Here is a 56,607-nt window from a genome sequence, read left to right on the forward strand (position 1 = left end):
CTTCCTGTACCAGGCGATGACGACGCTGTTCACGCACCCGCCGGATCCGCAGGGCATGTACACGCTGCTCGCGCACCTGGCGGTGCCGGACCTGGCGGACTGGTGCCTGGTGGACGCGCTGGAGCAGGGCCCGTGGGTGGGCCGCGCGGCGGTGGCGTGCCTGGATCCGACGCAGCAGGAGCGCGCCCGGGGCCTGCCCATGCGCACGGAGGTCCGCGAGGACGCGCCCGTGGGCCTCTTGCGCGTGCTGCGCACGGGCGAGCCGGAGCTGGTGCCCGCGGTGACGGAGTCACTGCTTCGCGCCGCGGCGGCGGAGCCCGCGCACCCGGCGATGCTGGAGGCGTTGCAGGCGCGCTCGTACATGATCATCCCGCTGCGCGCGCGCGGCCACACGCTGGGCGCGGTGACGTTCGTGAGCTCCGGCTCCGGGCGCCGCTACGGCCCGGACGACCTGGCGCTGGCGGAGGACCTGTGCCTGCGCGCGAGCCTGGCCATCGACAACGCGCGGCTGGTGGGTGAGTCCCGCCGGGCGGCCCGCGCGCGCGAGGACCTGCTCGCGGTGGTGTCGCACGACCTGAAGAACCCGCTGGGCGTGGTGCAGCTGGGCGCGGCGCTGCTCCTGCGCGGCACGGCGGGCAAGCCGGGCGGCGAGGCGGTGGCGAAGCAGGCCACGCGCATCAACGACGCGGCCGAGCGCATGTCGCGGCTCATCTCCGACCTGTTGGACTGGGGCCGCCTGGAGGCGGGGCACCTGCCGCTGGAATTGGGCGAGCACACCGCCGTGGCGCTGGCCACGGAGGCGCTGGAGGCCATCCGTCCGCTGGCGGAGGCCAAGGGGCTGCACCTGGAGGCGGACCTGCCCACGGAGGGCCTGCGCGTGAAGTGCGACCGCAGCCGCGTGCTCCAGGTGATGGGCAACCTGCTGGGCAACGCCGTGAAGTTCACCCCGCCGGGCGGCACGCTGGCGGTGAAGGCGGTGATGCGCAACGGCGAGGTGTCCTTCGACGTGCGCGACACGGGCAATGGCATCGCGCCGGACGCGCTGCCGCACATCTTCGACCGCTACTGGCAGGCGCGCGACGCGGCGGCCCGCGGCACCGGCCTGGGGCTGGCCATCGCCAAGGGCCTGGTGGAGGCGCACGGCGGCTCCATCCGCGCGGAGAGCATCCTGGGCACCGGCAGCGTCTTCACCTTCACGCTGCCCGTGGCGCACATCGGGATGCCCGTCGCCGCTCCCCAGGCCGCCGCCGGTGGCATGTCGCGTCCGCGCGACACCTACGAGCACTGAGTCAGCGCCCCTTCCTCCGCGCGGGAGGGGTGAGCACCTGGCGCGCGTGCTCCAGGAAGGCGCGCAGCGCGGGTGACACCTGCGCGCGGCTGGGGAAGTAGAGGAAGAGGCCCGGCACGGACGCGGCGTACTCCTCCAGCACGCGGCGCAGCGTGCCCGCCTTCAACTGCGCCTCCACCTGGGACTCCAGCACGTACGCCAGGCCCAGGCCGGCCTCCGCCAGCCCCAGCCAGACGCGCTCGTCATTGGTGGTGACCGTGCCACGCACCGGCAGCCGCCACGTGCGCGAGCCCTTCTCCAGGTCCCACGGCAGCAGCGCGCCGGTGTTGGACGAGCGGTAGGTGAAGCAGTCGTGCTGGAGCAGGTCCTTGGGCTTCAGCGGCGTGCCGTGGCGCTCCAGGTACTCCGGCGTGCCCACCACGATGAAGCGGAACGGGGGCGCGATGCGCACCGCCACCATGTCCCGCTCCAGGTACTCCTCCAGCCGGATGCCCGCGTCGAAGCCCTCCGCGACGATGTCCGCCTTGCGGCTCTCCACCACCAGGTCCAGCTCCACCTGGGGGTGGCGCTCGCGGAACGAGGCCACGAGCGGCGTGAGCACGAAGGGCAGCGCGGTGGACGGCAGCGTCAACCGCAGCGCGCCCGTCAGCGTCCCGGGTCGCGAGGACGCGTCCTTGAGGGCGCCCAGCGCCTGCGCCACGCCCGGCCCGGCCTGCTCCACCAGCCGCCGTCCCGCCGCCGTCACCGCCACGCTGCGCGTCGTGCGCGACAGCAGCGGCACTCCCAGCCGCTCCTCCAACTGGCGCACCGTGTGGCTCAGCGCGGAGGCGGACACGCCCAGCTCCGCCGAGGCCGCCGCGAAGCTGCGGTGCCGCGCGACGGCGAGGAACTGGTGCAACGCATTGAGCGGGGTCAGGGCCATTCCTGAGCTTTCTTCAGGAGTCCATCCGGATTCCAGACCTACTCCTGGAAGCGCCCGTTTCCTATCCCTTGTCCTGTCTCGCGGAAGCAGCACCCACCCAAGCGCGAGCAGGAGTCCTCCCATGGCATCCCCCACCCTTCCCGCCTCCCTTCCATTGTCGGGCCGCGTCGCCGTCATCACCGGCGCCTCCAGCGGCATCGGCGCCGCCACCGCCCTGCGGCTCGCACGGGACGGCGCGAGCGTCGCCCTGCTCGCCCGCAACAAGGAGCGGTTGGACGCGCTCGCCTCCACCATCACGCAAGGGGGTGGCCGGGCGCTCGCCCTGGGCACCGATGTCCTGGACGCGCGGTCCGTGAAGGAGGCCGCGAAGGCCATCGCGGGCGAGCTGGGCGTCGCGGACCTGGTCCTCAACAACGCCGGGTTCATGCGGCCCACGCCCATGGAGGCACACCCCACGGAGGACTGGGAGCGGATGATCGACCTGAACCTGAAGGCCAGCGTGCGCGTCGTGGAGACCTTCGTGGAGCCGCTGCTGGCGGCGGCGAAGGCGGGCGGGCGCTCGGACCTCATCAACGTGTCGTCCGTGGCCGCGCAAGCGGTGTACGCGAACTTCAATGTCTACGGCGCCACCAAGGCCGCCGTCACCCACCTGTCCCGCCACCTGCGCGCGGAGCTGGGCCCCCGCTTCGTCCGCGTGATGGCCCTGGAGCCCGGGCTGGTGGACACCGCCCTGCACGACGGCAACACCGACCCGGGCGCGCGGGCCTGGCTGGACAGCGCCCGGAAGTCCCTCACCTGGATGTCGCCGGAGGAGGTCGCGGGCGTCATCGCCTTCGCCACCGCCCTGCCGCGGCACATCAACTTCCAGCAGCTCACCCTCATGCCCACCCAGCAGGCCTGAGCCGCACCCCACGCCTGTTGCCGAGGTGGCCTTCAGCGTGCCATGCAGGCGCCTTATGTCATTCCTGCATCAGGCGCTGGTGTTCCTGGCCGCCGCGGTCGTCGCCGTGCCCCTCTTCAAGAAGCTGGGGTTGGGCTCCGTGCTGGGCTACCTGGCGGCGGGCGCGGCCATCGGGCCGTATGGCGCGGGCCTCATCTCCGACGTGGAGAACGTCCTCCACACCGCGGAGCTGGGCGTGGTGCTGCTGCTGTTCGTGATTGGCCTGGAGCTGCAACCGTCGCGCTTGTGGAACCTGCGCCGCTCCGTGTTCGGCATGGGCGGCGCGCAGGTGGTGCTGACGGGCCTCTTGCTCGCGGGCGTGTCGAAGGCGCTGGGCCTGTCCTGGAACGCGGCCATCATCGCGGGCTTCGGCCTGTCGCTGTCCTCCACCGCGTTCGCGCTCCAGCTGCTCGGGGAGAAGAACCAGCTCACCACCGAGCACGGGCAGCTGGCCTTCGGCATCCTCCTGTTCCAGGACCTGGCCGTGATTCCGCTGCTGGCCGCGCTGCCGCTCTTGGGCACGTCCGACACGCCGTCCACGGAGCCCGGGTGGCTGATGGCCGTGAAGGCCGTGGGCGCGGTGCTGGTGGTGGTGGTGGCGGGCCGCTACCTCCTGCGTCCGGTGTTCCGCGCGGTGGCGTCCGTGCACAGCCAGGAGCTGTTCACCGCGACGGCGCTGCTCGTCGTCGTGGGCACCGCGTCGCTGGTCAGCGCGGTGGGCCTGTCCATGGCGCTGGGCGCGTTCCTCGCGGGCGTGCTGCTGTCGGAGTCCGAGTACCGCCACGAGCTGGAGGCGGACATCGAGCCCTTCAAGGGCCTGCTGCTGGGCCTGTTCTTCATCGCCGTGGGCATGTCCGTGAACCTGGCGCTGCTCGCGCGCGAGCCCCTGCGCGTGCTGGCGCTGGTGCTGGGCCTCACGCTCCTCAAGGCGCTGGTGCTGTACGGGCTGGGCCGCGTGGGGCTGAAGAAGCCGGGCTCCGCGGAGAGCCTGGCGGTGGTGATTTCGCAGGGCGGTGAGTTCGCCTTCGTCCTCTTCTCCCTGGCGGTGTCCTTCCACGTGATGGACCGCGAGCAGGCGGACCTGCTGGTGCTGGTGGTGGGCCTGTCCATGGTGGTGACGCCGTTCCTGTCCGCCATCCACGAGCGCTGGGTGGCGCCGCGCTTCAAGCACAAGGGCCCGCAGCGCGAATACAACGTGGCCCCGGAAGAGGACCACCCGGTCATCATCGCGGGCATGGGGCGCGTGGGGCAGGTGGTGGCCCGTCTGCTGCGCGCCCGCCGCATCGGGTTCACCGCCATCGACGCGAGCGCGGAGCACATCGACTTCATCCAGCGCTTCGGCAACCAGGTGTTCTACGGCGACGCGTCCCGGCTGGACCTCCTGCGCGCGGCCCGCGCGGAGAAGGCCAGGGTGTTCGTGCTGGCCATCGACGACATGGCCGCGTCCCTGCGCACCGCGCAGATGGTGAAGGAGCACTTCCCGCACCTGACCATCTACGCGCGGGCGCGCAACCGCGAGCACGCGTACCGGCTGCTGGACCTGGGCATCACCCACCTCATCCGCGAGACGTTCGACGCCAGCCTCGCCATGGCCGGCGACGTGCTCCAGGAGCTGGGCCTCACCTTCGCGGAGGCCCGCCGCTCCGTGGAGCGCTTCCGCGAGCACGACGAGGCCCTGATGCTGGAGAGCGCCAAGGTCTTCAAGGACGAGAAGAAGATGATGGAGGTCATCGTCCGCGCGCGCCGCGAGCTGGAGCAACTGTTCGAGAAGGACGAGGCCGAGCAGAAGTCGGCCTGAGGGGGGACACACGACCATGAGCGCCGATACCGCCGCGGGCCACTCCAAGTCCTCGCGCCTCTACCTCTGGGTGCTGGCCGCCATCTTCGCGGGGGGCCTGTTGGGCCACTTCGCGCCGTCCACCGCGGTGAAGCTCAAGCCGCTGGGGGACGGCTTCATCGCGCTGGTGAAGATGCTCATCTCCCCGGTCATCTTCCTGACCGTGGTGCTGGGCGTGGCCAACGTGGCGGACATGAAGAAGGTGGGCCGGGTGGGCGGCAAGGCGCTGCTCTACTTCGAGGTCATCTCCACGTTCGCGCTCATCATCGGCGCGCTGGTGGTGACGGTGCTCAAGCCCGGCTCCGGCTTCAACGTGGACCCGCGCACGCTGGACGCGAGCGCCGTGGCCCGCTTCGCCCAGCAGGCGCATGACCAGTCCACGATGGGCTTCCTCTTGCACATCATCCCGCGCACCTTCGTGGACGCCTTCACCGGCGAGGGCGACCTGCTCCAGGTGCTGCTGCTGGCGCTGCTGTTCGGCTTCTCGCTCACGGCCATTGGCGCGCAGGCGAAGCCCGTGGTCGTCCTCTTCGAGGCGCTCTCCAAGGCCTTCTTCCACATGATTGGCACGGTGATGAAGCTGGCGCCCATTGGCGCGGGCGCGTCCATGGCCTTCACCCTGGGCGCCTACGGCGTCACCAGCCTGGGCCCGCTCTTGCGCCTGATGGGCTGCTTCTATCTGGCGTGCGTGCTCTTCGTCGTCGTGGTGCTGGGGCTCGTCGCGCGGGTGACGGGCTTCTCCATCCTGAAGTTCCTGCGCTACATCCGCGCGGAGCTGTTCCTGGTGCTGGGCACGTCGTCGTCCGAGTCCGCGCTGGTGCCGCTGATGCAGAAGCTGGAGCGGCTGGGCTGCTCCAAGTCCGTGGTGGGCCTGGTGGTGCCCAGCGGCTACTCCTTCAACCTGGACGGCACCAACATCTACCTCACCATGGCGGCGCTGTTCGTGGCCCAGGCGCTCAACGTGGACCTCACGTTCACGCAGACGGCCACGCTGCTGGGCGTGGCGATGCTCACGTCCAAGGGCGCCTCCGGCGTGACGGGCGCGGGCTTCATCACCCTGGCCGCCACGCTGGCGGTGGTGCCGTCCGTGCCGGTGGCGGGGCTGGCGCTCATCCTGGGCATCGACCGGTTCATGAGCGAGGCGCGCGCCATCACCAACTTCATTGGCAACGGCGTGGCCAGCATCGTCGTGTCCCGCTGGGAGAACGAGCTGGACCGCGAACGGCTGCGCGCGGAGCTCAACGGCGTGCCCACTCCCGAAGCACCGCCCGCCGACGCGGGGACGCCGGCCTGAGCCTGGTCACGGGTGCGCCACCGCGTCGCGCACCGCCTCCTTCAGCACATCCAGGTCCACCGGTTTGTCCAACAACCGCCGGGCGCCCAGCCGCAGGGCCTCCGCGTGCGTCTCCTCGTCCGCGAAGGCGCTGAGTAGCAGCACGGGGCATGCGATGCCCTGCGCGCGCAGCCTCCCGAGCGCCTCCAGGCCGGTGCGCCCCGGCATGCGCACGTCGCTGACGATGAGGTCCGGCGGGGCGAGCGTGCCGCCGTGGCCCTGCATCATCGCCACGTAGTCGCCCAGCTCGAAGCCGTCCTCCACCTCCACCACGGTGTAGCCCGCGCGCTTGAGCGTCCGCACGAGCATCGCGCGCATCGCGTCGTCGTCCTCGGCCACCAGGATGCGCGGGGCGTGCGTGGCTTCTTCTTGCGCAGGTGCGTTCGTCATTCGATCGCGGAGGAGCATGGCGCATGCCACGTGCCTTCAAGAGACGTGGATCCGTCATGTCGCGTGGGATTCCGGGGCATCCTGCCCCCGCCGGGGCAATGTGCCCCAGGCATGCATGGGCATCCCGCCCCGCGTTGTCAGCGCCCCACTCCGGGCCGCGCGTTGGCATGGCCGATGCTCTAGCTCCAGTCAGCCCCGCACCCCACTCCACACCTCGCGGGTCTGATTCGGAGTCTCTCCATGAAGCGCACTTCCGCCCTGGTCCTCGGTCTGTCGCTGTCCCTCGCCTCCATGGGCGCGTTCGCCGCCGCCCCCAAGCCCGCCAAGAGCGCGCCCGCCGCCCAGGCGAAGGCCGGCGCCAAGGCGAAGAAGGCGAAGCAGGGCACCTCCCAGAAGGCCCCCGCCGCTCCGGCCGAAGGCTCGAGCAGCAACTAGCCACACACTGTCGTGACGCAGCACCCGCGGTACCCGTAGCGTACCTCCCCGGTCCGTGTGTTCCTTCCCCCTCACGCACGAACCGGGGGTTGCCTCTTCCGTGAAGCTCGCTCGCAAATTCACCCTGGCCCTCGTGCTGCTCGCCGTCGCGGTGATGGCCGGGCTCCAGGCGTTCCAGGTCAACCGGGAGCTCGCCCGGTCGGAAATCGACACGCAGCACGACCACCGCCTGCTCGGCCACACGCTGGCCGGCTCCATTGGCAAGGCGTGGCAGCTCGCGGGCGAGGCCGAGGCGCTCACGCTCCTCAACCAGGCCAACCGCTTCCAGGAGCAGGTGCGGCTGCGCTGGGTGTGGCTGGATGGCGGCCCGGGCTCCGGCTTCGCGCCGGCGCTGCCCCCGGCCCTGCTGCTCAGCCTGCGCGCGGGCAACGACGGCTGGCTGATGGACAACACCACCAGCCCGGGCGTGCTGCGCTCGTACACGCCGGTGTTCCTGGGCCGGCGCATGGGCGCCATTGAAATCACCGAGTCCATGTCCGAACAGGAGATGCACGTGCGCACCACCGTGGTGGGCACCTTCATCGCCACGGCGGCGCTCTCCGGGTTCTTCCTGCTGGCCGCCATGGCCATGGGCCGCAAGCTGGTGGGTCAGCCCGTGGAGCAACTGGTGCATCTGGCCGGACGGATTGGCGAGGGCGACCTCACCGCGCGCGTGCCCCTGCGGCGCGAGCAGGGCGATGAGCTGACGACACTGGCGGTGGCCATGAACCGGATGGGTGAGCAACTGGAGGAGACGCGCGCGCGGCTGGCGTCGGAGACGGCGGCGCGCCTGCGCACGGTGGAGCACCTGCGGCACGCGGACCGGCTCACCACGGTGGGCAAGCTCGCGTCCGGCGTGGCGCACGAGCTGGGCACGCCGCTCAACGTCGTCATGGGCCGCGCGAAGATGGTCTCCTCCGGCGAGGCGGAGGGCGACGAGGTGAACGAGTGCGCCCGCATCATCTTCCAGCAGGCCCAGCACATGACCGGCATCATCCGGCAGCTCCTGGACTTCGCGCGGCGCCGCACGCCGTCCCGCGCGCCGGAGGACCTGTCCCTGCTGGCGGAGCGCACGCTGTCGCTGCTCAAGCCCATGGCCACCAAGCGGGGCGTGACGCTGTCCCAGGAGGTGCCCGCGGGCTTCACCGTGGAGGTGGACGCGGGGCAGTTCCAGCAGGTGCTCACCAACCTGGTGATGAATGGCCTCCACGCGATGAACCAGCCCGGCACCCTGCGGGTGCGCTCGCAGGTGCTGCGCGCCACGCCGCCCGCGGACGTGGGCGGCGTGGAGCAGGACTGGGTGCGGCTGGATGTGGAAGACGAAGGAACGGGCATTCCCGCGGACGTGCTGCCCCACGTCTTCGAGCCCTTCTTCACCACCAAGGACGTGGGCGAGGGAACGGGGCTCGGGTTGTCCGTCTCCTATGGGATGGTGCGGGACCACGGCGGCTGGATTGACGTGAAAAGCGAGCCGGGCCGTGGGAGTTGTTTCTCCATCTACCTGCCGCCGGGGACGCACGCATGCCAGGCCGCATCCTGATTGTCGAAGACGAGCGCGAGATGCGCGCCATGGTGGAGAAGGGCCTCCAGCGCCGGGGCTTCCAGCCCGTGGCCGTGGCCGCCGCGGACGAGGCGCTCCAGAAGCTGTCCGTCGAGGACTTCGACACCGTCCTCACCGACCTGCGCATGCCGGGCATGGACGGCCTGGCGCTGTGCGAGCGCATCGTGCTCAACCGGCCGGACATCCCCGTCGTCGTCGTCACCGCCTTTGGCAGCCTGGAGACGGCGGTGGCCGCCATCCGCGCGGGCGCCTACGACTTCATCACCAAGCCCATCGACCTGGACGCGCTGGTGCTGGTGCTGGAGCGCGCCGTGCAGCACCGCGCCCTGCGCGCGGAGGTGCGCCGCCTGCGCCAGGCCCTGGACCAGCGCCAGGACGACGGCGCGCTCGTGGGAGAGAGCCCCGCGCTCAAGCAGGCCTACGCGCTCATCGACCGGGTGGCGGACGTGGACGCCACGGTGCTGATCACAGGTGAGAGCGGCACGGGCAAGGAGGTCGCCGCGCGCGCCCTCCACGCCCGGGGCCGGCGCAAGGAGGGGCCCTTCGTGGCCATCAACTGCGCGGCCATGCCGGAGCAGTTGCTGGAGAGCGAGCTGTTCGGCCACGCCAAGGGCGCCTTCACCGACGCGAAGGCGTCACGCACGGGCCTGTTCGTGAAGGCGAACGGCGGCACGCTGTTCCTGGATGAGGTGGGCGAGCTGCCCATGACGCTCCAGCCGAAGCTCTTGCGCGCGTTGCAGGAGCGCGTGGTGCGCCCGGTGGGCGGGGACACGGAGACGCCCTTCGACGCGCGCATCGTCGCGGCGACCAACCGCGACCTGGAGCTGGCGGTGGAGGAGAACCGCTTCCGCGAGGACCTCTACTACCGGCTCAACGTCATTGGCCTGGAGCTGCCTCCGCTGCGCGCGCGCGGCAACGACGTGCTGCTGTTGTCCCAGCGCTTCGTGGAGCAGTTCGCGTCCCGCACGGGCAAGAAGGTGGTGGGCCTGTCCCCCGCGGCGGCGCAGCGCCTGCTGGCCTATGGCTGGCCGGGCAACGTGCGCGAATTGCAGAACTGCATCGAGCGCGCCGTGGCGCTCACGTCCTTCGAACAGCTCACGGTGGATGACCTGCCGGAGCGCATCCGCAACTACAGCACGCCGCGCGTGGTGCCGGAGAACACGGACCCCTCGGAGCTGGTGACGCTGGAGGAGCTGGAGCGCCGCTACATCCACCGCGTGCTGGAGGCGGTGGGCGGCAGCCGCACGCTCGCCGCGCGCATCCTGGGCGTGGACCGCAAGACGCTCTACCGCAAGCTGGAGCGCGGGGACGCCGAGGCCCGGGAGGCCAAGGAGCCTCGCGAGGCGAAGAAGCCCTGAGCCGGGAGGGACAGGGCCCCCCCGGGTGGCGTCCACCCCGTTTTCCCATCGCCTGGGAGACCCTGGAGCATCCGCTCCGGCCACAACCCTCCGCCCGGGGCACAAGTCGCGGGTCACCCCTCGGGGCGGGCCCCCGCCTGGCCTTCCGCGGGGTATGGTTCCGGGAGGATGCGCCCCGTCCCCGTTCCAACCCGTGTCTTCTGTCTCATGGCGGACCTCGCGCGCGGCGTGGGCGACAAGAACAGCACTGACCCGTTTCCTCCTGGAGGTTCCTCCCTACCCTCGGAAATCCACGAGTCCTTGTTTCGCGTAGACAGGCGGTCAGGACGCCCTTCGCCATCCTGGTTCCGTGTTCCGGGGTTGAAGCCGGGCACGCTCCGCGGCACCGCTGTGTTTCCCACCTGAAGGAACCCGCTCCCCGTCGTACCCCGACGACCCACCGATGGCCCAAGCTCCCGCCCGCCCGCGTTCCCGTCCTTCCGCCCCGTCCCCGACGGAGGCCTCTGGCCCGGGTCTGCAAGGGCTGCTGGAGGCGCTGCCAGAGGCCTTCCTCGGCGTGGACGCGGGCTGGCGCATCACCTGGCTGAGCCGGCGCATGCGCGAGCTGCTGGGGCCCCGCGTCCAGCCGGGCGATGACCTGCGCAAGAAGGTGGCGGACGTGCTGGGCCTGGGCCCGCACCTGCGCCTGGACGCGCCCGCCACCGAGCAGCCCTCCCCCGAGCCCTACGAGCACCGCTGGCACGAGGGCGGCCTCTGCTTCGAGGTGAGCGCCCGCCCCGTGGACGGCGGCCTGCTGGTGCACTGCCGCGACATCAGCCGCGAGTTCCAGGCCCGCCACGAGCTGCAGCGCGTGGGGCAGCTCTTCCAGGCGGTGATGGAGGGCACCACCGACGCCATCTACATCAAGGACATGGATGGCACCTACCAGGTCATCAACTCCGCGGGCGCTCGCGCCGTGGGCCGCACCGTGGCGGAGGTGCGGGGCCGCACCGACGCGGAGCTCTTCCCGCCCGACGAGGCCCGCGTCAACCTGAAGCACGACCGGGACGTGCTCAAGGCGGGCCATCCCCTCACCTACGAAGACACGCAGCGCGCCCCCGACGGCGACCCGCGCGTGTGGATGTCCACCAAGGGCCCGCTGCGCGACCCGGAAGGCAACGTGTTCGGCCTGTTCGGCATCAGCCGCGACATCACCCAGCGCAAGTGGGCGGAAGACGAGGTGCGCCGGCACGCCGAGTTCCAGGAACACCTGATGGGCATCATCAGCCACGACATCCGCAGCCCGCTCGGCGCCATCATGAACTGGTCGCGCGTGCTCGCGGCCGGCGGACCCGCGGAGGAGACGGCGCGCACCAGCCAGCGCATCGCCACCGCGGCGGTCCGCATCGAACGGCTGACGCGCCTGCTCCTGGACTTCACCCGCGCCCGGCTGGTGGGCGGCGTGGTGATTGAACCGCGCGGCACGGACACGCAGGAGCTGCTGGCCAAGGTGGCGCACGAGTTCCGCGTGGCCTTCCCGAAGCGCGACATCGTCGTGGAGCACAAGGGCAACACGCAGGGGCACTGGGACCCGGACCGCCTGGCGCAGGTGGTGTCCAACCTGACGGAGAACGCCCTCAAGTACGGCCCGGCGGACGCGCCCGTGCTGCTGTCCACGCGCGGCCTGCGCAACAAGGTGGTGGTGACGGTCCACAACCAGGGCCGCCCCATCCCGGAAGCCACCCTGCCCCACCTCTTCGAGCCCTTCCGTCAGGGCCCGCAGCAGACGCGCACGCTGAAGATGAGCTATGGCCTGGGGCTCTACATCGTGCGCGAGATCGTGCACGCCCACGGCGGCACCATCGAGGTGACGTCCACCGAGGACGACGGCACCACCTTCACCGTCACGCTGCCGCGCCGGGCGCCGCCCCGGAAGGGCCCGCCGCCGGAGCCGCCTTCGCCGCCCTCGCACCGCGACTGAAACAGCGCGGGCCCGCGGTCCGTCAGACGAAGCGCGAGATGAGGGGCACCAGCGCGTCCAGCGGCGCGTTGCCGTTGGACAGGCCCGCCTCCGCCACCGCGCGCGGCATGCCGTACACCACGCAGGAGGACTCCGCCTCCGTGAGCACCACGCCGCCCGCGGCGCGCAGGGCCCGCGCGCCCTGGAGCCCGTCCTCGCCCATGCCGGTGAGCACCAGCCCCAGCGCGTCCTTCCCCCAGACCTCCGCCACGCTCTGGAAGAGCACGTCCACGGAAGGGTGGTGCGGGGTGCCCAGCGGGTGGCGGTCCAGGCGCACCAGGTTGAGCGCCCCGTGCCGCGCCACCTTCAGGTGGTGGCCCGCGCGCGCCAGCACCGCGCGGCCCGGCACCAGCTCCATGCCGTCGCGCGCCTCCACCACCTCCAGCGCGCTCTGCGAGTCCAGCCGCTTCGCCACGGCCTCCGTGTAGCCTGCGGGGATGTGCAGCGCGAGCACCACCGGCGCCGGGAAGTCCCGGGGCATCGCGGACAACAGCCGCGTCAGCGCCTGCGGCCCGCCCGTGGACGTGCCCACCGCCAGGAGCTTCGTCGACGTCGCGGGCAGGGACTGCTTCGGGGGCGGGGCGTCCGAGGCCTCCGCCAGCTCCTGCTGGTAGCGCGGCACCGCGCGCCCCGCGGTGCGCACCTTCTCCACCAGCTCCGCGCCCAATTCGTAGAGCCGGTCCGTGGCGAGCGCCGTGGGCTTGTGCACCAGGTCCACCGCGCCCGCCTGGAGCGCGGCCACCGCCAGGTCGCTGTCCGCGCCCGCGCTGCTCACCACCACCACGCGCGGCGCGTCCGGCATGCCGGACAGGGCTCGCAGGAAGCCCGTCCCGTCCAGGGACGGCATCACCAGGTCCAGGGTGATGACGTCCGGCTTGAGCTCCGCCACCCGCTCCAGCGCGTCCAGGCCGTCGCGCGCGGTGCCCACCACCTCCAGCCCCTCCGCGTCCGACAGCACCTTGCGCAGCACCTTGCGCGCGAACGCCGAGTCGTCCACCACCAGCACGCGCAACGTCATGTGTCCGCCTTGCTGTAGAAGAACGCGCCGCGGCGCTCCTCGCAGCGCAGCGCCGTGCCGAAGCGCATCAGGGACTCGGAGGTGCCCACCACCAGGTGCCCGCCCGGCCGCAGCGCCCGGGTGAGCCCGTCCACCACGCGGCGCGCGGTGTCGTCCTGGAAGTAGATGAGCACGTTGCGGCAGAGGATGGCGTCGCAGCTGCCCGGCTGCGGGTAGCCCTCCGTGTCCACCAGGTTGAGCTGGCGCCACTCCACGCGGGCCATCAGGTCCGGCCGCACGCGGGGACGTCCGTCCACCATGTCCAGCCAGCGCCCCATCACGCCCGGGGGCAGCGCGCGCAGGCAGCGCAGGTTGTGCTCCCCCGCCTTCGCGCGCTCCAGCGCCTTGGAGCTCAGGTCCGTGGCCAGGATGGACACGTCCCCCAGCACGCCGCGCGAGTCCAGCAGCATGGCCAGCGTGAGGGGCTCCTCACCGGTGGAGCACGCCGCGCACCACACGCGGGGCTTCCTGCCCGCGCGCACCTCCGGCACGAGCAGTTCGTCCACCAGCACCTCCAGCGCCTGGGGCTCGCGGAAGAAGTACGTCTCGTGGACGAGCAGCGCCTCCACCAGCGAGTCCAGCGTCTCCGGCCCCTTCGGGTCGTAGCGCAGGAAGTAGTAGTAATCGAGCAGCGAGTCGAACCCGGCATCCAACGCCCGGGTGGACAGCTTCTCCGCCAGCAGGTCCCGGTCCTCGGGCCCGTAGTGAAGGCCCGAGCGCTGCTCGATGAGCATGGAGAGGATGGCCAGGACCTGCGGGGACAGCGGCAGCGTGCTCATGGGGCTTGGGTGTCCTAGCGCCCCAGTGCCAGCAGGCAGGCCCGGCGCACTTCCGGGTCCTCGTCGCGGTGGGCCGCCTTGTCCAGCGCCTCGCGCGCCTCCACCGTGCCCAGCGCCGCCACGGCGGGCGCGGTGGCCCGGCGGCCCGCGGGGCTCGCGCTCACGAGCGACTGCATCAGCGCCGCCCTCGCGTCCGCCCGGCGCATGCGCGCCAGCGCCGCCACCAAGAGGGGCGCCGTCGCGTCGTCCGCCACCTCCAGCGCCGCCATCAGCCCGGGCAGGCGCCCCTCCACGGGCAGCGCCAGCGCGGACACCACCTGCTCGCGCAGCATCATGTCGCCCAGGAGCGACACCAGTTGCTGCGTCGCGTGCGAGCCCGTGCGCGTGGCGAGGAAGCCCACCGCCGCGCTGCGCACGCTGTCATCCCGGTCCCCGGCGGCGCGCAGGAGCGCGGGCAGCGTCTCCGGCGCGTCGTACTCCGCCACGGCGGACAGGGCCACGAGCCGCGTGGCGGGGTCCTCTGAATGCACCGCCTCCAGCAGCACCGGCAGCGCGTCCGGCCGCCGGGCCACGCCCAGCCCCAGCAGGGCCGCGCGGCGCACGTCCGCGTCCGCCGACGAGGCCGCCCGGCGCAGCGCCGCCATGGCGCTCTCCGTGTGCATGTGCGCCAGCGCGTCCACCACCGCCACGCGCACCTGGCCCGCGTCGTCGTTGGCCAGCGCGACGATGGCGTCCGCGGCGGCCTCCTCGTTGAGCTTCCCCAGCGACTGGCACGCGTAGTAGCGCACCCATGGATCGCGGTCGTTCAGACCGCCCAGCAGCGTGGAGGTGATGCGCGCCTGCTTGTCCGTCTGGCCCAGCGCGCGCATGGCGGTGGCGCGCGTGCGCTCCGACTCGTGGTTCGCGGCGGCCAGCAGCGCGTCCACCGCGCGCGGGTCGTCGATGAAGGGCAGGCCGTAGATGGCCGCGTCGCGCAGCCGCTCGTCCGGGTCCCGCATGGCCAACAGGAGCGCGTCCAGGCCGCGCGGGTAGCCGAAGTACGCCACGATGCGCAGCGCCGCCCGCCGCTGGCGCACGTCCGTGGAGCGCGCGGCCTCCAGCGCCAGCTTCTCCGTCGTCTCGCTGCCCAGCGACTGGATGGCGCCCACCACCGCCTGCGACACGCGGGGGTCCTCGTCCGCCAGCCGCGCGAACAGGGCCGGCACCGCGGACGTGTCGCCAATGCGCGACAGCGTCTCCGCCGCCAGCGCGCGCACCGTCGCGTCCCGGTCCTCCAGGCACAACAGCACGTCCGGCACCGCCGCGGAGCGCTTGCCGACCAGGGGCAGCAGCACCCGCCGGCGCGAGCTGTCCCCCTCGCGCAGCGCCTGGAGGATCTGCGCGTCCGCCTCCGCGCCCAATTCACCCAGGGCCGCCGCGGCCGCGCGCGACACGCCCAGGTCCTGCGAGTCCAGGAGCTTCAGGAGCCCCGTGGCCGCGTCCGCGCCGCCCACCCAGCCCAGCAGGCGCGCGATGGCGGTCTTCTCCCCCGCGTCCGCGCCCGCGATGACCTGGGCCAGCCGGCGCCCGGTGGGGTGCGGCTCCGAGGAGCTGGAGCGCAGCACGGACGGAACCGTGCGCGCGCCGCCAAAGCGCTGCACCTGCGCGTCGTGGATTTCGACGAGCGCCACCGCCGCCACGCGCACCACCGCGTCGTTGCCGCGCTGGAGCAGGCCCACCAGCGCGGGCACCGCGGCCTCCTGGCCGGTGCGGCCCAGCGCGCGCGCCGCCTCCAGGACGTAGAAGGGGTCGGACAACAGCGCCATCAGCGCCGGCACGACGGTGGGGTCGCCCGAGCGGCCCAGCACGTCGATGGCGGGGAAGATGCGGAAGAAGTTGCCGCTTCCCAGCGAGGACAGGAGCGCGTCCACCGCCGCGCCGCCGCCCACGCGGCCCAGCGCCTCGATGGCGGCCACCGCCACGTTGTCGTCCGGGTGGACGATGAGCCGCGACAGGAGCGACACGGACCGCCGGCTGCGGCGGCGTCCCAGGACCTGGGCGGCGTCACAGACGATGGCCGGGTTGGGGTCGTCCCCCAACATCTCCACCGGCCCCTCCACCTCACCCGTGGCGGCCACCAGCGCGTCCACCGCCGCGGCGATGCGCGCTTCGTTGTCCCGGCGGTGGCGCAGCACGTCACACAGGGGCTCCACCGCGGCGGTGCCCAGGCGCGCCAGCGCGGACACCACGGCGCGGCGCACCGCCCACGACGGCGCGTCCAGCCCGTCCACCAGCACCGGCAGGCTCGCCGGGCCCCGGCGCGCCAGCTGGTCCACCTCTTCCACCCGGGCGCGGTCCTCCGCGGACAGCGACAGCGGGTGTTGCTTCGCGGTCGTGCTGCTCACGTGGCCTGCTCCCTTGGGTTCCGGGGGGCCGCGGTCTCCTGGGCGCCCAGCAGGCCGCTCAGGTGCGCCAGCCCCTCCACCTGTTCTCCGTGCAGCCGCGCCAGCTGTCCCAGCCGGCCGGCCACCTCCCGCACCTCATGCGCGGTGGCGGCGGTGGAGCGCGCCTGCTGGGCGGTGGTGACGGCGATCTCCCGCGCCCGCGTCCGCATCTCCTCCACGGACCGCCCCAGTTGCTCGGTCACGGTGGCCTGCTCCTGCACCGCCTTGGCCACCACGGCCGCGCCCGAGGCCTGCTTCGCGGTGGACGTGGTGAGCATGCCCAGCGCCTCCGTCTGTTCGTCCAGCGCGCGCGCGGTCGTCCTCGCCACCCGGCGCACCTCCTCCGCGCCGCGCACCAGCGACGTGAGCGCCTGGGACTGCTCCTCCGTGGCGCGCGTCACCTCCTTGGCCAGGTTCGCCACCTGGCGGCTGGCCACCTCGCCCTGCTTGAGGGCGCGGACCTGCTCCGCCATGGCGCGCGTGGACTGGGCCACCTCCTTGCGCGTGGCCTCCATGGCGCGCGTCACCTCCTGCGCGGCCTTGGCCTGCTCCGCGACGCCGGTGAGCGTGCGCTGCGTGGCGGACGCCACCTCCTGCGCCGTCGCTCCCAGCACCGCCACCTGCTGGCCCTGCGCCATCACCGCGCCGCTCACGCCCTGCACCAGCTGGCGCATCTGCGTGGTGCTCCGGGCCAGGTCCGTGGCGGCCTGCGCCTGCTCCTGCATCGCACGCGACACCTTCTCCGCCACCTCCGTCAGCTGGGTGTTGGAGCGCACCGCGTCGCGCAGCGCCTTGGCCTGGTCCTGGGTGGCCTGGGTGGTCTGCCGCGCCATGCGCCGCATCTCCGTGCCGCCCTGGGTCAGCGCCTGCGCGGCCTGCGCCTGCTCCACCGCGGAAGCCGCGATGAGCCGCCCCTGCTCGCTCACCTTCGCCGTGGCCTGCACCAGCGCCTGCACCGCCTGCACCTGCTCCGCGGACGCGCGCGACGCCTCGCGCACGTTCTGGCCCAGGTCGTCCACGCCCTTGAGGATGGTGCCCAGCGCGCGCTCCGCGTCCCCCGCCAGCGCCGCGCCCTCGTCCGCCGCGCGCACGCCCTCGCCGGTGGCCACCGCCGCCTCGCGCGCCGTCGTCTGGAGCCCCCGGACGATCTTGGCCACGTCGCCGCTGGCCGCCGCCGCGCGGTCCGCCAGGGCGCGGATCTCCTCCGCCACCACCGCGAAGCCGCGGCCGTGCTCGCCCGCGCGCGCCGCCTCGATGCTGGCGTTGAGCGACAGGAGGTTGGTGCGGTCCGCGATGAGGTTGATGGTCTGCACGATGTCGCCAATCTCCTCGGCGCGCCGGCCCATCTCCTTCATCACCCCGGACGACTCCACGATGGACTGGCGGATGCGGCCGAAGCCCGCGATGGAGCGCGCCACGGTGGCGCCACCCTCGCGCGCGCTCGTGCCCACGCGCTCCGCGGCCTGCCGCGCCTCGTCCGTCAGCTGCGCCGCGCGGCGCGTGGAGGACTCCAGCTGCGAGGACGCGGTGGCGCTGGTGGACGCCAGGCCGTTGATGCTCTCCGCGGCGCGGGCCACCGACTGGGCGGAGCGCGACAGCTGCTCGATGGTGGCCGCGTTGGCGTCCACCACGGCGGCGTTCTTCTCCGCGGTGGCGGCCACCTCCTCCACGCTGGCGGCCACCTCCTGCACGGTGGACGCGGTCGCCAGCGCGCTCGCCTCCAGGGTGCGGGTGTGCTCCGCCACGCCGCGCGTGCTGCGAGCCACCTGTTCGGTGGCGGCGGCCGTCTCCTCCACGCTGGAGGACATGGTGCCCGCGTCGCGCGCCACGTCCTGGAGCGTCTTGCCCAGGGACACGACGGCGCCGGACACCTGCCCCATGCGCTCGCCCACGCCCTGCGCGTCCGCGGCCAGCCGGGTGACGCCCTTGGACATCTCCTCGATGGTGGCGGCGACCTCCTCCGTGGTGGCGGCGCTGGTCTGGTTGCGCGCGACCAGGTCCTCCACCGTGGCGGTCATCTCCTGCATGCTCGCCAGCAGCTCCTCGCTGGAGGCGGCCAGCTCCTCCGCGTTGGCGCTCACGCCCTTCACCGAGCGCGCCACCTGCTCCAGCGTGGTGGCCGTCACGTCCGCATTGGAAGCGAGCGAGCCCGCGTCCTTGCGCACGCCCGCCACCGACGCGGTGATCTCCTGCATGGTGCCGGCGGTGGCCTCCACCTCCTGCTGCACGCCGCGCGCGGAGGCGGTCACCGCGCCCTGGTTGCGCACCAGCGACTGCACCGCGGCGCTCGTCTCCTCCACCTGCGCGGCCACGGACTCGATGGCGATGCGCACCTGCTCGCCCGCCGCGGCCTGCTCGTTGCCCGCGGAGGCCAGCCGTGACGCCAGCTGCTCGGTGGACTTCACCAGCCCCGCGCCCTCTTCCACCTGGAGCGTGGTGCGCTCCGCCAGCGCCCGCGCGTCCGCCAGCCGCACGCTGTTACCGTTGTCCGTCGACATCCGCCGTCTCCTCCCCCACCACGCGGGGGAAATCGATGAGCATCACCAGCCGCGGGCCCACCTGCGCCACGGCCTTCACGAATCCCTTCGCGCCCTCCACCACCATGGGTGGGGGCGGCTGGATGGTGCGGGGGTCCAGCTTCAACACCTCGCGGGCGCTGTCCACGAGCAGCCCCACGGTGCGCTCGCCCAGCTGCCCCACCACCACCCGTGAATCCAGCGACTGCGTCCCCGCCGGCAGGCCGAAGCGCGCGCGCGCGTCCACCACTGGGATGACCCGGCCACGCACCTGCACCAGGCCGGCCACGTGCGGAGGCGCCCCGGGCACCGGCGTCGCGCCGGTGAAGGACTCCATCTGCACCACTTCCGCCGCGGGCATCGCGTATTCCGTCCCGTCCACCTTGAACAGCACGTGCAGCACGTTCATGACACCCACTCCCCTGCCCGGGACGCACGCTTGCGGCGGCCCACACGGGCCGCGCCCAGCGCGCCCAGGTCCAGCACCAGCGTGGGCTGCCCGTCGCCCAGGTCCGTGGCGCCCGCCACGCCGGGCACGCGCACGAGCGGATCCTCCAGCGGCCGCAGCACGATCTCCTGCTGTCCCACGAGCCGGTCCACCGCGAAGGCCACCGGCTCCCCGCGCTGGCGCACGATGAGCGCCTTGGCGCCCTGGCCCGCCGCGTTGGCGTCCACGGCCGCGTCCAGGAGCCGCGCCAGCGACACCAGCGGCACCGCCGCGCCCCGGCGCTCCACCAGCCCCACGCCGTCCGCGCCCGCGGGGCGCACCACGCCCGCCACGTCGATGAGCTCCTCCACGGTGCCCACCGCGACGGCGTAACGCCGGCCCGCGCACTCGAAGACGATGGCGTCCATCAGCGTCACCGTCAGGGGGACGCACACGGTGAAGGTGGTGCCCACGCCCTTGCGCGTGTCCATGCTCAATTCGCCGCCCAGCTGCTCCACGACGATGCGGCGCACGATGTCCATGCCCATGCCCCGGCCGCTGGTGCGCGTGGCCTCCTGGCGCGTGGACAGGCCGGGCCGGCACAACAGGTCCAGGAGCGCGTCCGCGGAGTCCGGCACGGGAGCGTTCGCCGCCTTCGCCACCGCCTTCGCGTCCACGCCGCGTCCGTCGTCGCGCAGGGTGAGCTCCAGCTGGCCGCTGGCGCGCGCATGGCAGGTGAGGCGCACCAGCCCTTCGGCGGCCTTGCCCGCGGCCTGGCGCTCCTCGGGAGACTCCAGCGCGTGGTCCACGGCGTTGCGCACCAGGTGCACCAGCGCGGGCAACAGCCGGTCCGCCACCGCCTTGTCCAGCTCCGCGTCGCCCACGTCCAGCTCCAGCCGCACCGCCTTGCCCGTGGCCCGGCGCAGGCCGCGCACCAGCAGGGGCAGCCGCTCCAGCACGTCACCCACGCGCACCATGCGCAGCCGCAGGATGGCCGAGCGCAGGTCGCGCAGCTGCCGGCCGTTCTCCTGGAGGATGGCGGTGATTTCCCGCGTGGGCGCTCCCGCCTGGGTGAGCGCCGCCACCGCGCGCGCCAGCCGCGAGCGGTTGACCACGAGCGCCGCCAGCCACTCCATGGCCTCGTCCAGCCGGGACACCTCCACGCGCAGGAGGCCTCCGCCCCGGCGCACCTCCGGCTCGTCCAGCTCTTCTTCAAGGACGGCGGCGCCGGGCAGGGCCGCGTCACCGCCCGGAGCCAGCTCCGCGGGCGGGGCCTCCGCGGGCATGGACGACTCCAGCGAGCGCACCGTGGCGGGCGGGCCGCCCACGGCGTCCAGCAGCACGGCGTCCTCCACCCGGGTGATGAGCAGCAGCGCGAACGCGAGCGACGCGCCCCCCGCGGCGGCTCCGGACAGGGGCAGCACCTTCACGATGTCCGCGAGCTTCGCCACCCGCTCGCGCACGGTGTTGATGTTGAGCCCCTTCGCCGCGCGCTCCGACGACGGCACGAAGTCCAGCCGCAGCGCGCGCTGGCCTCCGGCGAGCCCGCCCTCCAGTTGCTCGCGCTCGGACGGGGCCAGGCGGGAGGCGAACGAGGCCTCCGCGTCCAGCTTCACGGGCCGGTCCCGCTTGGGAGCCGCGTCCCGCACCTGCGGCCCCAGCGCCTCCAGCCGCTCCAGCAGGTTCGCGGGCGCGGGCGACGCCGTCTTCCCGGCGCCCAGCTGCCGCACGCGCAGTTCGATGGCGCGCAGGCCCTCCACCAGCGGCTCCACGCTGGACTCGGGCAGCCGGCCGCCGGCTTGATCCGCCAGCCGCAGCGACGCCTCCATCCAGTGCGCCAGGGAGACGACGGGCTCCACGTCCACCATGGCGGACAGGCCCTTGAGCGTGTGCAGCGCGCGGAACAGCTCGCGCACCGCGCGAGGCTGCGCCTGCCCCTTGCGCACGGCCTCCTCCACCGCGAGCAGGTCCTTCTGCGCGGAGGCGAGCAACTCATCCGCCTCCGCCAGGTAGGCGGGGAGGAACTCCGCGAACTCCCCGGTTCCGGTCACCCGCGCGGCGCCTCGGCCGGGGCCTTCTCCAGAAGGGCCCGGGCGGCGCTTTGGATGGAGTCCGGCGTGAAGGGCTTGGTCATGAAGCGGTCCGCGCCGGCCTGCAGCGCGCGCTCGCGGGAGGCCTCGTCGCCGCGCGTGGTGACAATGATGATGGGCAGCTCGCGCAGGTGGTCCTGGCCGCGCACGAACTCCACCACCTCGATGCCGCCGATGTCCGGCATGTTGAGGTCCAGGACGAGCAGGTCGTACGGCTTGAGCGACAGCTGCTCGATGGCCTCCAGTCCGCTGGACGCCTGGGTGAAGCGGCTGTCCGGATAGGGCCGCAGGCAGGCGACCACCATCTCGCGCATCACCTTGCTGTCATCGACGACGAGTACCTCGGGCATGGCGTCCTCTGGAAACGACCGGCCAAGCTAGATCGATTCCGACCCGCTGAAAGAAATGAGTCATCCGGCGCGCGTTGAACGTTGGCTGGTCTACGCCCGCCTTGGACGATGTGCCACGGCGGGCGACGAAGCGCCACGACTGCCCGCACATCCGGCACCCTGCGCCCCGCTGTTTTTTCCGCTCCGGGAACCGAATTCCAACCATGCGCCCGCCCTCTCCGCCCGACGCTTCCTTCCCCCGCCTGCCGGGCCCGCCCCCACTCCCCCTGGAGCACGCACCTTGCGTCTGGGTGGTGGACGACAGCGCCAGTGAAGCGCGCTTCATCAAGACGGCGCTCGGAACAGGCTTCCAGGTGGAGACCTTCCCGGACGGCGCGGCCATGCTCGAAAGGCTGCACGCCGGGCGGGCGCCGGACGTGGTGGTGCTGGACTGGGAGATGCCGGGGATGTCCGGTCCGGAGGTCTGCCAGTTCCTGCGCGGCCAGCGGGAGACCCAGGCCCTGCCGGTGCTGCTGCTCACCGCGCACGGCCGGCCGGAGGACCTGGTGCAGGGCCTGCGCGCGGGCGCCAACGACTACGTGGCCAAGCCCTTCCGCACGGAGGAGGTGCGCGCGCGGGTGGACGCGCTCGCGCGCACCAAGCGGCTGGTGGACGACGTGCGGCGCACGAGCGAGGAGAAGGCGGAGGTGTTCGCGCAGCTGGACGCGCTGCTCACGTCCTCACCCGTGGGGCTGTCGCTGCTGGACCGGGACCTGCGCTTCGTGCGCGTCAACGCGCGCATGGCGAAGCTGGACGGGCTGCCCGTGGAGGCCTATCCGGGCCGGACGCTGGCGGAGGTCCTGCCCCGCTTCGCCGCGCGGCTGGAGCCCATCCTCCGCCGCGTCATGGACACGGGGGAGCCCGTGGAGGAGCTGGGCTTCACGCTGGAGCACCCGGACGCCCCCCTCGGCGAACTGTACGTGATGGCCAGCTACCACCCGGTGCGCACCAGCCGGGGCGAGGTGGTGGGCGTGGGCAGCGTGCTGGTGGACGTCACCCGGCACAAGCAGGCGGAGGCGGAGCTGCGCGCGTCCGCGGAGTTCCGCGAGCGCTTCCTGGGCATCGTGGGCCACGACCTGCGCAACCCCCTCAACTCCATCCGCATGGGGGCCAGCTTCCTCGTCGCCAGCGACCAGCTGCCCCCGCCGCTGGTGCGCACCGCCAGCCGCATCATCAGCAGCACGGACCGGATGACCCGGATGATCACCGAGCTGCTGGACTTCACCCGCAGCCGGCTGGGCGGCGGCATCCCGCTGAACCCGGGCGCCACGGACCTGGGCCAGGTGGCGCGCCAGGTGGTGGAGGAGCTGGAACTGGTGCACCCCCACCGCACCGTGAGGGTGACGTCCACCGGCCCCCTCACGGGGAACTGGGACGCGGACCGGCTGGCGCAGGTCTTGAGCAACCTGGTGGGCAACGCGCTCCAGTACAGCCCCCCGGACGCCACCGTGGAGCTGGCGCTCGTGGGCGAGCCGGAGCAGGTCATGGCGCGGGTGAGCAACCCGGGCGAGCCCATTGCCCCGGAGGAGCTGGAGAGCCTGTTCCACCCCTTCCAGCGCGCGCACACCGGGGCCCACGTCCCGTCGGGCCTGGGCCTGGGCCTCTTCATCTCCGAACAGATTGCCCGGGGCCACCGGGGCACGCTCACCGTCACGTCGGACGCGCAGGCCACGGTCTTCACCCTGACGCTGCCGCGCGGGGGCGCGTGAGTCACGAGGGACGCACGACGCCCCGCTCCCGTGCCTCCCGGCCGTCCAGGCCCACGAGCCCCCTGGCAACACCGGGGCCCGTGCCCTACGGTGCACGGGTGTCCACATCGCAACACCGCCCTCCCCTGCTCCTCGTGGAGAACAACGAAGACGTCCGCGAGGCGCTGCGCGAAATCCTGGAGTCGGAGGGCTACCGCGTCCTCACGGCCGGGAACGGACAGGACGCGTTGAACCTGCTGGCGAAGCAGGAGCGGATGCCCGCCCTCATCCTGCTGGACCTGGTGATGCCGGTGATGGACGGCCACGCCTTCATCGAACACCTGCGCGGCACGGGAGCGCTCGCGCTCACGCAGGTGCTGGTGCTGACGGCGCACCCCACCCTGCCCCTGCCGCAGGGCGTGGCCGGACGGCTGGGCAAGCCGGTGAAGCTGGAGGCGCTGCTGGACGCCATCGCGGTGCACACCGCGCCCGCGTGAAGCCGGGGGCTCAGGCGGCGGCGGGACAGTGCCGCGCCACCATGGCCAGCAGCTCCGCGATGTCCACGGGCTTGCGCAAGAGGCCCACCGTGCCCGGCGGGACCTTGGCGGAGAAGTGGGCGGTGAGCATCAGCACGGGCAATTCGCGGTAGCGCTCGTCCTCGCGCAGCCGGTGGAGGAACTCGTGTCCGTCCATCACCGGCATCATCAGGTCCAGCAGCACCAGGCAGGGCTGCGCGTTGGCGGCGAGGACGTCCAGCGCGGCCTGGCCGTTGGCGGCCTGGAGCACCGTGTAGTCCTCCATCTCCAGCAGCTCCGCCACGACCTCGCGCAGGTCCGGTTCGTCGTCGACGATGAGGATGATGGAACGCGCAGGGGTGCTGCTCACGGGCGGCAGCCTACGCAGGTATTGCTACGAGCGCCAAGGAAGTCGTGCTCCCTGGCCCCTCACGGCGCGCGGCGATTTCACGCGGAGCGGGCCCCCGCCCGTCCGCCTGTCGGGAATCGCGAGCGAAACCAGGCGGGTCGGTTGCACCTGGAGGCCCGAGCCCCTACCCCCTTCTCTACGGCCCCATGAACCTCATCGCGGACTTCATCGAAGCGAACCTGGACGTCCTGGTGCGGCGCTTCGCGGAAGCCGCGCGCCGACTGGAGAGCACGCAGGGGCTGAAGCCGTCGGAGGTCATCTCCACGCTTCCTGAGTACCTGCACGCGGTGGCGACCATCTGCCGGCACGGCGCCACGCAAGAGCGGCTGGAGACGCGGTCGCGCCTGGAGGAGGCCCACATCAACCTGCGGCTGCGCGTGGGCGCCACGCAGGAGGACGCGACGGACGAATACACGCTCCTGGGGCGGCTCGTCCCCCAGCTCTGGGAGGACGCCCGGCCGGAGCGCAAACCCGACGCCGCGGACCTGCAGTGCCTCTTCCAGCAGCTTGAAGAGGCCATGGACCACGTGGTGGTCCTCTTCTCCGGCTACTCGCTGGAGGACCGCCAGCGGGAGAAGCGCTTCCTGCGCCAGATGGACGCGCTGGCGCCCCGGTCGCTGGAGCCCGGCGCGGACATGCAGGGGCCGCTGAAGCCGCTGGTGGAGCTCATCGCCCGCGCGCTGGTGGCCGCCGGGGCGGAGCTGTTCCTCGTGGACGCGGGAGGCCAGAGGATGGTCCCCGTCGCGCACACCGAGCACCTGGTGCCGCCTCCGGGCCGGTGGGTGGATTCGAAGGGGCCCTCCTTCCTGGGCCGGGTGGCGCGCTCGGAGGAGCCGCTGGTGCTCGCGCAGGCGCGGGGCCTGGAGGACGCCGCGCGCGAGGGACTGCACGTCCCCGGCTGGAGCACGCTCCTGGGCCTGCGGCTGTGGCCCCATGGCGAGCTGATGGGGGTGCTGTGCGTGGGCTTCGCGGAGGCGCGGCCGGTGCCTCCGCAGACCAAGCGCTTCCTGGAGACGCTGGTGGAGTACCTCTCCGGCATCCTCGACCGCGCCCTGCTGATGGGCCAGCTGCGGGAGACCACCGCGCGGCTGGAGGCGTCGGAGTCGCGCTACCGGCTGGCCAGCCAGGCCGCCGCGGACACCGTCTGGGATTGGAACCTGCTCACGCAGGAGGTCGCCTGGAGCGGGGAGACGCGCCGGCTGCTCGGCTTCGCCCCCGAGGAGACGGGCCCCCTGGCGAGCTGGTGGGTGGAGCGCATCCACCCGGAGGACCGGGAGCGGGTGGAGCACGGCATCCGCGCGGCCATCCGGGGCACGCAGGCGCGCTGGCAGGACGAGTACCGGTTCATCAACCGCCAGGGTGACGCCGTGCGGGTGCTGGACACGGGCGTCATCCTGCGCGACGCCACGGGCCGCGGCGTGCGCATGGTGGGCGCCATGCAGGATGTCACCCTGCGGCGGGAGGAGGAGAGCGGACGCGCACGGCTGCTCCTGGAGGCCCGCACCGCGCGCGTCCGGGCGGACACGGCGCTTGGCCATCTGCACATGCTGTTGCAGCAGGCCCCCGTCGCGCTCGCCATCCTCCGCGGCCCCGAGCACGTGGTGGAGCTGGCCAACGACCGCGCGTGCCAGCTCTGGGGCCGCGCCAGCGCCCAGGTCCTGGGCCGCCCCCTGTTCGACGTCCTGCTGGAGGTGAAGGGGCAGGGCTTCCGCAAGTTGATGGATGACGTGCTCACCACGGGCGTCCCCTACGTGGGCCACGAACAGCACGTGCGGCTGGCGAGGGCGCCGGGGGGCGCCCTGGAGGACACCTACTTCAACTTCATCTACCAGCCGCTGCGTGAAGCGGAGGTGGGCATCCAGGGCATCCTCGTCGTCGCCAGCGAGGTCACCGAAGCCGTGCAGGCCCGTCAGCGCGCGGAAGGGCTGGCGGGGACGCTCCAGGCCAGCGAGGAGCGCCTGCGCCTGGCGTTGGAAGCGGCGGACATGGGCAGTTGGGACATCGAGCTGGCCACGGGCCGGGGCACCTGGGACGCGCGCTTCCGCGCCATGCTGGGGCTGCCCACGCAGGGCGAGGTGCTGCTCGACGAGGCCATGCAGTTCGTCCTGGAGGAGGACCGGCCCCAGGTGGAGCAGGCCATGGCGGAGGCAGCCCGGCCCGGAGGCTCCGGCGAGTACGCGTGCGAGTTCCGCGTGCGGCTTCCCCAGGGTGGCCAGCCCGTGCGTTGGATTTCTGGCCGGGGCCACATGCACTTCGGGCCGGACGGCCGGCCCGTGCGCTTCGTGGGCACGGGGCTGGACGTGACGGAGCGAAAGCTCGCCGAGGAGGCGGCGCGCCAGCGCGCGGAGTTCGAGCAGTACCTGGTGGGCATCGTGTCACACGACCTGCGCAACCCGCTGAGCGCCATCACGCTGGGCACGACGTCGCTGCTGCGGCGCGAAGAGCTGAACGAGCGCGCGACGAAGGCCGTCCTGCGCATCCAGAACTCCGCGGAGCGCGCGGTGCGGATGATCCGCGACCTGCTGGACTTCACCCAGGCGCGCATGGGCGGCGGGCTCCCGGTGCAGTGCCAGGACCTGGAGCTGGGGGCGCTGGTGCACCAGGTGGTGGAGGAGGTGCGGATGACCGCCCCGGAGCGCGACGTCCAGCTGTCGCTGCCGCAGGTGGGCCTGCGCGGCTGCTGGGATCCGGATCGCGTCACGCAGCTGCTCATCAACCTGCTGGGCAACGCGCTGAAGTACTCGCCGGAGGACACGCCGGTGGCGGTGCGCCTGCGGGAGGTGCCCGGGGCCGTCCTGCTGGAGGTGCGCAACGGCGGAGACCCCATCGCCTCCGACGTGCTGCCCCGCATCTTCCAGCCCATGCAGCGCGGGACGCCGGGCATGGACGCGGCGACGCGCAGCGTGGGCCTGGGGCTCTACATCGTGCGGACCATCGTGCACGCGCACGGCGGCACCATCGACGTGACGTCCACGCGGGAGGCGGGCACGACGTTCACGGTGCGGCTGCCGCACGCTGACGCGAAGCAGGCGGCGGCCGGAGTGTAGGGGTCACATCATCGGGCACCGCTGCTCCAGCGAGACGGCCCGCCCACGGACTCAGACGGCGGGCGTCGGCAGGTGCAACACGCTTCCCGGCGGGAAGGCGCCCACATCCGTCTGGAACGCCTCCATGAGCGGTGACGTCTTCGTGAGCGCCTGCTGGAATTCCGCGGCCGCCTCCGCGCCACCGTAGTCCCCACCCAACTGCGCCGCGTGGGCGCGGAGGTCCGCCTCCAATTCCTCCGCCGTCGCGTAGCGCTCCGACCGTTCCCGCGGCAGCAGCCGGTGGAGGATGGCGCGCAGCCCTGGCGACAGCCGCGCCATCAATGACTCCAGGTCCTCCGGCCGGTACGCGGCGGCGTGGATCACGACGTCGGCGTACTCACCGGAGCCGCGCCCCGCCTGCGCCGCCACCAGCATCCCCTGGAACACGCGCTTCGCGTCCGCGTCCGTCAGCCGCGCCTCCAGGTCGCCCATGAGGGCGCGCGGCAGGCTGTAGAGGTGCAGGCCCGTCGCCAGCTCCAGCAGGATGAGCCCCAGCGAGAAGAGGTCCGAACGCGCATCCGCGCCCTCGCCGAACAGCACCTCCGGCGCGCCGTAATACACCTCGCCGTGCGGTCGCGTGATGCTGGAGGGCACCCGGCCCGGCATCCGGGAGAAGACATCCCCCAGATCCGTGAGCCTCAGAGTGCCCTCCGGCCCGAAGCGGATGCCCTGCGGATGCAGGTCGCGGTGCACGAACCCCAGCGGGGCTCCCCGCGCGTCTGTCTTCCCATGCAGGAACCCGAGCAGCGACGCGAGCTGGAGGCCCACGTGCACCAGGAACGCCTCGGAATAGGAATGCACATACACCAGCGGCAGCATCGCCACGTCGTCCAGCGTGGGGCCCGGGATGTGTTCCCATTCGAAGAAGAGCAGGTCGCCCACCTCATGGCCGCCATGCAGCCGTGCGATGCGCGGGTGCTCCAGCAACCGTGAGAGGGCCAGCGTCTCCTTCAACCGCGCTCGTGGATCCCTCAGCGCGGAGAGGTCTCCGCCGCGCAGGGACAGCGCCTGGAGGAACACCGGCACGGGCTCGCGCCCGGGCTGCCGCCGGATGGCCAGGAAGTGCTGCTCCTCGTGGCCGCGCCGCCGCAGGATCCGCTCCAGTTCGAACGACTTGGAGCCGGTCTTGAACAGCACTTCAGGGAGGAGAGGCTTCACCGTCCTGGAGGGACTCATGCCGTGCGGGCTCCTTGGAGAACAACGCCAGACTACTTTTTGAGTAGTCAGATTCTCCAGAACCCATCAGGTTGTATTAGAACGTTTCTCCCGGCCCGGCATCCTGGCAAGAATGGCTCACGGAAACTCGTGCACGACTGTATAGGCAAAGGTGCGCGGCATCCGGACCGCGCCGGGCTTGGAGCCCTCGAGCCACTCGCCGCCATCATGGTTCCCGTAGACGAAGCACACGGGATGGATGCTTCCGTCGGGCAGCTCCGCCTTGGTGTAGCGGCCTGTCACCCGCCCTCCCCCCGTCCAGAGGCGTCCATACAGGCGGGTCCCCTTGGGCAGGTCTCCATACTGCTCGATGACGAGGCTGACGATGGGGCCGTCGTGAACGATGAGCTCTTCGGAATTCAGGCCGGGTTGCGTGATGTCCGTATAGACACTGGCGCTGCTGCCTTTGTACAGGTCGAGCTTCCGCATCGCCTCCAGGGAACCCGTGGGGCATCGGCTCGCGTCCGGCCGCACCTGGGCGCCCGTGCAGGCCGTCAGGACGGCTGCCCCCACTGCCGCGGAGCACCGCTTGAGCGTGCGAGACAAGGCGGGCGTGGGAATGATGGCCGCCTGCTGCGGCGAAGGGGGGGCATGGCTTCTTTCTCCTGCGGAAAAGGGACGGGTGGGGAGGTGCCCGTCAATGGCCCGTGAGCTTCTTCCGGCCCAGGACGGGACGCCATTTGCTGGACGTTTCGCGCCTCGCTCACCGCCAGCGGGAGCGCCTCCCGCACCAGGGCCCGCCGCAAGCCCTACACCGAGAGCCCAGCGATGAGCGGCCCCATCAACAACACCGCGAACGCGCCCCCTGAAGTGGGAGGGCTACCAGTGGATGCGCTCCTACTATGCGCGAGGCCTGGCCTTCGAGAGGACCATGATCGCCATTCTGGAGGCGGACGCTGCGTTGCCCCGTGCACAGCGGCGGTGGCTCGGCGACTTCGAGCAGCCGCGCATCGAAACGCACGTGGGCGTGTCGAAGGTCGACTTCCGGTACGCCGACGTCCTCGTCATCGAGGAGCGCCCCCCACCGGGCCAGCCACCTCGGGTGGAGACGTTCAGCTTCAAGAGCCGAAATCTCGCTGTTCTGGACGAGGATACGCTGCCAGTGCAGTTGAACACGGACGCCAGTAACGCGATGAAGCACTACGGTGGAACGCTGAAGATTCTTCGGGACGGTATGCGACAGCAGGCGGATGTTCGGCGGGTGCGCCTTGTTTATGAGGGCGGGGAGCTACTGCCCCCAAAACGAGTCGTGCTGAACAACGCGGTGGACGCGACGCAGAGCAACGTCAAGGGCGTGGAGGTGCTGTTTCAATGAAAGTGCTGACGCTGCGTGACCTGAGCAAGGTGGATAGCCTGCGCTTCACCTTTACTGGAGCCTACAACCCGAGGAATGGGCTGGAGCGAGAAGTGGAGCCCTTCCTTGAAGCCCTCGAGGAATGCGCCGACGGGTGGATGCCGAACCTCGTCAAGACGGGCCGGAAGCGGAAATACTCCCGAGAGGCTGTGTGGCGAGCGCTGGAGGAGCGGCGCAATGAGTACGGAACGATCATCGGGCTTTTCCGTTCGGAAAACCCCAGCGTGTCGTTGGTGCTTCATCTCGGGCCGGTGGACGAACAGTCCACCTTGAGGGTTGGCCTCAGTGCTCAGCCACTGTCATTCTTTGACAAGTTGGAGACCTGTCGCGGATTTGTGGCAGCGGCCCGTGCTTGGGCTTCCCGGTAACCCTTCGGAGTACGCCGCAGCGCACAGCCTGGCCGACCTGGAACTTGCGGATTCTCCTGCCTTCGGTCGTGACGACCAGACATGGAAGCGGGATGGTTTCGACATCATTTATGAGCTGTGCTGGGTGAACATCTTCGGGCCGAAGCTGGTGGAGTCCGTAGGCCGAGAGCGGATGCTCACGACGCCTGCACACCTCGTGGAGGAACTCCCCAACGGCTCCATCCTCCTGGTTCTGTGGCCCACCGCCGCCGAGTTCGCCAGCGAGGATGCGCGTGTGGCCCAGGCCCGCGCGCATGTCCACCTGCGGCCGGACCTCGACTTCGACACGGTGCTACGCACGCTGAGAGAGCGCAGCGCCGCGCTCGTACCCGTCGAGCCGCGCTTCCATCCTGACGTGGCGCCGTTCCTCTCGCGGCTGCTGGGCGAGTTCGCCATCAGCGAGCGGCAACGGAAGATTGCCGAACTCAACGCCTTCCGGCCGCCGGTGCCGGAGGAGTGGCTACCTGTCGCCCATCCCTCGGACGTGGCGAATCCGGAGCGCGTGCTCGAGTCTTACGGAGACTTGTCCGAAGGAATCGTGGCAGCACTGCACACCAAGGTGCCCTCCATCCTGGACGAGACGCCCGCGTCCCTCACGGAACTCGACTTCTACTTCTGGCGGGAGAACTTCCCGGAGCGCTACAAGCGGGAGCTCATCGATGAGCACACAGCCCCGGCCCTGGGGGCCTACCTGGGCGGCGTGTTGGTGAAACACCTGGGCGGGACCTGGGTTCCGCGCCAGAAGCTGGAGGAGTCCCAGGTCCGTGTCGGCCAGCGCGTCTGGCTGCCCTTCCTGCGCGCCCGCCGGTACATGGCGTCCCGCCAGTCACTACTGACGCACTCGCTCACCCAGTTCTTCCGTGAAGCGGAGCGGCACCGCGACTGACAGGCACCAAGATCGTTCGTGCGCAGAGGGACGCGCCTGCAAGCTCGGACACCAGCCGCAAGGCCGCTGCCCGCCACCACTGGACTTCGGTCCAACGGACGCATTAGGACCCCGTCCACCCCCAATGCCCTCCGACTCCCCGACACGCCCTGACCCGGCGGCACGTCCCGCCGTGTGGCTGCTGGAGGACTCCCCCACCGAAGCCCAGGCAACGCAGGCGGCGCTCGGCTCCGCGTGCGACGTCACGGTGTTCTCCGACGGCGCCGTGCTGGTGGAGGCCCTGGGGTTCCAGATACCGCCGGACGTGCTCGTCCTGGACCGGGAGACGCCGGGGCTGACCGGCCTGGAGGTCTGCGCCTTCGTGCGGCACACCCCCGCGACGGCGTCCCTCCCGGTGCTGCTGCTCACCTCCCACCAGCGCCCGGAAGACGTCGTGGAAGGCCTGGGCGCGGGCGCCAATGACTACGTCTTCAAGCCCTTCCGTCCCCAGGAACTGGCGGCCCGCGTGCTGGGGCTCGCGCACTGGAACTGGCGCCAGCGCCAGCGCGACGCCGAGGCGACGACGACGCTCGACACCACCCGCCAGAGCCTGTCCGACGAACAGGCCCGGCGCACCCTGGCGGAAGACGCGCTCGCGGAGGTGCGCGCCGCGGAGCAGCGCGCCTGGAACAGCGAACAGCGCTTCCGGCTGGCCGCGCGCGCCACCCAGGACGCCATCTGGGAGTGGGATCCCCGGACGGACACCCTGGAGTGGAGCAGCGGGGACCGGGACCTGCTGGGCGCGCTGGCCGATCCGCGGGTGCCGCGCCAGGACTGGTGGCGCGAGCACATCCACCCGGATGACGTCGCGGCCGTGCGGCAGGGCTTCATGGACGCCCTCACGGGGAGCGGCGGCATGTGGCGCAGCAGCCACCGCTTCCAGGACGCGCTCGGCGTCTGGCGGGACGTGGAAGAGCAGGCCCTCATCGTCCGGAACGCCCGGGGTGAGGTCGTGCAGGTCGTGGGCGCCCTGCGGGACGTGACCGCGCGCAAGCAGCTGGAGTCGGAGGCCCGCCAGCGCGGGGACTTCGAGCGGCAGCTCATTGGCATCGTGAGCCACGACCTGCGGACCCCGCTGTCCGCCGTCCTCATGTCCGCTTCGCTGCTGCTGAACCGCGAAAGCCTCAATGAGACGCAGCGCAAGCGGGTGCACCGCATCCGCGCCTCCGCCGAGCGCGCCGTGCGGATGATCCGCGACCTGCTGGACTTCACCCAGGTGCGCCATGGCGGCCTCACCCTGCACCCCCGGGACGCGGACCTCCACGCCGTGGTGGACTCCGCCGTCGAGGAGGCCCAGTCCCAGGCCCCCGGCCGGACCCTCTCGCACACCCGGGCGGGAGACGGCACGGGGACGTGGGACGCGGACCGGCTGACGCAGGTGGTGGGCAACCTGGTGGGCAACGCGCTGACCTACGGCGACCCGGCCGCCCCCATTCAGCTGCACACCCGGGGCGAAGCCGACAGCGTGGTGCTGGAGGTGCACAACACCGGCGCCCCCATCCCCGCGGACCTGCTGCCGCGCCTGTTCGAACCGCTGGAGCGCGGCGCGCCGCACCAGGAGAACCGCACGGACCGCAGCATCGGCCTGGGGCTCTTCATCGTGCGGCAGGTGATACAAGCCCACGGCGGCACCGTGAGCGTGACGAGCACCGCGGAGGCCGGCACCACCTTCACCGTACGGCTGCCACGCCACCCCCCCGTTTCGCGGCCTGGTCCACCGCGTTCGTGAACTGCTCGATGTCATAGGGCTTCAACAGCAACTCGATGACATCCGGACCGGTGTACTCCTTCGCGCCCTCGCGGTTGGTGGTGGTGAGCACGAAGGGGATGCCCGCGGCGGCCGGGTTCGCGGCCAGCTTCTGGAACGCGTGCCAGCTCAAATTGAACGGCACGCTGATGTCGTAGACGATGACCGCGGGCGCCGTCTCCCGCACCAGCGTGGCGAAGTCCAGGGGTCCGCGGATGACGTCCTGTACGCGCACACCCTTCGTCTGGAAGCCCGCCTCGTCGAGCACCTCCTCCAGCGCCTCGATGAGATCCTCGCTCCCGTTGAGCACCAGCACGGTGGGTCGCTTGTTCATGCGGGAAAGTTGCGTCCTCCCCTTCGGGTGAAAAGCGCCCCGCGACGCGCGGATGTAGCGCATCCGACAGAGGCGCCGGCCGCCCGGACGGCCGTCAGGCGTTTCCCACTGGAGGCCCCGCACGGGGCAGCCGCACCCGGAACGTCGCCCCCTGCCCCTGCGTGCTCGTCACCGACACCTCACCGCCGTGCGCCTCCACGATGCGATGCAGCCGGTACAGCCCCAGCCCCAGCCCACCATAGTTGCGCGCGGGCACCGCGCGCTCGAAGCGGCGGAAGAGGCCGTCCACCCGGTCCGGCGCGATGCCGATGCCGTGGTCGCGCACCACCAGCCAGGCCGTGTGCTCGTCCGCCCGGACCTCCAGCTCCACGGGCTTGCCCGGACCGAACTTCACCGCGTTCACCAAGAGGTGCGTCACCACCTGCCCCAGCCTGAGCGCGTCCCAGTGCCCCACCGCGGACGCCACGTCGCGCACCACCAGCAGACACCCCGCGCGCGCCGCCATCTCCTCCCAGCGCAGCACCACGTCCCGCACCACCTGGCCCAGGTCCACGTCCTCCAGGTTCAGCCGGGGCGCGTGGCTCTGCATCTGCGACACGTCCAGCAGCCCCTCCACCAGGTCCGCCAGCCGCTGCACCTGCCGGTCCGCCGCCACCAGCGCGCGCTCCAGCCGCTCCGGCGCCACCTGGCGCTCGTGCTTCAGCGCCGCCGCCGTGCCCTGCACGCGCAGCCGCAGCGCGGCCAGGGGCGTGCGCAGCTCGTGCGCGGCCACCGCCAGGAACTCGTCCCGCACGCGCACCGCCTCGCGCGCCTCGCGGTACAGCCGCAGCTGCTCCGTCACGTCGCCGATGATGCCCGCCATGCGCACCGGCCGGCCCTGCGCGTCGCGGATGGCCCGGCCCCGGCTCACGCACGAGCGGTAGCCCCCGGCCTCGTGCCTCAGCCGGAAGGACACGTCGTACGGCGCGCCCTGCTCCAGGTGCAGCGCCAGCGCGGACGCCACCGCGTCCCGGTCCTCCGGGTGCACCCGCGCGAGGAAGGCCTCGGAGGTCCCCGGGAAGTCCTCCGGCTTGAGCCCCAGCATCTCCAGCAGGCGCGGGCTCCAGTACATGCGCTGGTTGCGCACGTCCCAATCCCACACACCGTCATAGGAGCCGGACACCACCAGCCGGTAGCGCTCCTCGCTCTCGCGCGCGGTGCGCTCGGCCTGCTCCAGCAGGCCCACCCGCCGCTCCAGCTGGCGCACCATCGCGTAGAGGTGCGTCTCCGTGGACAGCTCGCCGGGCACGGGCGCGGGCAGCGGCCCCTCCGCGCGCGACTCGCGCAAGAGCGTCGCCACCAGTTCGTCATCCCCCTGCGCGCGCCGCACGAAGCTGTTGGCCCCCACGTTGGCCGCCATGCGTAGGTCCAGCTCGTCCGGCGCGGTGGCGTGCGTGAGGATGACCGGCACGCGCGCGAGCTTCGGATCCTGGCGCAGGGCCAGGCACAGCCGGAAGCCGTCCAGCCGGGGCATCAGCACGTCCGCCAGCACGATGTCCGGCGGATGCCGCCGCGCCAGCTCCAGCGCGAACAGCCCGTCCTCCGCCTCCATGAGCTCGAAGCGGAAGGGCGCCAGCGCCAGTTGCAGCAGCTTGCGGTAGACGGGGTCGTCCTCCGCCACCAGCACCCGCAGCGCGGCCCGGGGGTCCTGCGCCTCCCGCGCTTCCCGGGGCAGCGCCTGACGCACCGCCTCCACCCGGGCGCCCAGCGACATCCCCGGCGTGAGGAACCCCGCCACCGGCAGGCCCGACCGTCGGAGGGAATCCTGATCGGCCGCCGGCGCCTCCGCCCAGAGGGACGCCCCGGACGCGGCCAGCGCCTCACGCAGCGCTTCCAGCCGCCCCGCCGCCGAGGCCAGGAGCGCCCCCGCCGCCAGCACCAGGTGCACCGGCGGGGACTCGCGCAGCGCCTGCACCCCCGGCTCCACCCCCGCCGCCAGCAGCACCCGCCAACCCTGCCCCTGGAACGCCAGGGACAGGAGCTCCCGGTGCGGACCCGGGGCTTCGACGAGCAGCAGGGTGGGCTTCATTGGGGGGGCGGGAGGAGGGAGACGGGCGCGGGCGACAGGTCGTTCTGGACGGCGGGACCCCAACGGCCCACCCCCAGGGTGTGGAAAGGGCGCAGTCTGGTGACGGGGGCCCCCGAGTCAAGGCAACCCTTTGGAAGTGTTGGAAGTTGGAAGGCCACGGGCCAGGGGAACCGGCCGCTGGCCTGCCGCGTCACAGGTACAACCGGGCTACAGGTACACTTCGTTTGCACGGGCGTGGGGGACGTGGCGCGGCGGGTGTGTTATTCGACCGCCCATGGGTGCCAAGAAAGTCACGGCGCAGGAGAAGCTGACCGGGTTCCAGGACCGGATTCGCGCCGCGGGGCTGCGCAGCACCGCCCCCCGCGTGGCCGTGCTGCGCAAGCTGGAGACCGCCACCGCCCCCATGAGCCACGCGGACCTGGTGGAGGAATTGGGCGGCGAGGGCTACGACCGCGTCACCATCTACCGCAACCTCACCGACCTCACCGAGGCCGGCCTCGTCGTGCGCGCCGACCTGGGCGACCACGTCTGGCGCTTCGAGCTCAAGCGCGCCGGCGCCACCGAGCACGCCAACAACCACCCCCACTTCACCTGCACCGACTGCGGCACCGTCGCCTGCCTGCCTGAAGAGTCCGTGCGCCTCACCACCGCCCGGGGTGTCCCCCGCGCCGTGTCGCAGCGCGCTGTAGAGGTGCAGCTGCGCGGCCTCTGCGACCGCTGCGAGTAGTCCCCCCAGCCAGTCAGACGAGCCCCCGCGAGCATGTGCTCACTGGTAGGCACACGCCTACACGTGAGCTTCCGCTCTCCCGCCCCCGGACACAGATTCGTCCTGGCGAAGCGGAGGCCCGCCGTCCCGGCTCGGGGGATGGCGTGGGCGCTCCAGGGTTCGCAGGGGGATTGGGATGGAAGCCCATCACACGTTGCTGGTCGTCGACGACGACATGGACATCCGGGATGCGCTCCAGGACGCGCTGGAGCTGGAGGGCTACGCCGTGCAGCTGGCGGCGGATGGGCTGGAGGCGCTGGAGCGGCTGCGCTCGTCGGAGCCCCGGCCCCAGCTCATCCTCCTGGACCTGATGATGCCTCGCATGGACGGCGTCGCGTTCCGCGAGGCGCTGCGCCACGAGCGCGCTTGCTCGGACATCCCGGTGGTGGTGGCCAGCGCGGACCTGGACGTGCGCGACACGGTGGATGGCATGGGCGTGGCGGGCTACCTGCGCAAGCCGCTGGATTTGTCCGCGCTGCTCACCACCGTGAAGCAGCTGTGCCTGCCTGTCTGAGGGTTGAACCGGGACACGAATTCCAAACACGAAAGGGGAACGGGACCATGAAGAAGCTCATCGTCGCGGCAGTGATGTGTCTGGGAACCACGGCCTTCGCGCAGGAGACCACCGGCACGCCGCAGAACCCGGCGCCGAGCGCGCCCAGCTCACGGCAGATGAACGGCCCCTCCACGGGCATCGAGGCCCAGGAGGTGGGGCCCGCCATCGGTGACACCGCGAAGCGGGCCGTGGGCGCGCAGACCTCCAAGGAGGAGGCGGCGCAGACGGGCGTGTGGAAGGAGAAGCACGCCTTCAACCTGGAAGGCACCGTGAAGACCAAGGACGACGACGACGTCACCCTGGCGCGCAAGGACACGCTGCCGGAGGTGAAGCTGGACGTGCGTGACAAGACGAAGGTGACCCTGGACGGCCAGCCGGCGAAGGTGAGCGACCTGCCGGAGGGCGCCACCGTGCGCGCGAAGTTCCAGCTGGAGGGGGATGACTCCGTCGCGCTGGAGCTGAAGGCCACCTCGCCCAAGCCCAAGAAGTAGCCGGACCGGCACCTCAATGCCTCTCACCGGGCCCGCCTCCCACCAGGGAAGCGGGCCCGGTTTTTTTACTGCCCTTTCAGGGCCGGTCGGTTGCCCTGGCTGGGAAGGAAATTGCCCTCTCCCCAGGGAATGCCGCACGGACAGCCTGCTCTCCAGGGCGGGTACGCCGCTTGCTTAGGCAGCGCGTACGCGTAGGGAGACCATGGTGAATCGACGACTGCTGGGGCTGGGCGTGTGTGCGGGTGCGGTGATGCTGTCGGCGTGGGGGTGCGGCGGGACGGATTCGCCCACGACGCCCATTGATGACACGGACAACGTCGACCCGCGCGTGGAGGTGGACGCGGGGACGGGCGGGGACACCGACGCGGGGACGGAGGTGGATGCGGGCACGGACGCCGGCACCGGCACGGATGCGGGCACGGATGCCGGGACGGATGCCGGCACCGACGCGGGCACGGATGCCGGGACGGACGGCGGCACGGACGCGGGCACCGTCGTGGACCCGTGGCCGGCGGATCCGGTGACGAACTACTCGGACCGCTACGGCATCGGCAAGGTGCAGTCGGTCAGCGTGGACCTGGGCAAGAACATCTGGGTGCTGGACGGCGACCGCATTGGCGTGGTGCGCGCGGACACGCAGAAGCTGGTCTGGGTCTCGGGCCCTGTCGGCCAGGCGGCGGATGGCCAGCGCTCCAGCGTCATCTGCGGCGGCGAGGCGGGCCGCGCCTACGTGGGCTACTACGCCCAGGACCTGGGCGTGGATCCGGAGTGGCCGGACATCCACACCAACTTCATCGTCACCGCGAAGCCGTGCGAGGTCCCGGTCAACGAGACCACCTGCTTCCCGTTCAGCACGCGCCGGCTCAACTACTACAAGCAGGGTGACGTGGACGCGGTGAAGCTGGACGCCAGCGGCCAGGTCGTCCTCGAAAGCCACATCAACCAGTCCCGCCGCGCCAACAAGGACGCGAACGGCAACCCGTTCATCCAGACGGGCCCCACCGTGGTGGACGGCGTCAGCCTGGGCATCCGCAACAGCAACGACCACCACTTCGACGAAGACCGCGCCATGTACAGCTGCACGTCCGTGCTGCGCGGCCCGAACAAGGGCGACGTCTTCTTCGGCTCCAACCACGGCGTCACGCGCATCCGCGGCCTGACCTACAACGCCCACCGGCACCCGGTGTGGTTCGACGCGAAGGGCTCGCAGTACGCCGGCTACACCTACGGCCTGGGCATCGCGCCGGACGGCGACGTGCTCATCGCCAACGAGTGGAACTTCGGCATCGTCACGCCCGACACGAAGATGGAGAACTGGGACGACACCACCACGCCGGGCATCAACCAGCAGAAGGTGAAGTCCTCCTACCTCCAGGAGGTCAACTCGCAGGCGGACTTCGACTCCTGGCGCGGCTTCCAGCAGACCACGGACAAGAAGTACTACCTGGGCAGCAAGGACCTGGGCCTGTGGGAGATGACCATCCTCTCCGCCAACAACCCCTTCCAGAAGGGCACCCGCATCGGCGCGGACATCCCGGCGCTCACCAACATCAACGCGCTGGCCTCCACCAATGACGGCTCGCTCTTCATCGGCACCAACGCGGGCGGCCTCTACCGGCTGACCCCGGGCAAGACGCTGGAGAAGGTGGCGGGCGTGCGCGGCAACAAGGTGGAGCAGCTCGTGTACGACGGCTCCGGCACCTCCGGCATGCTGCTGGTGCTGACGTCGGAAGGCCTCACGGTCCTGCGCGGATACTGAGCAGGACTCCCACCCTGACGCCGGGGCGGTGCGCATGTCGCACCCGGCGCCAGGGGGGTGAAGGCCGCCTGCAAGGCGCGGGAAATGTTCTGGAAGGAGGCCCGGTTCTGCTTCCGCCCCCGTGCCAACACGCAAGGGGGCAGGCGGGCCGGACCCCGGGCTTCACGGCCCTCCGGACCGTTCTCTACAATCGCCCTCGCCCCGCCGGAGGAATCCGAACGCATGCGCCTGAGACTCGCCCGCCGCCGTCACGCCGCTGGTGCCACCGCCTCCCTCGCCATCTCCGAGGCAGTGGAGCCCCACGGCCGCAACGAGCTCCAGGCGCGAGGCCCCGACCCCTTCCGGCCGGACCGGCGCCTGCGCTGGCGCGACCACTTCGTCCTCACCGAGCACCTGCTCCAGTTGGACAGCATCCACCCGGAGCATGACGGCCTGCGCATCGCGCAGCTGTCGGACGTGCACGTGGGCCAGGCGACCAGCGACGTGCGCATCCGCCGCGCGGTGGCCGCGGTGAACGAGGCCGCGCCGGACCTGGTGTTCCTCACGGGCGACTACGTCACGCACAGCCCCAAGCCGCTGCCGCGCGTGCGCCAGCTCTTGAAGGGGCTCAACGGCCCCGTCTTCGTGGTGCTGGGCAACCATGACCACTGGGTGGACGCGCCCTACCTGCGCGCGGGCTTCGAGGACCTGGGCTACACGGTGCTCCAGAACGAGCACCGCGTGGTGCACGTGAAGGGCGCGCCGGTGACGGTGCTGGGCATCGACGACGGGCTCACCGGCATGGAGGACGTGGAGGCCACCTTCCGGGGCGCGCCCACGTCCGGCACGCGGCTGGTGCTGGCCCACACGCCGCCCACCGCGGAGAAGCTGCCCGCGCACGCGGGGCTGGTGCAGTTCTCCGGGCACACCCACGGCGGGCAGTTCATCGTCCGGGGGCTCACGGAGGCCCTCTTCCGCCGCGCGGGCCAGCCGTACATCCGCGGCCACTACCGCGTGAACGGCAACCACCTGTACGTGAACCAGGGGCTGGGCTTCGGCTTCGGCGGGCCGTACCTGCGCCGGGGCAGCACGCCGGAGGTCGCCTTCTTCACCCTGCGCACGCAGCAGGCCGCCCACGTCGGGACGACCTGATCCGCTTCGCGAGGGGCGCGCCCGCCATCAGCGCAGGGGCGCGCCCAGCTTCATCCCGCCCAGACCGGCCTCGCGCTTCTTGCGCGACAGGCTGAAGGGGCCGGGCCCGAAGTAGACGATGAGCAGGGCGCCCCCCGCCATGGAGAGGTTCTTCATGAAGTGGATGAGGTTGTTCTGCGCCTGCACCGGGTCATCCATCTTCCAGAAGTGATGGACCATGACGGCGGACGCCACCAGGAACACCGCGAGCATGGCCGCGCCCAGGCGGGCGAAGGCGCCCAGGAGGACGCACAGGCCTCCCACCACCAGCACCCCACCGGACACCAGCACCGCCGTCCTCGGGTCCGGCACACCGGACGCCTGGGCGTAGGCCGTGAGGGCCTGGAGCTGGATGAAGTGATTGAGCCCGCTGGTAATGAAGATGACCGAGAACAGCAGCCGTCCCAGCGGTGCGAGCAGCCCCATGAATGACCTCCATGCCTCCGGCGTGTCCTCCCTCAACGCGGACGGGTCGGTGTCATTCTCCAGATAGGCACGGATGGGCGGGCGGACAGCCATCCCCCGCTCTCCTGCCCGCTCCCCTGACGGGTGGACAGTCGGTCCGTTTCCGGGGTGACGCACCGGCGGGCTGCGACAACACGCCACAGCGCGTCGGGACGGGGGGGCGCTAGGGTGCCCACGCCTTGAGAACCCCCACCCTGGCCCTCCTGAGCGCCGCGCTCCTCCTCGTGCCCACGGCCCCGGCTTGGGCCTGCGCGAGCTGTGCGTGCGGCGACCCCACCCTCACCTCCATGGGAGGCGAGCAGCCCTTCGAAGGGCGCCTGCGGCTGTCCACGATGCTGCGCGCGTGGGGGCACACCGAAGGGGTGACGGGCGTGGACGCGCAGCGGCTGCGCGAGCTGCGCATGGACGTGGCGGTGGCATACGCGCCCAGGCCCTGGCTGGTACTGGCGGTGAACCTGCCGCTCCAGGCCCGCGAGGTCCAGGACGTGAGCCTGGGACTGGAGCGCGGCTGGGGGCTGGGCGACATCGACGTGACGGCGAAGGCGTTCGTGTGGAAGGACAAGGAGTTCTCGCCGGACCAGCTGATCAGCGTGGTGGGTGGGGTGAAGCTGCCCACGGGCCCGCGACTGCACGCGGGGGACGGCACGAGCCTGGGCATCGACGCGCAGCCCGGCAGCGGCTCCGTGGATCCGATGGCGGGCCTGGCGTGGCAGGGCTTCCGGGGCAACTGGTCGTTCCTCGCGAGCGCCCTGGGCTTCCTGCCCTCGCGAGGCCGCGACGACTTCCGGCTGGGCGCGTCGGTGCGCACGCAGGTGGCGGCGCAGTACCAGCCGTCGCCCAGGTGGGCGGTGCGGCTGGGCGTGGACACGCGGGCGGAGAAGGCGCCGGACACGAACGGCACGCCGGAAGAGGCCGGCGGAGGCTTCATCGCGTACGCGTCGCCGGACGTCCTCTTCAGCCCGGGCATGGACGTGGTGGTGCAGGCCGGGGTGCGCATTCCCGTCGTCAACCAACTGCGCCGGGTGTCCTCCACGCCCATCGCGGTGCTCTCGCTCGCGTACGACCTGTGATGATCCGTTCCTCGTGTCTGGGATTGGCGCTGCTGGCCCTGAGCGCATGTGGCGAGCGCGTGGACGGGATGACCGTCACGCTGGGCCTGGAGCACCGGGCCACCGCGCACGGCGTGCAGGCGGCGGGAGGCGAGCGTTCCTTCACGCGAGCGGATGGACAGGTGCTCACGCTGACGCGCGGCTACGTGACGTTGGGCAGCGTGGAGTTGAAGCCGTGCGAGGAGGCGCTGGGGTGGCGGCTCTTGAAGGCGCTGTCGCCCATTGGCACCGCGCATGCGCACTCGGTGGGGTCGCCGTTGAGGCTGGGCACGCCGCACGTCAGCGGCCTGGAGCGGCCGGATGGGAACGTGCTGACGCTGGGCACGGTGCGTCCCCCGCCGGGGCGCTACTGCCGGGCGAGGCTCACCTTCGAGCCCGCGGACGCGGACGCGGAAGGGCTGCCGGGCGTGGACATGGTGGGGCACACGCTGTGGCTGGAGGGGACGCGGATGACTGCGGGGGGCGGTGAGCCCCAGCCCTTCCGGCTGGTGACGTCCAACATCGCCACGGTGGACGTGGTGCTGGACGGGCTGACGCTGTCCGAGGACGAGCCGGCGGCCGGGCGCACCTTCATGCTCGCCTGGGACACGTGGCTAGCCACGGTGGACCTGGAGTCCCCTGGGGCGGCGGCCACGGCGCTGGACACGGTGGCCCGCTCCGTGGCGATGTCCTCCGTCGCGCCATGACGTCCCTTCCGCCGCCCTCCGCCTCCGAACCCTCGCCCCGGGCCCGAATCAACCTGGTGTGGCTCCTGAGGCTGCGCTGGGGCGTGCTGGTGGGGCAGGCGGTGCTCATCGCGGTGGCGGCGTGGGGCCTGAAGCTGGTGCTGCCGGTGCCCGCGCTGGTGGCGCTGCTGGGCCTGGAGGCGGTGACGAACGCGGCGGTGCGCGCGGGGCTCGCGAGGGCAAGGCCGGTGGCGGAAGCAGCCATCTTCGGGCTGATGCTCTGGGACACGCTGGTGCTGACGGGGCTGCTGGCGTTGAGCGGAGGGACGCACAATCCCTTCACGACGCTCTACCTGGTGAACGTGGCGTTGGGCACGGTGCTGCTGCCGCCGCGCCGCACCTGGGCGATGTTGGGCTTCACGCTGTTGGCGTTCGGGTCGCTGTTCGTGTTGCAGGACGTGACGCTGCCGGGGCTGGAGAGGCCAGACCACGCGGAGCTGATGCGGCTGCACCTGAGCGGTATGTGGGTCGCGTTCGCGGTGGCGGCAGGCTTCATCGTGTACTTCATCCAGCGAGTAACGCGAGCCCTTGCCCGGCGTGAGCAGGAGTTGGAGCAGACCCGGGCCAGGCACGCGAGGCAGGAGAAGGTGGCCTCGCTGGCGACGCTGGCGGCCGGAGCGGCGCACGAACTGTCCACGCCGCTGTCCACCATCGCGGTGGTGGCAAAGGAATTGGAGCGGGCCCTCGCGGCGTCACAGACCTCCGAGTCCGTGAGAGAGGACTTGAGGCTGATCCGCCAGCAGGTGGACCGCTGCCGGGACGTGCTGGTGCAGATGTCCGCGGACGCGGGCCAGACGACGGGAGAACCCTTCCAGCCCATCCCGCTGGAGCGGCTGGTGGAGGAGACGCTGTCGGAGCTGTCCGGCCGTGAGCGAGTGAAGGTGGACGTGCCGGAGGCGCTGAAGGCACATCTCGTCCACGGACCGCCAAGGGCGTTGGCGAGAGTGCTGAGGGGCCTGGTGAAGAACGCGCTCCAGGCGACGCCCAAGGGCCGAGGCGTAGAGCTGCGAGTGCTGGCGCAGGGCACGGGAGCGCGGCTGGAAGTGCGCGACGAAGGCCAGGGCATGCCGGAGGCGGTGCTGACACGCGCGGGAGAGCCGTTCTTCACCACGAAGGCGCCGGGAGAAGGCATGGGCCTGGGACTCTTCCTTGCGCGCTCGCTGGCGGAGCAACTGGGTGGGTCGCTGGAGCTGCGCTCGAAGGCAGGAGAAGGCACGACGGCGAGCCTGAGCCTGCCGGGAGCGGACACGAAGGAGGCAGCGGCATGAGCATGGCCCCAGTGGATCAACGTCCCAGCCTGCTCCTGGTGGACGACGACAGCACGCTGCGAGAGCGATTGGCGCGAGCCTTCCGTGAGCGCGGCTGGGACGTGACGACAGCCGGCAACCACGACGAGGCCATGGCGGCAGCCAGGCGCGAGTCACCCGAGTACGCAGTGGTGGACCTGCGCATGCCGGGCCACAGCGGCCTGGAGCTGGTGCGAGACCTGCTGGCGGTGGACGCGTCCACGCGAGTCATCGTGCTGACGGGCTACGGAAGTATCTCCACGACGGTGGACGCCATCCGGCTGGGAGCAGTGAACTACCTGCCGAAGCCCGCGGACGCGGACGACATCCTGGCGGCGTTCGCGAGGGCGGAGGAAGCCCCCAACGTCGCCGCCCCAGAAACACTCCAGGCACCATCCCTGGCGCGAGCAGAGTGGGAACACATCCACCGAGTGCTCGCGGACAGCGCCGGAAACATCTCCGAAGCCGCGCGCAAGCTGGGCATCCACCGCCGGTCACTCCAGCGGAAGCTCCAGAAGTACCCGCCGTCGCGCTGACACGGAGCCTCTACTTCGGCAGGCCTCCAACCAATCTTCACTCCGTCGGTAGAAGCCCTTCAGCAACGGCTCAAACAGTCGCTACTGCGCGTCCGTGAGAGCCGATGGGTCGTGCTTCTCCATCTGCTCACGGTGCTCACCGCGCCGAGGTTCAACAACACCCTCTCACGCTTGACGAAGCGCTGCCTCCAACGCTTCGGGCTCAGCCGTGAGCTTTGACATATCTACATCCAGCTCACCTGACCACCACGCCGGAACAAGTGCTGTTGCATGCTCGTAGGAACGGCAGGTACTGCACCACTCCCAACTCGCTCCGCGAGACACGTACAACTCTCCATCAGCCACGACCTCAACCTTTTTTCCATGCTGATAATACCGATGAAGTGTTCGTGCGCCACAGACCGGGCATGGCGAGGACAAGTTCAAGCCCTCTCTTGAGCCTGCGAAGACAGCATACCACTCCCGCAGGCACTCTTCCGGCACACCCTGCCAAGCCTGACCATGACCGGTGCTCATCTTTCACCTCGAATGAATGCCTCAAGGGCATTCCCGGCTCCAGGGAGAGCGATCCGGTTCGCCCTTGTGCAAGAGCTGGGGCTCCAAGAGCCACTCGATGTCACGGAGTTCCAACGCAGCGGGCCACACCCTCACCCTTCAACTGGTCCGAAAATCGGGGCGCAGCCCCTTCATCTCAGATGGCGAAGACGTTCCACGAATCGACCGGCTGCTTCTTGGCATCCCCACCCATCTCCTCGCACACTGACCTGATTCAAAAACCCTTGAATAGTATTCTCATAATCACCAGACCAGGCTTTGGTCTCATCAACAATTCCAGCCCCAGAAACTCTCGCCAGCGAAATCGCCAACGCTGCGGCCAAGACGTACCCCATCGGCTCAAGCTCGCCTCCCACTTCGATCATTGCTTCTAGCTGTCCATCAGGCGCTTCGACCACCGTACAAAACACCAAGCTCTGCGGGGCAACCGTGGCAAACCGCCAGACAGCCATGCCACAGCCAAGCTCGCGCAAGCTCGCGTACTCGTCTTGATTTCCGAAGCCATCGAGCACCACCACCTCAGGAGGTGGCGCATCTATCAATTCGGCAATAGCTCTCGATGCACCAACAATAACATCCCCAATACCCACCCTTTCACTCGCACGAACAGCCAACGAACTACCCATCACCACCCCCGTCCAGGAAGTACCACGACGCCATCCGGCTGGGAGCAGTGAACTACCTGCCCAAGCCCGCGGACGCGGACGACATCCTGGCGGCGTTCGCAAGGGCGGAAGAAGCCCCCAATGTCGCCGCCCCAGAGACACTCCAGGCGCCATCCCTGGCGCGAGCAGAGTGGGAACACATCCACCGAGTGCTCGCGGGCAGCGCCAGCAACATTTCTGAAGCCGCGCGCAAGCTGGGCATCCACCGCCGGTCACTCCAGCGGAAGCTCCAGAAGTACCCGCCGTCGCGCTGACGCGAAGCCTTTACTTCTGCAGTCCTCCAATAGGGAGCCAGGAACTGTCCGCCAGGAAGGAGGCATATCGTTCCCGCAGATCCCGGATCATGACGCCTTGATCATAGGCGCGAAACAGCACTTCTCCGCCTTGCAGTGAGACCAGGGTCCTGCACGAGAGTCGAACCGACAGTGCTCGACCCAGCTGATCCCCCAGCACCGTCTCCACCTCTTTCCCGAAGCACTCGCGCTGGCCAAAAATCTGCACCTCCACCACGAAGGCGTCCAGGTCCAATTCCCACGCGTCAGCGACCTCATCCCCAAGGCGATGGGTTCGAAGAAACTCTCTCGTGTAAGCCAACTCGGCGGAGAGGTCCTCAACGGCAACATGAAACACAAGGACGCTCGCCTCGGATATATCGTCCCTCAATCCCAGGCACTCCCGCAGGGCGCTTTCGACATGAGCCCTATCCCGCGCCTCTACCGTGATGCAAACAAAGGCTTCTCCGTTCATGTCCACGTCTCCGCACTCACGGCAGCTTGAACCTCGCGAAGCCCCGGTAGATCCAACTCATCAACCACAGAGATCTCCACCGAGCACGTCTCCCTGTGCGAGACTCTCTGCACCATCACCAGACAAGAGCAACTCGGCGGTCATCCCAGCCTCAAGCTCTTGGAAGCTGTGGCCATACGCGTGAATATGCGCAATGCGAATCGAGACCGGCCGGTCGCCTGAACGGGTGGACGGACCATACCCTTCGGGTGTCCGCACTGGAGTCAGCTTGAAGGCGACCGAGAAGACATCGCCTACGCGGATGATGCCTTCGATGATGCGTCCAACTGCGCGGACGCCTCCCGGCTGGGGATTGACGCTCGCCACTCCGAATTGCATGGGACTGCTCGCCACGGCTCCATACGCATGGGGTACAGCTTCGGACAGCCACCACTCCCAGAATTGAAGCCGGCGCTCGGGGTCGGATGATGCGTCCCAGGAGGGCCCGCCCGCGGAGGCAGCCGCTGCGAACATGGACGCATCCATGTCTTCTGCATCGACCTGATTGTCGCGCAGGTTCTCATCGTCCTCAGTCAGCGGGAAAGTCTCGTCGTCGATGCAGGTGAGCAGGACCTGCACTGCGGAGAAGCCCGCTGCGGCGCCCTGCGATTCCTCAACCGAAGACGACAACTCCACCATGTGGTCCCAGGCCCGCTGCCAGAGTGCCCGGGCTTCGATTTTATCGAGCCGCCCCGCCCTCATCGCTTCCGCCGAATCCAGCACCGTGTGCGGCGTGCGGTCCTGTGAGGACTTCAACTCCCAGAGAGGAAGCACATGCCGGGCAGTCGTGAGCGCCAGCGCCACACGCCGGGCATACCCTGGTCCACGCCCCTGCTCACGCCCCAGCGACAGCCAGATCTTCCGCCGCATGCCCAACGACAGGTCGTGCACGGGATCGACTCGCACTGACTCAATGGCCCGTTGAAGCAGCGACTTCAACACCTCGGGTTCTCCCATCTTCAAGCCCCGCGTTCCGCCTTTGCGGCCTCTCTGGTAACGATTCAAGGTGCATCAGGCGGCAGGATCCCCCATGCGTCCAAATTCTCCGGCTCGGGTGTCAGCGCGAGCCGGGTGAATCGGCCACCCTGGACCTCGACAACCGCCCACAATTCAGTTCCGCACTTCGGGCAGCGGCCAAGTCCGTAAGCCCAGACGTCGCGCCCTACCGACGCTGGCTCCGGCCCCACGGGAGACCGCCGCATCCTGGGCGCAAGGCCCCAAACGATGTCGCCCGCGGAGAACCGTCTGTGCTCCAAGACGCCGATGTCCGCCTGAAAGTCCACCTCACCCAGGAAACCGCAGGCACTGCACTCCACCATCCCCAAGAATTCATTGTACCTGCCCATCGCACCGCCCCGTGCTGCCATGGCCCCTCGCTTTCAGGGCCGTGAATGGGTTCTCCTACAAGGAGTTCATCTTCATCGCACCAGGGGGACAGAATGCATTGCCGTTGGCTCGTCGTCGCATTGACCCTGCTGTCCGTCGGCTGCGCCCACTCGAAGCGCACGCCCGAAGCGGAGCTGCCCAAGTACGAGCACGTCTTCCAGAAGCCGCTGACTGAGGCGCTCGCGGCCACGCGCCAGTTGCTCGAAGAGCGGGGCTATACGTTCGAGGAAACGGAAGACCCCAACCAGCTCGTCACCACCTGGTCCGAGCCTGAGCGGGTCGACTCGCTCAACACCACCTATACGCGCTACCTGGTGACGGGCATCCAGGTGGCCCCGCGCCAGTCCGTCGTGCGCATCTTCCGCATGACCCAGCAGACCTCCGGCAATGACATCGAGTGGCGCGCGCAGTGGTGGAAGGTCGGCGTGCAGCGATGGGAGCAGACCTCGAATCCCTTCGTGAAGGGGGTGGACTTCAACCAGGACGATGCGATGACCAAGCGTCTGTCCATGCTGCGCGCCGCCCAACAGGGCACCCGCGACCTGGACCTGGAGCAGGCCCTCACCCTGCGGCTGGAGTCCGCGCCCTCCGTCGAAGTCCTCGCGGGCAACGTGGCGGAGGAGAAGCGCCCCGACCCTGTCCGCGCCCCCGAGTTCTACCTGGAGCGCTGGAAGGACGAAGCCGTCGCGGCAGGCCCGTGCACCACGCCCGTGCGCGGACTGGCGGAGCTGCTGCACCCGGGCCTCACCCTGCTCATCGGCGAGCAACTGGGCTCCAACGAGGTGCCGGACGTCGTGGGCCACGTGGTGTGCCAGGCCGCGCGGACAGGGCTCGCCGTGGTGCTGGGCCTGTCGCTCCCCGAAACGGAGCAGGCTCGCGTGGACAAGTACCTCTCCAGCCCCGGCGCCCCGGCGGACCAGGACGCGCTGCTGGAAGGCCGCTTCTGGACCCGCACGTACCAGGATGGCCGCAGCAGCCGCGCCGTCATGGACCTCATCGACCGCGTGCGAGCCCTGCGCGCGGCGGGCCTGCGCGTGACGGTGGTGGCCTACGACACGGACGTGCTCAACGGCAGCGAGCGCGACGCCGCCCAGGCCCAGGTCTGGACGAAGCGCCGCGCCGCGAAGCCGGACGAGGTCCAGGTGGTGCTCGCCGGCAACACCCACACCCAGATGCGGAAGGGCACGCAGTGGGACCCGTCCTTCACGCCCATGGCGCACCTGATGAAGGAGCACCGCTCCCTCGTCGTGCTGGAGATGAGCTACGCGCAGGGTCTGCGCTGGGGCTGTGACCTGGACCGCGACAGCAAGCTGGTCTGCGGCATCGTGGGCGCCACGCCCGCCCCGGAGGTGGCCGCCCGCCCCGGCCTGAGCCCGTACATCCAGCTGCGCGAGACCGCTCCCAATGAGCCCTTCCAGGGCCTGCTGTACGTGGGCAAGCTCACCGCCTCCCTGCCGGCCATCCTCGGACGCCACATGGAACCGCCCAAGGACCCGCGCCAGGCCCCCCGGACGCCCGGCCGCGACACTCCCCTCCCGGGCGTCTTCTAGCGGCGGCCCCGGAGGATTGACGAACGTTAACGTCAGGGTTAATCATTCACCATGACGTTAACGAAGTTCGTCCGCCCGGAGTCACCGCAATGAAGCCCATCCCCGAGGACTGGCCGCGCATCTCCTCCAGCCTCTTCTACGTGGACGCCCCCGCCGCCATCGACTGGCTGGAGCGCGCCTTCGGCTTCCAGACGCGCCTCAAGGTGGAGGGCGCGGACAACAGCATCGTGCACTCGGAGCTGGCCTACGGCGACGGCGTCATCATGGTGAGCTCCTCCGGGCGCCACGGCCTCCACCAGAGCCCGCGGCTGCACGGGGGCGTCAATACCCAGACGCTCATGGTCTACGTGGACGACGTGGATGCCCACTGCGCCCAGGCGCGCGCGGCCGGCGCCGTCGTCATCCAGGAGCCCGAGACCAAGAACTACGGCGACGACTGGGGCACCAACCGCACCTACGGCGCCGAGGACCTCGAAGGCCACCGCTGGTGGTTCACCCAGCGCGTCTTCGGGCCGAAGTAGGCTCCCCCTCATGGCCACCCCGTCCGCGCTCGACCGCACCCTGGCCGCCCTCGCAGACCCCACGCGCCGGGGCGTCGTGGACCGGCTGCGCCAGCGGCCCCACCCCGCCGGAGAGCTGGCCGCCGCGTTCGACATGAGCCCCCCGGCCATGTCCCGCCACCTGCGCGTGCTGCGCCAGACGGGGCTCGTGGAGGAGCGCATCGACACGGACGATGCGCGCGTGCGCGTCTACTCGCTGCGCCCGGAGCCCTTCGCCGCCCTGCGCGGCTGGCTCGACGAGGTGGAGTCCTTCTGGGGGGACCAGTTGGGCGCCTTCAAGGCCCACGCTGAGCGCACCCGGGGCACGAAGCCCTCCGGGGGCCGCAAGTCATGACGGCCGACCGCGCCCGCGTCACCACCTTCGTCGCCGTGTCCCCGCTGGACGCCTTCGAGGTCTTCACGGAGGAGACCGACCTCTGGTGGAGCAAGGGCCCGCGCTACCGCGGCCTGAAGAACCCTCGCGGCGTGCTGCGCTTCGAACCGCCCGGCCCCGGCGGCCGGCTGCTGGAGTCCTTCGAGGACGACGTATACGAAATCGGCCGCGTGCTCGTCTGGGAGCCCGGCGCGCGGCTCGTCTTCCAATGGCGCGCGAGCAACTTCGCCCCCGGGGAGACGACCGAGGTCGACGTCCGCTTCGAGCCCACCTTCGGCGGCACCCGCGTGGTGTTGGAGCACCGGGGCTGGGACGCCATCCGCATGGACCACCCCGTGCGCCACGGCCAGGATGGCGCGGCCACCGTCGCGATGATGGGCCGCTTCTGGGGGGACCTCGTCACGCGCTACCGGCTCCACGCCGCGCGGCCCCGCCCCACGTAAGTCAGCCCCCTCCTACTTGCAGGGGCCGCAGTCCGCCGCGCAGCTGTCCGCCGTGTTGCTGGCGCCGCACTTCTCCGTCATCTGGCACACGCCGTCACCGCAGCGGTAGATGTCCTGGGGCAGCATGCGCGTGGTGATGGGCCGGTAGTTCACGCCATTGTACGTGCAGCGCGTGTAGTACGTCCGCGTGGCGTCCAGCGTGCAGTAGTACCGGCACGCGCCCACGTGCTTCATCGGCGTGCACGCCGTCGTGTCGCTCCAGGACGACAGGCCGCAGGTGCGCACCGTGCTCTCGTCGTAGTCCAGGTACGCGCCGTCGTTCGCCGCGAACGTGCCCTCGCCCGTGAAGAGGTTGCCGAAGAAGCACGCTTCCTTCTCATTGTATGTATTCAGCTCGTCCGTGGAGTACGGCATCGCCCCGCCCACCGCGTCGCGCCCCAGCACGGAGATGTTCACGTGCACGCCGTACTTGTTCGCGTGCGCCGCCAGGCACGCGCTCACCACCTGCTGCTCCGCCACTGACGCCGGCTGCCCGCCTGCCCATCCCGGCGCCAATCCCAGACTCCCGCTCCACGTGTAGATCTTCCCCGTGGAAGGCGACTGGTACGTCAGCGTCATCCCCGCGGCCATCGAGCACTGCACCACGTAGCGCATCACCATGTCCGCCGACGCGGGATCCTGGCTGAACCAGGTCTGGAAGCCATTCGTGGACAGGCCGTTCGTCGACAGGCCATTGGTGGAGAGGCCATTCGTCGACAGGCCATTGGTGGAGAGGCCGTTCGTCGACAGGCCATTCGTCGACAGGCCATTGGAGGAGACCAGCCCGGCCGAGGACTGGCCCGTCAGCCCGGCGGCTTCCTCGAAAGGAGCGCCGCAGCCCACCAGCGCCGCGGCCAGACAGAGCGCCGTCCAGGGGGAGGAACGGAATGAAACACAGAGAGGGGGATTGAGGTGCATGGGGACTGCCTCCGCGTGAGGGGCCTCACGAGCCGTGCGGCCTGATCAACCGGTAAACGCACCCAGACGAAGCGAGCAGCGTCCCTGCCCTCCCGGCCCATCCCCTTCGGTCCTTCGCACAACACGCGCGGCGTGCGGCGGCGGACGCTCCTTCCCTCACCGCATGGCGGCGAACGCTCACCCCTTCCAAAAAGGTCAGGCCGTCCGCGTGCGGCTCTTGCCTGCCTTCGCCCTGGCCTTCGGACGCGGCGGCCGGGGCAGCCGCACGGTGAACGTCGTGCCCTCCTTCTGTGTCGACGTCACCTCCACCGTCCCCCCGTGCGCCTGGACGATCTCCTTCACGATGAACAACCCCAGCCCCAGCCCGCTGTTGCGACGGCCGCCCTGTTCACGCTCGCCCTCGCCCTGGCGGAACGGATCAAACAGCCGCTCACGCAGCTCCTCCGGGATGGGGTTGCCGGGGTTCTGCACCTCCAGCACCTGGTGCTCGCCCTTCGCCCAGCAGCGCAGGAACACCGGCGCGTCCGGGCTGCCGTGCTCCAGCGCGTTGCCCACCAGATTGGAGAGCACCTGCGCCAGCCGCTCCGCGTCCCACTCCCCTTCCGCCTTGCCGTCCACGTCCACCGCCACCGCGCGGTCCGGGTACGCCGCGGCCAATTCGTCCACCACCTGCTGACACACCGCCCCCAGGTCCGTGGGGCCCTTGCGCAGCGGGATGCCGCCGGCCAGCCGGGCGCGCGTCAGGTCCAGCAGGTCCGCGATCATGTTCCCCATGCGCGTCGCGGACGCTTCAATCCGCTGCGCATGCTGGCGGTGCTGCTCCGGCGTGCACTCCAAGGGCCCCCGGCGCTTCTGCGCCCGCGCCGACAGCACGATGGCGTTGAGCGGATTGCGCAGGTCATGCCCCAGGATGCCGATGAAGCGCTCGCGGAAGCGCGCCTCCTCCACCATCGTCTCCATCTGGCGGGTGCGCTCGGTGACGTCCATCATCGAGCCAATCATCCGCACCGGGCGCCCCTCGTCGTCGCGCGCCAGCACGCCCCGGTCCAGCACGTGCGCCCAGCTGCCGTCCGCGCGCTGGAAGCGGTACTCCTCGCTCCAGACGTCGCCCGTGGACGCGACGAACTCCACCAGCCGGTCCACCACCCGGTCCCGGTCCTCGTCGTGCACGCGCTCGCCCCACCAGCCCAGCTTGTGCTCCAGGATGGACGTGGCGTGGCCGAACGCGTTCCCCGTGCCCGGGTCCCAGCGCACGTGGTCCGTGGCGAAGTGCCAGTCCCACAGCACGTCATGCGTGGCGCGCGTGGCCAGCCGGTAGCGCTCCTCCGCCTCCCGCAGGGCGCTCACCGTCTGCTCCGCCCGGGCCAGCGCCGCCTCCACCTCCTGCCGCGCCGCCCGCTCCCGCTCCGCCTGATGCGCGTCCGCCGCCTGGCCCTCGTCGCGAGGCAACAGCCACAGCGCCAACCCCTCTCCGTGCCGCACCACCACGTACCGCCGCCCCGCCGGGTCCCCCGGCAACAGGCCCACGTGCGGCACACCACGCATCAGCACGCGCACGAAGGCCGCCACGTCGAACATCGCGGCGCCCTCCCGCGTCCACAGGGACACATGACGGCCCAGCTCCAGGGAGCGCACCCAGCCCTCCGCCGGGACGTTCATGGACGTCCAGCGGAAGTCGAGCGCTTCGCCTGTCTCCCCGTGCAGCGGCTCGAGGAGGATGCAGGGCGTCTCGCTGTCAGCGGGCAGTTCCCATGCCGGAGCCATTCCCGGCCCCCAGGACAAACCCATCATCGTGCTCCCCCCGACGCTACAGGTCTGTTTCCCCCACCCATCACGTCGGTGCCGGGCAGGCTGGAAAAACCCGCGTCTCACGGAATACTGACACATCTGGCCATGAGTGGAGCAGCCCTGGAGGGCAGGGGGCGCGAAAATCGGTTCACCCCCGAGCAGTGGCCCTGCCCTGGAGGGCAGGTCAGTACCGGCCCTTGACGCCAATGATGGGCAGGGCGATGGGCAGTCCCACCGCACTCTTGGTCAGGGGTTGCCGGCTGTAGCCGCCGCCCAGGTAGTCGAAGCCCAGCGTCTCCGTGTTGAGGGTGACGTTGAGCATGTCCAGGTAGGCCTCCAGACTGAAGGTTTCGTAGGCCCAGGCCTTGGAGACGCGCAGGTCGAAGCGGAAGAAGGGCGGCAGCCGGTCCACCCGGTCGCGATCCACCTGCACCCACGTGGGGCGGCCGTCGGAGTCCACGCCCTCGCGGTGCGTCTGGCTTCCCAGGGTGCCGTACTCCGGGCGTCCGCTGTTGAAGTGGAGCACGCCTCCCAGGGTGATGTTGTTGGAGAACTTGTGGCTGACCACCAGGTTCAGGATGTGTGTCTGATCGAACGCGAAGGGCAGATCCGCGGTGTCCTCGGAGATGGCCCGACCTGATGAGTCGTATCGATAGAAGGTGGTCCGCCGCGTGCTGCGCTGGAGGCTGTACGAAAGCCAGCCGAACCAGTTGTTCCCCAGCGGGTAGCGGATCAGCAACTCCAGGCCATACGCCAGGCCACGGCTGGTGAAGTCCGGAAAGTCCCAGTCGTCCCGGCTGACGGGCGGTCCATCCACGTCGATCTGCCGCGCGCGCACCCGCCGGAAGCCATCCTGGCGGACGCCCCCACCGGGCGGAGGGTCCACGACGTCCGGGTCGCCCGGGTCTCCGATGTCGTCCAGGTCGTCCGTCAGGCCCTCGTCGGAGAAGGGCGTGAGCTCGATGGTGCGCAGCATGGGGTTCACATAGACGTCCAGCCCCACCTCCCACTTGTCGAAGGCCTTCCACTCCACGCCCGTGGAGAGCTGCACGCCCTCCTGGAGGCCCAACAACAGACTGCCCACGTCCACCACCGGCAGGCTGATGAGGGTGGTGGGCGGCTGGTGGAAGATGCCCGCGCCGCCCTTGAGCGTCACGGTGTCGGTGAGCTTGTGGCGCACGGTGAGGCGCGGCTCGATGACCTTGTGGTCGAACCCGCCGGACAGGTGGTAGCTGTCCAGGCGCAGGCCGGGCACCACCGTCCATCTGTCATTGGGCGTCCACACGCCCTCCGCGTACGCGCCGGTGAAGGTGGCCAGCGCCACGGGCACGCGCACCGTGTCCTCCTCCACCGGCTGGCCGTTCTCCACCGTGAGCACGTCCACGATGGCGCGCTTGTGCTCCAGGTCCGCGCCCGCGCGCAGCAGGAGCCGCTCATCCAATGGCACGCTGTAGCCCAGGCGCCCGGAGAAGTTGCCCTGGTCGATGTAGATCTCGTTCCCGTCCTCCGGCCCGCGCGACACGACGGCGAAGCGGTCCATGCCCCACGTGCCGCCAATCTCGAGCTCGCCCTTGCCCAGCGGGTGGCGGCCTCGCAGGTCCACGCGGTGGAAGGCGACGGACTGGAGCGCGGTGTCGCCCTGGTCGTCCTGCGCCTCCGAGCCGAACGTGTCCGACGAGCCAAAGGCAAACAACCGCAGCTTGCCCCGCCCCACGTCCTGCTCCACGCGGGCCTGGTAGTCCCAGAAGTCCAACACCACCTTGGGATTGGTGCGCCCCGGAGGCGGCGGGTCCTGCAACTGATTGGCCGCGAGCGCGATGATCCACGGCGTATAGGAATAGCGGCCCGCGATGCTGACGTTGGTGCCGGTGGACTTGAAGGGCGTCTCCAGGAAGAAGCCCGCGTTGATGAAGTCCGCGTAGGCGCTGCCGTGCACGCGGTCATCGCGAGGCCGGGTGAGGCGCCCGTCGATGGCGCCGCCCATCAGCCGGCCGTACTGCGGCGGCGGCGAGCCCGGATAGAAGTCGATGGCGTCCAGGAAGTCCGGGTGGATGACCGCGGGCCCCAGGAACAGGTGGAAGAGGATGGGGATGCGGATGCCATCCAGGAAGTAGCCCGTGGACGCGGGCTGGCTGCCGCGCACCACCGGGTACGCCACGCCGGACAGCATGCTGCCCACGCCCGGCAGCAGCATCACCACGCGGAAGGGGTCGCCCATGGTGCCGGGCACCTCGCGCAGCTCCGCGTCGTGCAGCGTGATGCGGCTGACCTCCGTGCGCTCGCGGTCGCCTCTCACCACCGTCTCGTAGGGGTTCACCACGAGCGGCTCCAGGCCGTAGACGACCTCCAGCGACTCGGTGGACTTCAGCGCCTCGCGGAACAGGCCGGGCTTGTGGCCGGGGGCGAACACGCGCACCGCCTGGCCACCCGTGGGGAAGCGCGCCTCGAAGCGGCCGTTCTCGTCCGTCTGCACCGGCGAGTCCGGCGCCGCGTCCGACACCAGCGTCGCGCCAATCAGAGGCCGGCGGTTGCCCTTCTGCCGCACCAGGCCCTTGAGGGTGATGGGGCCCTGCGGTGCCAATGTGCCGCCGTCGGCGCTGGAGGCCACGGGGACGGGCGCCTCGAAGCGGTACTCGAAGGACAGGCGCACCGCGACGGGCTGGCCCTCCATCGTCGCGGGAGAGAAGCGCAGGGAGGGCGCCGCGTGCAGCGCGGCCTCGTTGAGCAGCGGGTGCACGCCCTCCACCAGCGTGGCGGAGTCCACCTCGCCCGCCTCGTCCACCAGCAGCTCCAGCTTCACCGTGCCCGCCACGCCCTCGCCCACCAGCCGGGGCGGGTACGGCGCGGGCGAGTCCCCCACCAGCGCGGGCGGCACGAAGGCGGCCTGCGCGGTGCCGCCGTCCGCGCCGTCACCGGGGACCGCGCCGGGCTCCACCGCCCAGCCACCGTCCGTGGTGCGCTGGAGGTCCGCCTCCTTCGCGACCGTGCCCGTGCCCCCGTCCCGAGGTCCGTCCCCTTCCGTCCAAGGCGCGTCCATGCTCCGAGGCGCGGCGCCGGTGGTGAGGTTCTCCTCCGTGACAGGCGGGCCCGCGTCCAGGGTGTCGCCCAACCGGGCACTGCCAGGGTCCGCTTCAGGAGCCTGGGCCCGGG

General features: G+C 70.9%; 46 protein-coding genes and 3 pseudogenes (2 of these 49 running past the window's edge). 28 read left to right on the forward strand and 21 right to left on the reverse strand.

Features of this window, described 5'->3' with window-relative positions; all coding sequences use genetic code 11:
• On the forward strand, positions 1 to 1,288 hold the 3' portion of the coding sequence (locus ACX114_RS37435) for a sensor histidine kinase (RefSeq protein WP_459292443.1). The gene continues 443 nt to the left of window position 1, outside the view; only the last 1,288 of its 1,731 coding nucleotides appear in the window; its start codon lies beyond the left edge, outside the window; its stop codon occupies positions 1,286 to 1,288.
• A 1-nt stretch (position 1,289) separates the two neighbouring features.
• Here the strand turns inward: ACX114_RS37435 and ACX114_RS37440 are convergent, their stop codons facing one another.
• Entirely contained in the window at positions 1,290 to 2,210 is a 921-nt protein-coding gene (locus ACX114_RS37440; protein WP_459292445.1) for a LysR family transcriptional regulator, read from the reverse strand.
• A 121-nt stretch (positions 2,211 to 2,331) separates the two neighbouring features.
• Between ACX114_RS37440 and ACX114_RS37445 the strand changes: the two genes are divergently transcribed.
• Genes ACX114_RS37445 through dctA form a run of 3 tightly spaced genes read left to right on the forward strand, consistent with a single transcriptional unit; the run spans position 2,332 to position 6,281 of the window.
• Positions 2,332 to 3,111: an SDR family oxidoreductase gene (locus ACX114_RS37445; protein WP_459292447.1), complete on the forward strand. Its 780-nt coding sequence runs from the start codon at positions 2,332 to 2,334 to the stop codon at positions 3,109 to 3,111.
• A 55-nt stretch (positions 3,112 to 3,166) separates the two neighbouring features.
• On the forward strand, positions 3,167 to 4,948 hold the full coding sequence (locus ACX114_RS37450) for a monovalent cation:proton antiporter-2 (CPA2) family protein (protein ID WP_459292449.1): 1,782 nt from the start codon (positions 3,167 to 3,169) through the stop codon (positions 4,946 to 4,948).
• Positions 4,949 to 4,964: 16 nt separating this feature from the next.
• Positions 4,965 to 6,281, forward strand: coding sequence for a C4-dicarboxylate transporter DctA (dctA, locus tag ACX114_RS37455; protein ID WP_459292451.1), 1,317 nt, complete (start codon positions 4,965 to 4,967; stop codon positions 6,279 to 6,281).
• 6 nt (positions 6,282 to 6,287) lie between these two features.
• Here dctA and ACX114_RS37460 read toward each other — a convergent pair whose 3' ends face one another.
• Complete coding sequence (locus tag ACX114_RS37460; protein WP_459292453.1) at positions 6,288 to 6,710, reverse strand: response regulator; 423 nt, start codon at positions 6,708 to 6,710, stop codon at positions 6,288 to 6,290.
• Between the two features lie 240 nt (positions 6,711 to 6,950).
• Between ACX114_RS37460 and ACX114_RS37465 the strand changes: the two genes are divergently transcribed.
• From ACX114_RS37465 to ACX114_RS37480, 4 genes are all read left to right on the forward strand, one after another.
• A complete protein-coding gene (locus tag ACX114_RS37465; protein ID WP_459292455.1) occupies positions 6,951 to 7,145 on the forward strand; it encodes a hypothetical protein in 195 nt (64 codons plus the stop codon).
• Positions 7,146 to 7,245: 100 nt separating this feature from the next.
• Positions 7,246 to 8,724 carry a sensor histidine kinase gene (locus tag ACX114_RS37470; RefSeq protein WP_459292457.1) on the forward strand — a complete coding sequence of 493 codons (1,479 nt, stop codon included), beginning with the start codon at positions 7,246 to 7,248 and terminating at the stop codon, positions 8,722 to 8,724.
• Positions 8,706 to 10,103 carry a sigma-54-dependent transcriptional regulator gene (locus ACX114_RS37475; RefSeq protein WP_459292459.1) on the forward strand — a complete coding sequence of 466 codons (1,398 nt, stop codon included), beginning with the start codon at positions 8,706 to 8,708 and terminating at the stop codon, positions 10,101 to 10,103. Before ACX114_RS37470 ends, ACX114_RS37475 begins: the two co-directional genes overlap by 19 nt.
• Positions 10,104 to 10,545: 442 nt before the next feature.
• Positions 10,546 to 12,063, forward strand: coding sequence for a PAS domain-containing sensor histidine kinase (locus ACX114_RS37480; RefSeq protein ID WP_459292461.1), 1,518 nt, complete (start codon positions 10,546 to 10,548; stop codon positions 12,061 to 12,063).
• Between the two features lie 22 nt (positions 12,064 to 12,085).
• Here ACX114_RS37480 and cheB read toward each other — a convergent pair whose 3' ends face one another.
• Genes cheB through ACX114_RS37515 form a run of 7 tightly spaced genes read right to left on the reverse strand, consistent with a single transcriptional unit; the run spans position 12,086 to position 21,744 of the window.
• Positions 12,086 to 13,120, reverse strand: coding sequence for a chemotaxis-specific protein-glutamate methyltransferase CheB (gene cheB / locus ACX114_RS37485; RefSeq protein ID WP_459292463.1), 1,035 nt, complete (start codon positions 13,118 to 13,120; stop codon positions 12,086 to 12,088).
• On the reverse strand, positions 13,117 to 13,938 hold the full coding sequence (locus tag ACX114_RS37490; protein ID WP_459292465.1) for a CheR family methyltransferase: 822 nt from the start codon (positions 13,936 to 13,938) through the stop codon (positions 13,117 to 13,119). Before ACX114_RS37490 ends, cheB begins: the two co-directional genes overlap by 4 nt.
• Before the next feature lie 14 nt (positions 13,939 to 13,952).
• Entirely contained in the window at positions 13,953 to 16,322 is a 2,370-nt protein-coding gene (locus ACX114_RS37495; RefSeq protein ID WP_459292467.1) for a HEAT repeat domain-containing protein, read from the reverse strand.
• Positions 16,319 to 18,859, reverse strand: coding sequence for a methyl-accepting chemotaxis protein (locus tag ACX114_RS37500; protein ID WP_459292469.1), 2,541 nt, complete (start codon positions 18,857 to 18,859; stop codon positions 16,319 to 16,321). Before ACX114_RS37500 ends, ACX114_RS37495 begins: the two co-directional genes overlap by 4 nt.
• Positions 18,840 to 19,286, reverse strand: a complete 447-nt coding sequence (locus tag ACX114_RS37505) for a chemotaxis protein CheW (RefSeq protein ID WP_459292471.1) — start codon at positions 19,284 to 19,286, stop codon at positions 18,840 to 18,842. The genes ACX114_RS37500 and ACX114_RS37505 overlap by 20 nt, the downstream gene beginning before the upstream one ends.
• A complete protein-coding gene (locus ACX114_RS37510; RefSeq protein WP_459292473.1) occupies positions 19,283 to 21,355 on the reverse strand; it encodes a chemotaxis protein CheA in 2,073 nt (690 codons plus the stop codon). Before ACX114_RS37510 ends, ACX114_RS37505 begins: the two co-directional genes overlap by 4 nt.
• Entirely contained in the window at positions 21,352 to 21,744 is a 393-nt protein-coding gene (locus ACX114_RS37515; RefSeq protein ID WP_459292475.1) for a response regulator, read from the reverse strand. The genes ACX114_RS37510 and ACX114_RS37515 overlap by 4 nt, the downstream gene beginning before the upstream one ends.
• Before the next feature lie 203 nt (positions 21,745 to 21,947).
• On the opposite strand from ACX114_RS37515, the gene ACX114_RS37520 reads away from it, so the two are divergent.
• On the forward strand, positions 21,948 to 23,492 hold the full coding sequence (locus ACX114_RS37520) for a sensor histidine kinase (protein WP_459292477.1): 1,545 nt from the start codon (positions 21,948 to 21,950) through the stop codon (positions 23,490 to 23,492).
• 98 nt (positions 23,493 to 23,590) lie between these two features.
• Positions 23,591 to 23,968 carry a response regulator gene (locus ACX114_RS37525; protein ID WP_459292479.1) on the forward strand — a complete coding sequence of 126 codons (378 nt, stop codon included), beginning with the start codon at positions 23,591 to 23,593 and terminating at the stop codon, positions 23,966 to 23,968.
• Between the two features lie 10 nt (positions 23,969 to 23,978).
• On the opposite strand, the gene ACX114_RS37530 is transcribed toward ACX114_RS37525, so the two are convergent.
• The gene (locus ACX114_RS37530) at positions 23,979 to 24,356 is read right to left on the reverse strand and encodes a response regulator (protein WP_459292481.1); all 378 of its coding nucleotides are present in this window, start codon (positions 24,354 to 24,356) and stop codon (positions 23,979 to 23,981) included.
• Between the two features lie 185 nt (positions 24,357 to 24,541).
• Between ACX114_RS37530 and ACX114_RS37535 the strand changes: the two genes are divergently transcribed.
• The gene (locus ACX114_RS37535; protein ID WP_459292483.1) at positions 24,542 to 27,442 is read left to right on the forward strand and encodes a sensor histidine kinase; all 2,901 of its coding nucleotides are present in this window, start codon (positions 24,542 to 24,544) and stop codon (positions 27,440 to 27,442) included.
• 51 nt (positions 27,443 to 27,493) lie between these two features.
• Here ACX114_RS37535 and ACX114_RS37540 read toward each other — a convergent pair whose 3' ends face one another.
• Positions 27,494 to 28,657, reverse strand: coding sequence for a protein kinase domain-containing protein (locus ACX114_RS37540; protein WP_459292485.1), 1,164 nt, complete (start codon positions 28,655 to 28,657; stop codon positions 27,494 to 27,496).
• Between the two features lie 117 nt (positions 28,658 to 28,774).
• Positions 28,775 to 29,125, reverse strand: coding sequence for a hypothetical protein (locus tag ACX114_RS37545; RefSeq protein ID WP_459292487.1), 351 nt, complete (start codon positions 29,123 to 29,125; stop codon positions 28,775 to 28,777).
• 373 nt (positions 29,126 to 29,498) lie between these two features.
• Here ACX114_RS37545 and ACX114_RS37550 point away from each other — a divergent pair.
• The 3 genes and pseudogenes from ACX114_RS37550 to ACX114_RS37560 form a co-directional block, all read left to right on the forward strand.
• Positions 29,499 to 30,011: pseudogene (locus ACX114_RS37550) on the forward strand (hypothetical protein); the annotation flags it as partial.
• Positions 30,008 to 31,343: pseudogene (locus ACX114_RS37555) on the forward strand (hypothetical protein). The pseudogenes ACX114_RS37550 and ACX114_RS37555, both read left to right, overlap by 4 nt.
• A 124-nt stretch (positions 31,344 to 31,467) precedes the next feature.
• Positions 31,468 to 33,111, forward strand: coding sequence for a hybrid sensor histidine kinase/response regulator (locus ACX114_RS37560; RefSeq protein WP_459292489.1), 1,644 nt, complete (start codon positions 31,468 to 31,470; stop codon positions 33,109 to 33,111).
• Here the strand turns inward: ACX114_RS37560 and ACX114_RS37565 are convergent.
• Together ACX114_RS37565 and ACX114_RS37570 are read right to left on the reverse strand one after the other, a co-directional pair.
• Positions 33,053 to 33,463 (reverse strand): hypothetical protein, encoded by a 411-nt coding sequence (locus ACX114_RS37565; protein WP_459292491.1) that lies wholly within the window; start codon positions 33,461 to 33,463, stop codon positions 33,053 to 33,055. The genes ACX114_RS37560 and ACX114_RS37565 overlap by 59 nt on opposite strands.
• A 94-nt stretch (positions 33,464 to 33,557) precedes the next feature.
• Positions 33,558 to 35,531, reverse strand: coding sequence for a sensor histidine kinase (locus ACX114_RS37570; protein ID WP_459292493.1), 1,974 nt, complete (start codon positions 35,529 to 35,531; stop codon positions 33,558 to 33,560).
• Between the two features lie 274 nt (positions 35,532 to 35,805).
• Here ACX114_RS37570 and ACX114_RS37575 point away from each other — a divergent pair, with 274 nt between their 5' ends.
• The 5 genes from ACX114_RS37575 (at position 35,806) to ACX114_RS37595 (ending at position 40,234) form a co-directional block, all read left to right on the forward strand.
• Positions 35,806 to 36,258, forward strand: coding sequence for a Fur family transcriptional regulator (locus ACX114_RS37575; RefSeq protein WP_120527796.1), 453 nt, complete (start codon positions 35,806 to 35,808; stop codon positions 36,256 to 36,258).
• A gap of 175 nt (positions 36,259 to 36,433) precedes the next feature.
• Positions 36,434 to 36,811 carry a response regulator transcription factor gene (locus ACX114_RS37580; protein WP_120560878.1) on the forward strand — a complete coding sequence of 126 codons (378 nt, stop codon included), beginning with the start codon at positions 36,434 to 36,436 and terminating at the stop codon, positions 36,809 to 36,811.
• Between the two features lie 47 nt (positions 36,812 to 36,858).
• Entirely contained in the window at positions 36,859 to 37,344 is a 486-nt protein-coding gene (locus ACX114_RS37585) for a hypothetical protein (RefSeq protein ID WP_459292496.1), read from the forward strand.
• Positions 37,345 to 37,546: 202 nt separating this feature from the next.
• Positions 37,547 to 39,103 (forward strand): hypothetical protein, encoded by a 1,557-nt coding sequence (locus ACX114_RS37590; RefSeq protein ID WP_459292498.1) that lies wholly within the window; start codon positions 37,547 to 37,549, stop codon positions 39,101 to 39,103.
• A gap of 222 nt (positions 39,104 to 39,325) precedes the next feature.
• Positions 39,326 to 40,234 (forward strand): metallophosphoesterase, encoded by a 909-nt coding sequence (locus ACX114_RS37595; RefSeq protein ID WP_459292500.1) that lies wholly within the window; start codon positions 39,326 to 39,328, stop codon positions 40,232 to 40,234.
• Positions 40,235 to 40,261: 27 nt separating this feature from the next.
• Here the strand turns inward: ACX114_RS37595 and ACX114_RS37600 are convergent, their stop codons facing one another.
• On the reverse strand, positions 40,262 to 40,792 hold the full coding sequence (locus ACX114_RS37600) for a DoxX family protein (RefSeq protein WP_459292502.1): 531 nt from the start codon (positions 40,790 to 40,792) through the stop codon (positions 40,262 to 40,264).
• 125 nt (positions 40,793 to 40,917) lie between these two features.
• Here ACX114_RS37600 and ACX114_RS37605 point away from each other — a divergent pair, with 125 nt between their 5' ends.
• From ACX114_RS37605 to ACX114_RS37620, 4 genes are read left to right on the forward strand one after another with little or no spacing between them, the layout of a single operon-like run.
• Positions 40,918 to 41,808, forward strand: coding sequence for a transporter (locus ACX114_RS37605; RefSeq protein ID WP_459292504.1), 891 nt, complete (start codon positions 40,918 to 40,920; stop codon positions 41,806 to 41,808).
• A complete protein-coding gene (locus ACX114_RS37610) occupies positions 41,808 to 42,533 on the forward strand; it encodes a hypothetical protein (protein ID WP_459292506.1) in 726 nt (241 codons plus the stop codon). The genes ACX114_RS37605 and ACX114_RS37610 overlap by 1 nt, the downstream gene beginning before the upstream one ends.
• Positions 42,530 to 43,840 carry an ATP-binding protein gene (locus ACX114_RS37615; protein ID WP_459292508.1) on the forward strand — a complete coding sequence of 437 codons (1,311 nt, stop codon included), beginning with the start codon at positions 42,530 to 42,532 and terminating at the stop codon, positions 43,838 to 43,840. The genes ACX114_RS37610 and ACX114_RS37615 overlap by 4 nt, the downstream gene beginning before the upstream one ends.
• A complete protein-coding gene (locus tag ACX114_RS37620) occupies positions 43,837 to 44,394 on the forward strand; it encodes a response regulator transcription factor (protein WP_459292510.1) in 558 nt (185 codons plus the stop codon). The genes ACX114_RS37615 and ACX114_RS37620 overlap by 4 nt, the downstream gene beginning before the upstream one ends.
• Positions 44,395 to 45,080: 686 nt before the next feature.
• On the opposite strand, the gene ACX114_RS37625 is transcribed toward ACX114_RS37620, so the two are convergent.
• Positions 45,081 to 45,575 carry a hypothetical protein gene (locus ACX114_RS37625; RefSeq protein WP_459292512.1) on the reverse strand — a complete coding sequence of 165 codons (495 nt, stop codon included), beginning with the start codon at positions 45,573 to 45,575 and terminating at the stop codon, positions 45,081 to 45,083.
• A 26-nt stretch (positions 45,576 to 45,601) separates the two neighbouring features.
• Between ACX114_RS37625 and ACX114_RS37630 the strand changes: the two are divergent.
• A pseudogene (locus ACX114_RS37630) lies at positions 45,602 to 45,868 on the forward strand (response regulator transcription factor); the annotation flags it as partial.
• Between the two features lie 10 nt (positions 45,869 to 45,878).
• Here the strand turns inward: ACX114_RS37630 and ACX114_RS37635 are convergent.
• Together ACX114_RS37635 and ACX114_RS37640 are read right to left on the reverse strand one after the other, a co-directional pair.
• A complete protein-coding gene (locus ACX114_RS37635) occupies positions 45,879 to 46,361 on the reverse strand; it encodes a hypothetical protein (protein WP_459292514.1) in 483 nt (160 codons plus the stop codon).
• A gap of 60 nt (positions 46,362 to 46,421) precedes the next feature.
• Positions 46,422 to 47,342, reverse strand: coding sequence for an Imm5 family immunity protein (locus tag ACX114_RS37640; protein WP_459292516.1), 921 nt, complete (start codon positions 47,340 to 47,342; stop codon positions 46,422 to 46,424).
• Positions 47,343 to 47,839: 497 nt separating this feature from the next.
• Here ACX114_RS37640 and ACX114_RS37645 point away from each other — a divergent pair, with 497 nt between their 5' ends.
• The 4 genes from ACX114_RS37645 to ACX114_RS37660 all read left to right on the forward strand — a co-directional run bounded on the left by ACX114_RS37645 (position 47,840) and on the right by ACX114_RS37660 (position 50,712).
• Entirely contained in the window at positions 47,840 to 49,336 is a 1,497-nt protein-coding gene (locus tag ACX114_RS37645) for a hypothetical protein (RefSeq protein ID WP_459292518.1), read from the forward strand.
• A gap of 89 nt (positions 49,337 to 49,425) precedes the next feature.
• Positions 49,426 to 49,857 carry a VOC family protein gene (locus ACX114_RS37650; RefSeq protein ID WP_459292520.1) on the forward strand — a complete coding sequence of 144 codons (432 nt, stop codon included), beginning with the start codon at positions 49,426 to 49,428 and terminating at the stop codon, positions 49,855 to 49,857.
• A 10-nt stretch (positions 49,858 to 49,867) separates the two neighbouring features.
• The gene (locus ACX114_RS37655; protein ID WP_459292522.1) at positions 49,868 to 50,230 is read left to right on the forward strand and encodes an ArsR/SmtB family transcription factor; all 363 of its coding nucleotides are present in this window, start codon (positions 49,868 to 49,870) and stop codon (positions 50,228 to 50,230) included.
• Positions 50,227 to 50,712, forward strand: coding sequence for an SRPBCC domain-containing protein (locus tag ACX114_RS37660; RefSeq protein ID WP_459292524.1), 486 nt, complete (start codon positions 50,227 to 50,229; stop codon positions 50,710 to 50,712). Before ACX114_RS37655 ends, ACX114_RS37660 begins: the two co-directional genes overlap by 4 nt.
• Positions 50,713 to 50,724: 12 nt before the next feature.
• Here ACX114_RS37660 and ACX114_RS37665 read toward each other — a convergent pair whose 3' ends face one another.
• The 3 genes from ACX114_RS37665 to ACX114_RS37675 all read right to left on the reverse strand — a co-directional run.
• Positions 50,725 to 51,669, reverse strand: a complete 945-nt coding sequence (locus ACX114_RS37665) for a hypothetical protein (RefSeq protein ID WP_459292526.1) — start codon at positions 51,667 to 51,669, stop codon at positions 50,725 to 50,727.
• A 195-nt stretch (positions 51,670 to 51,864) separates the two neighbouring features.
• Positions 51,865 to 53,433 carry a PAS domain-containing sensor histidine kinase gene (locus ACX114_RS37670; RefSeq protein ID WP_459292528.1) on the reverse strand — a complete coding sequence of 523 codons (1,569 nt, stop codon included), beginning with the start codon at positions 53,431 to 53,433 and terminating at the stop codon, positions 51,865 to 51,867.
• A gap of 208 nt (positions 53,434 to 53,641) precedes the next feature.
• A protein-coding gene (locus tag ACX114_RS37675; protein WP_459292530.1) for a TonB-dependent receptor domain-containing protein crosses the window boundary here: on the reverse strand, positions 53,642 to 56,607 show its 3' portion. It continues 73 nt past the right edge of the window; the window shows 2,966 of its 3,039 coding nt (coding positions 74-3,039); its start codon lies beyond the right edge, outside the window; the stop codon is at positions 53,642 to 53,644.

Source organism: Corallococcus sp. M7 (assembly GCF_054512695.1).

Bases quoted from the DNA above. Each gene is read 5' to 3' on its own strand.
- ACX114_RS37625 (WP_459292512.1), bottom strand. From the start codon at position 45,575: ATGGGTAGTTCGTTGGCTGTTCGTGCGAGTGAAAGGGTGGGTATTGGG.
- ACX114_RS37655 (WP_459292522.1), top strand. From the start codon at position 49,868: ATGGCCACCCCGTCCGCGCTCGACCGCACCCTGGCCGCCCTCGCAGAC.
- ACX114_RS37580 (WP_120560878.1), top strand. From the start codon at position 36,434: ATGGAAGCCCATCACACGTTGCTGGTCGTCGACGACGACATGGACATC.
- dctA (WP_459292451.1), top strand. From the start codon at position 4,965: ATGAGCGCCGATACCGCCGCGGGCCACTCCAAGTCCTCGCGCCTCTAC.
- ACX114_RS37575 (WP_120527796.1), top strand. From the start codon at position 35,806: ATGGGTGCCAAGAAAGTCACGGCGCAGGAGAAGCTGACCGGGTTCCAG.
- ACX114_RS37490 (WP_459292465.1), bottom strand. From the start codon at position 13,938: ATGAGCACGCTGCCGCTGTCCCCGCAGGTCCTGGCCATCCTCTCCATG.
- ACX114_RS37480 (WP_459292461.1), top strand. From the start codon at position 10,546: ATGGCCCAAGCTCCCGCCCGCCCGCGTTCCCGTCCTTCCGCCCCGTCC.
- ACX114_RS37520 (WP_459292477.1), top strand. From the start codon at position 21,948: ATGCGCCCGCCCTCTCCGCCCGACGCTTCCTTCCCCCGCCTGCCGGGC.
- ACX114_RS37440 (WP_459292445.1), bottom strand. From the start codon at position 2,210: ATGGCCCTGACCCCGCTCAATGCGTTGCACCAGTTCCTCGCCGTCGCG.
- ACX114_RS37450 (WP_459292449.1), top strand. From the start codon at position 3,167: ATGTCATTCCTGCATCAGGCGCTGGTGTTCCTGGCCGCCGCGGTCGTC.
- ACX114_RS37505 (WP_459292471.1), bottom strand. From the start codon at position 19,286: ATGAACGTGCTGCACGTGCTGTTCAAGGTGGACGGGACGGAATACGCG.
- ACX114_RS37545 (WP_459292487.1), bottom strand. From the start codon at position 29,125: ATGCGGAAGCTCGACCTGTACAAAGGCAGCAGCGCCAGTGTCTATACG.
- ACX114_RS37500 (WP_459292469.1), bottom strand. From the start codon at position 18,859: ATGTCGACGGACAACGGTAACAGCGTGCGGCTGGCGGACGCGCGGGCG.
- ACX114_RS37570 (WP_459292493.1), bottom strand. From the start codon at position 35,531: ATGAAGCCCACCCTGCTGCTCGTCGAAGCCCCGGGTCCGCACCGGGAG.
- ACX114_RS37445 (WP_459292447.1), top strand. From the start codon at position 2,332: ATGGCATCCCCCACCCTTCCCGCCTCCCTTCCATTGTCGGGCCGCGTC.
- ACX114_RS37590 (WP_459292498.1), top strand. From the start codon at position 37,547: ATGGTGAATCGACGACTGCTGGGGCTGGGCGTGTGTGCGGGTGCGGTG.
- ACX114_RS37620 (WP_459292510.1), top strand. From the start codon at position 43,837: ATGAGCATGGCCCCAGTGGATCAACGTCCCAGCCTGCTCCTGGTGGAC.
- ACX114_RS37475 (WP_459292459.1), top strand. From the start codon at position 8,706: ATGCCAGGCCGCATCCTGATTGTCGAAGACGAGCGCGAGATGCGCGCC.
- ACX114_RS37465 (WP_459292455.1), top strand. From the start codon at position 6,951: ATGAAGCGCACTTCCGCCCTGGTCCTCGGTCTGTCGCTGTCCCTCGCC.
- ACX114_RS37610 (WP_459292506.1), top strand. From the start codon at position 41,808: ATGATCCGTTCCTCGTGTCTGGGATTGGCGCTGCTGGCCCTGAGCGCA.
- ACX114_RS37535 (WP_459292483.1), top strand. From the start codon at position 24,542: ATGAACCTCATCGCGGACTTCATCGAAGCGAACCTGGACGTCCTGGTG.
- ACX114_RS37615 (WP_459292508.1), top strand. From the start codon at position 42,530: ATGACGTCCCTTCCGCCGCCCTCCGCCTCCGAACCCTCGCCCCGGGCC.
- ACX114_RS37600 (WP_459292502.1), bottom strand. From the start codon at position 40,792: ATGGCTGTCCGCCCGCCCATCCGTGCCTATCTGGAGAATGACACCGAC.
- ACX114_RS37540 (WP_459292485.1), bottom strand. From the start codon at position 28,657: ATGAGTCCCTCCAGGACGGTGAAGCCTCTCCTCCCTGAAGTGCTGTTC.
- cheB (WP_459292463.1), bottom strand. From the start codon at position 13,120: ATGACGTTGCGCGTGCTGGTGGTGGACGACTCGGCGTTCGCGCGCAAG.
- ACX114_RS37560 (WP_459292489.1), top strand. From the start codon at position 31,468: ATGCCCTCCGACTCCCCGACACGCCCTGACCCGGCGGCACGTCCCGCC.
- ACX114_RS37565 (WP_459292491.1), bottom strand. From the start codon at position 33,463: ATGAACAAGCGACCCACCGTGCTGGTGCTCAACGGGAGCGAGGATCTC.
- ACX114_RS37645 (WP_459292518.1), top strand. From the start codon at position 47,840: ATGCATTGCCGTTGGCTCGTCGTCGCATTGACCCTGCTGTCCGTCGGC.
- ACX114_RS37665 (WP_459292526.1), bottom strand. From the start codon at position 51,669: ATGCACCTCAATCCCCCTCTCTGTGTTTCATTCCGTTCCTCCCCCTGG.
- ACX114_RS37635 (WP_459292514.1), bottom strand. From the start codon at position 46,361: ATGAACGGAGAAGCCTTTGTTTGCATCACGGTAGAGGCGCGGGATAGG.
- ACX114_RS37650 (WP_459292520.1), top strand. From the start codon at position 49,426: ATGAAGCCCATCCCCGAGGACTGGCCGCGCATCTCCTCCAGCCTCTTC.
- ACX114_RS37460 (WP_459292453.1), bottom strand. From the start codon at position 6,710: ATGACGAACGCACCTGCGCAAGAAGAAGCCACGCACGCCCCGCGCATC.
- ACX114_RS37515 (WP_459292475.1), bottom strand. From the start codon at position 21,744: ATGCCCGAGGTACTCGTCGTCGATGACAGCAAGGTGATGCGCGAGATG.
- ACX114_RS37660 (WP_459292524.1), top strand. From the start codon at position 50,227: ATGACGGCCGACCGCGCCCGCGTCACCACCTTCGTCGCCGTGTCCCCG.
- ACX114_RS37595 (WP_459292500.1), top strand. From the start codon at position 39,326: ATGCGCCTGAGACTCGCCCGCCGCCGTCACGCCGCTGGTGCCACCGCC.
- ACX114_RS37585 (WP_459292496.1), top strand. From the start codon at position 36,859: ATGAAGAAGCTCATCGTCGCGGCAGTGATGTGTCTGGGAACCACGGCC.
- ACX114_RS37670 (WP_459292528.1), bottom strand. From the start codon at position 53,433: ATGGCTCCGGCATGGGAACTGCCCGCTGACAGCGAGACGCCCTGCATC.